This window comes from Cupriavidus oxalaticus, assembly GCF_004768545.1.
Lineage (GTDB): Bacteria > Pseudomonadota > Gammaproteobacteria > Burkholderiales > Burkholderiaceae > Cupriavidus > Cupriavidus oxalaticus_A.
This window is the reverse complement of record NZ_CP038635.1, coordinates 1529196-1586011: the sequence shown is the minus strand read 5'-3', so window position 1 is coordinate 1586011 and position 56816 is coordinate 1529196. Positions and strand designations below refer to the sequence as shown.

The 56816-nt window shown below is 66.8% G+C and carries 49 protein-coding genes, 3 rRNA genes and 2 pseudogenes (2 of these 54 cut by a window edge); 25 read left to right on the top strand and 29 right to left on the bottom strand.

Annotated elements, in window-relative coordinates; translation table 11 throughout:
- The 3 genes from E0W60_RS18170 to E0W60_RS18160 all read left to right on the top strand — a co-directional run.
- Positions 1-118, top strand: partial view of a TauD/TfdA dioxygenase family protein gene (locus tag E0W60_RS18170; protein ID WP_135706260.1) — the 3' end only. Its footprint begins 803 nt before the window's first position; the window shows 118 of its 921 coding nt (coding positions 804-921); its start codon lies beyond the left edge, outside the window; the stop codon is at positions 116-118.
- Positions 119-142: 24 nt separating this feature from the next.
- A complete protein-coding gene (locus tag E0W60_RS18165; RefSeq protein WP_135705140.1) occupies positions 143-1204 on the top strand; it encodes a 3-keto-5-aminohexanoate cleavage protein in 1062 nt (353 codons plus the stop codon).
- Positions 1205-1383: 179 nt separating this feature from the next.
- Positions 1384-2673, top strand: coding sequence for a multidrug effflux MFS transporter (locus tag E0W60_RS18160; protein ID WP_135705139.1), 1290 nt, complete (start codon positions 1384-1386; stop codon positions 2671-2673).
- 46 nt (positions 2674-2719) lie between these two features.
- Here E0W60_RS18160 and mdcH read toward each other — a convergent pair whose 3' ends face one another.
- From mdcH to E0W60_RS18110, 10 genes are all read right to left on the bottom strand, one after another.
- A complete protein-coding gene (mdcH, locus tag E0W60_RS18155) occupies positions 2720-3652 on the bottom strand; it encodes a malonate decarboxylase subunit epsilon (protein ID WP_135705138.1) in 933 nt (310 codons plus the stop codon).
- The gene (locus tag E0W60_RS18150; RefSeq protein WP_135705137.1) at positions 3640-4296 is read right to left on the bottom strand and encodes a malonate decarboxylase holo-ACP synthase; all 657 of its coding nucleotides are present in this window, start codon (positions 4294-4296) and stop codon (positions 3640-3642) included. Before E0W60_RS18150 ends, mdcH begins: the two co-directional genes overlap by 13 nt.
- Positions 4284-5120: a biotin-independent malonate decarboxylase subunit gamma gene (gene mdcE, locus E0W60_RS18145; protein ID WP_135705136.1), complete on the bottom strand. Its 837-nt coding sequence runs from the start codon at positions 5118-5120 to the stop codon at positions 4284-4286. The genes E0W60_RS18150 and mdcE overlap by 13 nt, the downstream gene beginning before the upstream one ends.
- Complete coding sequence (locus tag E0W60_RS18140; RefSeq protein ID WP_135705135.1) at positions 5117-5968, bottom strand: biotin-independent malonate decarboxylase subunit beta; 852 nt, start codon at positions 5966-5968, stop codon at positions 5117-5119. Before E0W60_RS18140 ends, mdcE begins: the two co-directional genes overlap by 4 nt.
- Positions 5965-6282, bottom strand: a complete 318-nt coding sequence (locus E0W60_RS18135; protein ID WP_115706655.1) for a malonate decarboxylase subunit delta — start codon at positions 6280-6282, stop codon at positions 5965-5967. The genes E0W60_RS18140 and E0W60_RS18135 overlap by 4 nt, the downstream gene beginning before the upstream one ends.
- Positions 6282-7241 carry a triphosphoribosyl-dephospho-CoA synthase gene (locus E0W60_RS18130; RefSeq protein WP_135705134.1) on the bottom strand — a complete coding sequence of 320 codons (960 nt, stop codon included), beginning with the start codon at positions 7239-7241 and terminating at the stop codon, positions 6282-6284. Before E0W60_RS18130 ends, E0W60_RS18135 begins: the two co-directional genes overlap by 1 nt.
- Complete coding sequence (gene mdcA / locus E0W60_RS18125; protein WP_135705133.1) at positions 7241-8899, bottom strand: malonate decarboxylase subunit alpha; 1659 nt, start codon at positions 8897-8899, stop codon at positions 7241-7243. Before mdcA ends, E0W60_RS18130 begins: the two co-directional genes overlap by 1 nt.
- Positions 8900-9034: 135 nt before the next feature.
- Positions 9035-9952, bottom strand: a complete 918-nt coding sequence (locus E0W60_RS18120; RefSeq protein ID WP_135705132.1) for a LysR family transcriptional regulator — start codon at positions 9950-9952, stop codon at positions 9035-9037.
- A gap of 63 nt (positions 9953-10015) precedes the next feature.
- Positions 10016-11998, bottom strand: a complete 1983-nt coding sequence (acs, locus tag E0W60_RS18115; protein WP_135705131.1) for an acetate--CoA ligase — start codon at positions 11996-11998, stop codon at positions 10016-10018.
- A 36-nt stretch (positions 11999-12034) separates the two neighbouring features.
- Positions 12035-13441, bottom strand: a complete 1407-nt coding sequence (locus E0W60_RS18110) for an SLC13 family permease (protein WP_135705130.1) — start codon at positions 13439-13441, stop codon at positions 12035-12037.
- 496 nt (positions 13442-13937) lie between these two features.
- On the opposite strand from E0W60_RS18110, the gene E0W60_RS18105 reads away from it, so the two are divergent.
- From E0W60_RS18105 to E0W60_RS38335, 3 genes and pseudogenes are all read left to right on the top strand, one after another.
- A complete protein-coding gene (locus tag E0W60_RS18105; protein WP_135705129.1) occupies positions 13938-15551 on the top strand; it encodes an alkaline phosphatase D family protein in 1614 nt (537 codons plus the stop codon).
- 41 nt (positions 15552-15592) lie between these two features.
- A pseudogene (locus tag E0W60_RS38340) lies at positions 15593-15736 on the top strand (hypothetical protein); the annotation flags it as partial.
- 49 nt (positions 15737-15785) lie between these two features.
- Complete coding sequence (locus E0W60_RS38335) at positions 15786-15947, top strand: hypothetical protein (protein WP_431189919.1); 162 nt, start codon at positions 15786-15788, stop codon at positions 15945-15947.
- An 18-nt stretch (positions 15948-15965) separates the two neighbouring features.
- Here the strand turns inward: E0W60_RS38335 and E0W60_RS18095 are convergent, their stop codons facing one another.
- The 5 genes from E0W60_RS18095 to E0W60_RS18075 are packed head-to-tail and all read right to left on the bottom strand — an operon-like array spanning position 15966 to position 22230.
- Positions 15966-17696: an acetyl/propionyl/methylcrotonyl-CoA carboxylase subunit alpha gene (locus E0W60_RS18095; RefSeq protein WP_133097366.1), complete on the bottom strand. Its 1731-nt coding sequence runs from the start codon at positions 17694-17696 to the stop codon at positions 15966-15968.
- Positions 17697-17701: 5 nt separating this feature from the next.
- On the bottom strand, positions 17702-19303 hold the full coding sequence (pxpB, locus tag E0W60_RS18090) for a 5-oxoprolinase subunit PxpB (RefSeq protein ID WP_135705128.1): 1602 nt from the start codon (positions 19301-19303) through the stop codon (positions 17702-17704).
- A gap of 28 nt (positions 19304-19331) precedes the next feature.
- Positions 19332-20144, bottom strand: coding sequence for a putative hydro-lyase (locus E0W60_RS18085; RefSeq protein WP_135705127.1), 813 nt, complete (start codon positions 20142-20144; stop codon positions 19332-19334).
- 34 nt (positions 20145-20178) lie between these two features.
- Complete coding sequence (locus E0W60_RS18080; RefSeq protein ID WP_135705126.1) at positions 20179-20934, bottom strand: LamB/YcsF family protein; 756 nt, start codon at positions 20932-20934, stop codon at positions 20179-20181.
- Positions 20935-20982: 48 nt separating this feature from the next.
- Complete coding sequence (locus tag E0W60_RS18075; RefSeq protein WP_133097370.1) at positions 20983-22230, bottom strand: MFS transporter; 1248 nt, start codon at positions 22228-22230, stop codon at positions 20983-20985.
- Between the two features lie 299 nt (positions 22231-22529).
- Here E0W60_RS18075 and E0W60_RS18070 point away from each other — a divergent pair, with 299 nt between their 5' ends.
- The 3 genes from E0W60_RS18070 to E0W60_RS18060 all read left to right on the top strand — a co-directional run bounded on the left by E0W60_RS18070 (position 22530) and on the right by E0W60_RS18060 (position 24672).
- The gene (locus E0W60_RS18070; protein ID WP_133097371.1) at positions 22530-23198 is read left to right on the top strand and encodes a GntR family transcriptional regulator; all 669 of its coding nucleotides are present in this window, start codon (positions 22530-22532) and stop codon (positions 23196-23198) included.
- Between the two features lie 159 nt (positions 23199-23357).
- Complete coding sequence (locus E0W60_RS18065; protein ID WP_135705125.1) at positions 23358-23948, top strand: helix-turn-helix transcriptional regulator; 591 nt, start codon at positions 23358-23360, stop codon at positions 23946-23948.
- 58 nt (positions 23949-24006) lie between these two features.
- Positions 24007-24672 carry a ProQ/FinO family protein gene (locus E0W60_RS18060; protein ID WP_135705124.1) on the top strand — a complete coding sequence of 222 codons (666 nt, stop codon included), beginning with the start codon at positions 24007-24009 and terminating at the stop codon, positions 24670-24672.
- Between the two features lie 65 nt (positions 24673-24737).
- Here E0W60_RS18060 and E0W60_RS18055 read toward each other — a convergent pair whose 3' ends face one another.
- The gene (locus tag E0W60_RS18055; protein WP_133097374.1) at positions 24738-25583 is read right to left on the bottom strand and encodes a class II glutamine amidotransferase; all 846 of its coding nucleotides are present in this window, start codon (positions 25581-25583) and stop codon (positions 24738-24740) included.
- Between the two features lie 469 nt (positions 25584-26052).
- On the opposite strand from E0W60_RS18055, the gene E0W60_RS18050 reads away from it, so the two are divergent.
- Positions 26053-26361, top strand: a complete 309-nt coding sequence (locus tag E0W60_RS18050) for a DUF2188 domain-containing protein (RefSeq protein ID WP_135705123.1) — start codon at positions 26053-26055, stop codon at positions 26359-26361.
- A 270-nt stretch (positions 26362-26631) separates the two neighbouring features.
- Here E0W60_RS18050 and E0W60_RS18045 read toward each other — a convergent pair.
- Positions 26632-27262, bottom strand: a pseudogene (locus tag E0W60_RS18045) (thiamine pyrophosphate-binding protein); the annotation flags it as partial.
- Here E0W60_RS18045 and E0W60_RS18040 point away from each other — a divergent pair.
- Together E0W60_RS18040 and E0W60_RS18035 are read left to right on the top strand one after the other, a co-directional pair.
- Positions 27248-28339 carry a malate/lactate/ureidoglycolate dehydrogenase gene (locus E0W60_RS18040; RefSeq protein ID WP_135705122.1) on the top strand — a complete coding sequence of 364 codons (1092 nt, stop codon included), beginning with the start codon at positions 27248-27250 and terminating at the stop codon, positions 28337-28339. The pseudogene E0W60_RS18045 and the gene E0W60_RS18040 sit on opposite strands and share 15 nt — an antisense overlap.
- Positions 28340-28473: 134 nt before the next feature.
- Positions 28474-28713: an aldolase/citrate lyase family protein gene (locus E0W60_RS18035; RefSeq protein ID WP_240745957.1), complete on the top strand. Its 240-nt coding sequence runs from the start codon at positions 28474-28476 to the stop codon at positions 28711-28713.
- Between the two features lie 22 nt (positions 28714-28735).
- Here E0W60_RS18035 and E0W60_RS18030 read toward each other — a convergent pair whose 3' ends face one another.
- From E0W60_RS18030 to E0W60_RS18020, 4 genes are read right to left on the bottom strand one after another with little or no spacing between them, the layout of a single operon-like run.
- Positions 28736-28873 (bottom strand): hypothetical protein, encoded by a 138-nt coding sequence (locus tag E0W60_RS18030; RefSeq protein WP_240745956.1) that lies wholly within the window; start codon positions 28871-28873, stop codon positions 28736-28738.
- Positions 28870-29037, bottom strand: coding sequence for a hypothetical protein (locus tag E0W60_RS37535; protein WP_240745955.1), 168 nt, complete (start codon positions 29035-29037; stop codon positions 28870-28872). The genes E0W60_RS18030 and E0W60_RS37535 overlap by 4 nt, the downstream gene beginning before the upstream one ends.
- The gene (locus E0W60_RS18025) at positions 29034-30026 is read right to left on the bottom strand and encodes a pseudouridine-5'-phosphate glycosidase (protein ID WP_431189909.1); all 993 of its coding nucleotides are present in this window, start codon (positions 30024-30026) and stop codon (positions 29034-29036) included. The genes E0W60_RS37535 and E0W60_RS18025 overlap by 4 nt, the downstream gene beginning before the upstream one ends.
- Positions 30027-30029: 3 nt before the next feature.
- Positions 30030-30278 (bottom strand): hypothetical protein, encoded by a 249-nt coding sequence (locus E0W60_RS18020; RefSeq protein ID WP_133097378.1) that lies wholly within the window; start codon positions 30276-30278, stop codon positions 30030-30032.
- 396 nt (positions 30279-30674) lie between these two features.
- On the opposite strand from E0W60_RS18020, the gene rpoD reads away from it, so the two are divergent.
- The 5 genes from rpoD to E0W60_RS17995 all read left to right on the top strand — a co-directional run bounded on the left by rpoD (position 30675) and on the right by E0W60_RS17995 (position 38545).
- Positions 30675-32648: an RNA polymerase sigma factor RpoD gene (rpoD, locus tag E0W60_RS18015; RefSeq protein ID WP_133097379.1), complete on the top strand. Its 1974-nt coding sequence runs from the start codon at positions 30675-30677 to the stop codon at positions 32646-32648.
- 136 nt (positions 32649-32784) lie between these two features.
- Positions 32785-33360, top strand: a complete 576-nt coding sequence (locus E0W60_RS18010; RefSeq protein ID WP_133097380.1) for a DUF2760 domain-containing protein — start codon at positions 32785-32787, stop codon at positions 33358-33360.
- On the top strand, positions 33357-35204 hold the full coding sequence (locus E0W60_RS18005) for an Hsp70 family protein (RefSeq protein WP_135705120.1): 1848 nt from the start codon (positions 33357-33359) through the stop codon (positions 35202-35204). Before E0W60_RS18010 ends, E0W60_RS18005 begins: the two co-directional genes overlap by 4 nt.
- Positions 35197-37992, top strand: a complete 2796-nt coding sequence (locus E0W60_RS18000; RefSeq protein ID WP_135705119.1) for an Hsp70 family protein — start codon at positions 35197-35199, stop codon at positions 37990-37992. The genes E0W60_RS18005 and E0W60_RS18000 overlap by 8 nt, the downstream gene beginning before the upstream one ends.
- A 115-nt stretch (positions 37993-38107) precedes the next feature.
- Positions 38108-38545, top strand: coding sequence for a YciI family protein (locus tag E0W60_RS17995; RefSeq protein WP_133097383.1), 438 nt, complete (start codon positions 38108-38110; stop codon positions 38543-38545).
- A 6-nt stretch (positions 38546-38551) separates the two neighbouring features.
- Here the strand turns inward: E0W60_RS17995 and E0W60_RS17990 are convergent, their stop codons facing one another.
- From E0W60_RS17990 to E0W60_RS17975, 4 genes are all read right to left on the bottom strand, one after another.
- Positions 38552-39568 (bottom strand): FUSC family protein, encoded by a 1017-nt coding sequence (locus tag E0W60_RS17990; RefSeq protein ID WP_135705118.1) that lies wholly within the window; start codon positions 39566-39568, stop codon positions 38552-38554.
- Between the two features lie 157 nt (positions 39569-39725).
- Positions 39726-39839 (bottom strand): 5S ribosomal RNA (gene rrf, locus E0W60_RS17985).
- 115 nt (positions 39840-39954) lie between these two features.
- A 23S ribosomal RNA gene (locus tag E0W60_RS17980) occupies positions 39955-43031 on the bottom strand.
- A 332-nt stretch (positions 43032-43363) separates the two neighbouring features.
- Positions 43364-44897, bottom strand: a 16S ribosomal RNA gene (locus E0W60_RS17975).
- Together the 16S, 23S and 5S rRNA genes form the textbook arrangement of a ribosomal RNA operon.
- Positions 44898-45450: 553 nt before the next feature.
- On the opposite strand from E0W60_RS17975, the gene E0W60_RS17970 reads away from it, so the two are divergent.
- Both E0W60_RS17970 and E0W60_RS17965 read left to right on the top strand, forming a co-directional pair.
- Complete coding sequence (locus E0W60_RS17970) at positions 45451-46191, top strand: protein-L-isoaspartate(D-aspartate) O-methyltransferase (RefSeq protein WP_240745954.1); 741 nt, start codon at positions 45451-45453, stop codon at positions 46189-46191.
- Positions 46192-46206: 15 nt separating this feature from the next.
- Positions 46207-48618 (top strand): SAM-dependent methyltransferase, encoded by a 2412-nt coding sequence (locus E0W60_RS17965; protein WP_135705117.1) that lies wholly within the window; start codon positions 46207-46209, stop codon positions 48616-48618.
- A 15-nt stretch (positions 48619-48633) separates the two neighbouring features.
- Here the strand turns inward: E0W60_RS17965 and E0W60_RS17960 are convergent, their stop codons facing one another.
- A complete protein-coding gene (locus tag E0W60_RS17960; protein ID WP_135705116.1) occupies positions 48634-49545 on the bottom strand; it encodes a substrate-binding periplasmic protein in 912 nt (303 codons plus the stop codon).
- An 81-nt stretch (positions 49546-49626) separates the two neighbouring features.
- Positions 49627-50100 carry a cytochrome c-550 PedF gene (pedF, locus tag E0W60_RS17955; protein WP_133098325.1) on the bottom strand — a complete coding sequence of 158 codons (474 nt, stop codon included), beginning with the start codon at positions 50098-50100 and terminating at the stop codon, positions 49627-49629.
- 287 nt (positions 50101-50387) lie between these two features.
- Here pedF and E0W60_RS17950 point away from each other — a divergent pair, with 287 nt between their 5' ends.
- From E0W60_RS17950 to pqqE, 6 genes are all read left to right on the top strand, one after another.
- Positions 50388-52376, top strand: coding sequence for a sigma-54-dependent Fis family transcriptional regulator (locus E0W60_RS17950; RefSeq protein WP_135705115.1), 1989 nt, complete (start codon positions 50388-50390; stop codon positions 52374-52376).
- Positions 52377-52598: 222 nt separating this feature from the next.
- Positions 52599-52673, top strand: coding sequence for a pyrroloquinoline quinone precursor peptide PqqA (gene pqqA, locus E0W60_RS17940; RefSeq protein WP_012355514.1), 75 nt, complete (start codon positions 52599-52601; stop codon positions 52671-52673).
- An 85-nt stretch (positions 52674-52758) separates the two neighbouring features.
- The gene (gene pqqB, locus E0W60_RS17935; protein ID WP_135705114.1) at positions 52759-53676 is read left to right on the top strand and encodes a pyrroloquinoline quinone biosynthesis protein PqqB; all 918 of its coding nucleotides are present in this window, start codon (positions 52759-52761) and stop codon (positions 53674-53676) included.
- On the top strand, positions 53673-54365 hold the full coding sequence (gene pqqC / locus E0W60_RS17930) for a pyrroloquinoline-quinone synthase PqqC (RefSeq protein ID WP_133098322.1): 693 nt from the start codon (positions 53673-53675) through the stop codon (positions 54363-54365). Before pqqB ends, pqqC begins: the two co-directional genes overlap by 4 nt.
- A 5-nt stretch (positions 54366-54370) precedes the next feature.
- A complete protein-coding gene (gene pqqD / locus E0W60_RS17925; protein ID WP_135706257.1) occupies positions 54371-54646 on the top strand; it encodes a pyrroloquinoline quinone biosynthesis peptide chaperone PqqD in 276 nt (91 codons plus the stop codon).
- Positions 54618-55796: a pyrroloquinoline quinone biosynthesis protein PqqE gene (gene pqqE, locus E0W60_RS17920; RefSeq protein WP_135706256.1), complete on the top strand. Its 1179-nt coding sequence runs from the start codon at positions 54618-54620 to the stop codon at positions 55794-55796. The genes pqqD and pqqE overlap by 29 nt, the downstream gene beginning before the upstream one ends.
- A 64-nt stretch (positions 55797-55860) precedes the next feature.
- On the opposite strand, the gene E0W60_RS17915 is transcribed toward pqqE, so the two are convergent.
- Complete coding sequence (locus E0W60_RS17915) at positions 55861-56181, bottom strand: c-type cytochrome (protein WP_135705113.1); 321 nt, start codon at positions 56179-56181, stop codon at positions 55861-55863.
- Between the two features lie 84 nt (positions 56182-56265).
- Positions 56266-56816, bottom strand: partial view of a PQQ-dependent methanol/ethanol family dehydrogenase gene (locus E0W60_RS17910; RefSeq protein WP_135705112.1) — the end only. 1201 nt of this gene lie beyond the right edge of the window; 551 of the gene's 1752 nt are visible here — the last part of the coding sequence; its start codon lies beyond the right edge, outside the window — the gene reads right to left on this strand; its stop codon occupies positions 56266-56268.

The window sequence follows — 56816 nt, the reverse complement described above, 5'->3', positions numbered from 1 at the left end:
TCGCAAGATGGAGCGCGCCGGCATTGTCGGCGACAAGCCGTTCGGCATTGGCGAGAAGCCATTCGGAATCGGCGAGGGCGACGTCAAGCGACACGCCGCACAGCCGGCCCAGGCCTGAACTATTTATCCCAAGGAGAGAGACATGGATTTCATCGACGGTTCGCTGTTCCCGGAGAACCAGCAGAAGCTGGTCATCACCGCAGCCCCTTATGGCCCGGAATGGATGCCTTCGGATTTTCCGCAAGATATTCCGGTGACGATGGAGGAACAGATCCAGAAGGCAGTGGACTGCTACAACGCCGGCGCTACCGTGCTGCACGTTCACGTACGCGAAGCCGATGGGAAAGGCTCGAAGCGCCTGTCCAAGTTCAATGAGTTGCTTGCCGGCATCCGGGCACGCGTGCCGGACATGATCCTGCAAGTGGGCGGATCGATCTCGTTTGCGCCGGAGAGCGAGGGGGATGTGGCCAGGTGGCTGTCGGACGATACCCGCCATATGCTTGCGGAACTGAAGCCGACGCCGGACCAGGTGACGATCGCGATCAACACCAACCAGATGAATGTGGTCGAGCAGATGTGCGCGGCAGATGTGGCCGGAACGTCCCTGGCCGAGCCGGCTAATTATCGCGCCTATCGCGAGATGACCATCCCCGCCGGACCGGAATGGGTGGAAGAGCATATCCGCCGGCTCAGCAGCATCGGCATCCAGACCCACTTCCAGCTTGCCAACATCGCGCAACTTGAAACGGTAGAGCGGATGATGCGCCGGGGCACCTGCAACGTGCCACTGATCCTGACCTGGGTGGCAATCGGCGGCGGCTTCGAAGCGCCCAACCTCTACAACCTGGCGAACTTCGTGAGGGCCTGCCCCAACGGCTCGGTGCTGACCCTGGAAACCTCGATGCTCAACGTGCTTCCGCTCAACATGATGGCTATCGCCATGGGGCTGCACGTGCGTTGTGGTATCGAGGACAACATCTGGACGCAGCGGCGGGACCGCAAGACGGGCACGGTCGAACAGATCGAGCAACTCGTGCGCATCTCGCGGGAGTTCGGCCGGGACGTTGCCAGTGCGAAGGAAGCGCGTGAGATCTACAAGATCGGCACGTTCTACGACGGCGCCGACGAGACGCTGGCGCAGAATGGTTTCGCGCCGAACCGCAAGCCTGGCCAGGTCGGGTTCACCCAGCACGCACGCCGTTGATCTGAAAGGATCAGGCCGCGTGGAGGTACAGAGATCCTCCGTCCCTGTACCTGCCCTGATCGCGTCTAGCATGTGAAGCGCCTGCACCCGGCGCGCTCCACCTGCTGGGGAAGACAGTCGGCTCGTTATATCCAGCCGGGTATTCATGTATCGATAGCACGATGTCACGCGAAGATTCCATGAGCCTGCAGTATCCGGAGACACGCGCGCAGGTGTCGGCCACAACCAGCACCGGCCCTCGCTTTACGATACTCGTGGGCGGCCTTGTGATGCTGGGCCAATTCGCCATCGGGACCTATCTACCAGCCTTCGGCTCGCTCAGCACGTCTTTGTCGGCCAGTCCGGCACAAGTACAGCAGTCTCTGACGGCATACATGCTTCCTTTCGGGCTGATGATGCTGTGGCATGGCGCAATCTCCGACGCAATCGGGCGTCGCAGATCCGTCCTCGCCGGACTCGCGCTGTTCGCCCTGGGGTCGCTGGTCTGTGCAGCGGCTTCGCAAATAGAGACCCTGTACGCCGGCCGCATCATGCAGGGGCTGAGTGCGGGAGTTGGGGCCGTCGTTGGCCGGGCCATGGTCCGGGACGTTGCCAGCGGGGCAACCGCTCAAAGGCAACTGGCACTGGTCGGCATGCTGTTCGCGCTGGCCCCTGCGCTGGCACCAGTCTGCGGTGGCTGGCTGCTGGCCTGGGCGGGCTGGCGCAGCATCTTTTTCTTTCTTGCTCTGCTGTCCGCAGGCTTGCTCGGGGCCTGCTGGCTTTGGCTGCCTGAAACCCTGCCGCCACCTGAACGGCATGTGCTGCATCCCATCCGGCTTGCTCAGGCGTATGGCAACGTTCTTTCGCATCGCAGCTTTGTGTTGTTGGCGCTGGCCAATGCTAGCGTCAACATGGCCATCTACGTCTATGTACTCGGTGCTCCCAGTTTCGTTACGCAGCACCTCGGATTGAATGCGCAATCCTTCGCATGGCTGTTCGTGCCGATTGTTGCGGGATTGCTGCTAGGCTCGCTCGCGCTATTTCGTCTTGCTGGCAGGGTGAGCCCATGGAAGACCATCGCGGGGGGGCACATCGTCATGTTCGCCGCGGCATTGGTCAATCTTTCCCTCGGCGTGTTCCATGCATCCGCGCTGCCGTGGATCGTGACGGCTCTTCCCTGCTTTGCCTTCGGCATGATGCTGACCCAGCCGAGCCTGCAATTGCTGGCTCTGGATTGCGCCCCGGCGCGCCGAGGCCTGGCGGCCAGTTGCTACCTGACGTTTCAACAGGTCGGGAATGCGTTGTTGTCCGCGCTGGTCATGCCGCTCCTTGCTGTCTCCCTTACGCGAATGGCACTTGGCATGCTGTCGATCCAATGCCTTGGCGCGCTCCTGGCCTACTTGGCGCTACGTTCAATGGACCGATCGCAATCCATGAATGGGGCCGGCGGATCTGGCGGCGGGAGAGGCGGGAGAGGCGGGAGAGGCTAGCGGGAGCCGGTGCGAACGCCTCTGTCCGCTCTGGTTTGGACCTGCTTCAGGGACTCGCCCGCGTGCGCCGCATCAGCGCCACGATCGAATCCAGCCGCGTCCGGTCGCACGCCAGCGGCATGCCGTCGGCGAACATTGGCTGGGCCAGGCGCGTCAGCACGTCGCCCGGCGGCGCTTCCACCACCAGCCGTGCGCCATTGGCATGTGCCAGCAGCATGGTTTCATGCCAGCGCACCGGCGTGGCCATGTTCAGCGCCAGGTCGTCGGCGATCCTGCGCGGGTCGCGCAGCTCGCGCGCCTTGCTGGCGCTGAAATAACGCAGCGAGGGCGCGCACAGCGCCACGCCCTGCATGGCCTGTTGCAGCGCCTGCGCCGCGGCATCGAGCAGCGGGCAATGCGATGGCACATGGATGGCGACCGGCTTTGCGGCCTGCGCGCCGGCGGCAAGCGCCAGCGCTGATACCTCGGCCATCGCCGCCTCGCTGCCGGCGATCACGATCTGCGTCGGGGCGTTGAAGTTAGCCAGGTATACCGGCCGTTGCGGCGAGCACACCTGCGCCACCAACGGTGCGAGCCGGTTGCGGTCGAGCCCCAGGATGGCGGTCATGCCGTAGCCGGCGGGATAGGCCTGCGCCATCAGTTCCCCGCGCAGGCGCACCAGGCGCAAGGCATCGGCAAAGGAGAGCACGCCGGCAGTCACCGCGGCGGCATACGCGCCGATTGAAAGTCCGGCCACGGCGTCGGCGCGGGCGTCGTAAGCGGCCAGGCATCGTGCCATCGCCACGCCCGACGTCAGCAGGCACAGCTGCGTCCAGACCGTCGATTGCAGGCGCTCGGGCGTATCCATCCCTGCCGCCGGTACTTGCAGGACCTCCTCCGCTTCGGCCAGCACCGCCGCCACTGCCGGGTCGGCTGGCAGGTCCTTCAGCATGCCGGGGCGCTGTGTCCCCTGCCCGGGGAACGTGATCAGGACTTGCATGGCGATGGCTGCCACGGATCGTCGCACAGGCACGGTCCATGGTCCGTCTTCAGCAGCACCCTGCCCCCGCTGCGCAGGCGTTCCAGCAGCGAAAAGCCGCCGTACGGTGTCGCGATCTGGATGTCGACGCGGACCGGCGCGTTGCGCTGCAGTTCGCCAAGCAACTCGAGATGGCCCGCCGCCAGCGGCTGGTCTGCCGTCACGACCAGATCCAGGTCGCTGTCGGCATGCAGCACGTTCTGCGCGCAGGCCAGCGAGAAGCCGGCGCTGCCGGTCACGCCCCAGCGGATGCCTGCGGCGCCGAGCCGGCCGGCGATGGCCTCGAGCGCGCGGATTGCCGGCAATGCCGCCAGGTCCGGGCGCAGGCGCCAGGCGCGCTGGGCGGCCAGCTCCATCGGCGTGACGAGCTTGCGCATCGCCGACGGCGCAATCCACGTGCCGAAGCGCTCTGCACGCGAGCGGCCGCGCAAGCCAACGGGGATCTCCCCCGGCCGGCGGCCGTCGCGACGCACGACCACCGGCGTGTCGTGCAGCGCCGGCAGCGAGACCCACGCCGGCAGCGCCGCGCCCTCCAGCGCGCTGGCCGGGTCGTCCAGCCAGACCAGGTCGTGCGGCGCGGGCGGCGCGAAATTCACGCTTGCCATTGCCGGGACAGGCACGCGCGTACCTCTGCCGACGCCTTCCGGTTGGCCCCGCCGAGGCGGCCTTGCAGGCCCGGCGTCGGGTCGCGGCGGATGTCGGCCAGCGCGGACAGGATGGTGTCGCGCGCGAGGAGCGCATCGGCCGCCACCGGCGCACTGGCCGACTCGACCTCGATCAGCCGCCACAGGATGCCCAGCGTGGCGAAGTTCTCGATGTCGTAGGCCATCGGCGGTACTGTCGACGCCAGCGCCTCCAGGTCCTCGACCGTGCGCATGGTGATGCGGGCCGCGGCTTCCTTGCCCATCGCATGCACCAGCACGCCCGGGTCATTGAGCGCGATGATCCGGTTGGCCTGGTAGCCGTGCGCGAGGAAGGCGCCCGACATGGCGCGCCCGACAATCAGCGCCACCACCGGATGCCCGGCCAGGCGTGCCTCGGCATACGCGGCCACCGCGCCGGCCAGCGACTGGTGGATGCCCAGTGCCTCCTCGCGCCGGCCGTAGGCCTGGCTGGGCGTATCGACGATCGCCACGATGGCGCGCTTGACCGGCGCGGCGCGGTCCGCCTCGATCGCCTCGCGCACCGCGCGCGCCAGCGACCAGCCCTCGAGCAGTCCGGCTTCGCCGTTGCGCGCGCGCGGGAAGCGGCTGGCGGCATCGGGCACCAGCGCAATCCAGCGCACCGCGGTGCCGGCCAGTTCGCCATCGGCCACCCGCACGGAGTCCGGATAGCCCGTCACGCGCGACGCCATCGGCGCCAGCGCCTGCAGCCAGCGTTCACCGCGGCTGGCTTCGCGCGCGGCAGCGGGATGAAGTGGTGCGTTCATGCGTCGGTCCCCCGTTGAAACAGTGCCTGCACCTGCGCGGGCGTGGGTTGAGCGCTGGCGTCGTACGCCTGCAGCGCGGCCAGGTATCGCGCGACTTGCTCGCTGCGATGGCTGGCCGCGACCGGCTCGCGCAGCAGCGCGGCAACCTGCGCGCGCATTGCGTCGCAATCGTCGTCGACATACGCATCGGCGAAACCGGTGGCGACGCGCTGCGTGCCGCCGGTGAAGCTCCAGATAAAGGGCCGGTCGCGCGAGTCGTACTCGGCGATGCCCGCTTCCTGCTCGATCACGGCCGGGCCGTTCAGCCCCAGCCGGCCCTCCTGCGTCATCACCAGCGCGCTGCACAGGCCGGCTGCGATCGACATGCCGCCAAAGCAGCCCACCTGCCCCGCGATCACGCCGACCACCGCCTGGTAGCGCCGCAGGTCGACGATCGCCGCATGGATCTCGGCAATCGCCGCCAGGCCAAGATTGGCCTCCTGCAGGCGCACGCCGCCGGTTTCCAGCAGCAGCACCGCGCGCGTCGGTTCGCCGCGGCGGTTGTCTTCGGCCGCCAGTTCCAGCGCCCCGGCGATCTTGGCGCCACCCACCTCGCCCATGCTGCCGCCCTGGAAAGCGCCCTCGATGGCCAGCACCACCACCGGCATCCCGTCGATGCGCCCCTTGGCCACCACCACGCCGTCATCGCTCTGCGGCACCACGCCTTGCGGCGGCAGCCACGGCGACTGCAGGCCATCGAACGGGCCCGCAAGTTCGCGGAAGGTGCCCGGGTCAAGCAATGCACGCGCGCGCTCGCGTGCGCCGAGTTCGATAAAGCTGTTGCGCGCCAGCAGTTCCGCCGTGTTCATGCGCCGTCTCCTTGTTGCGGGCCGCCCAGCGCTTCAAAGGCTTCCGCCAGGCGCATGCCGACCACGCCCGGCGTCGCGCCGAAGTCGTGGATGCGGATCTGCATCGATGCGCGCGGCTCGGCAGCGAAGACGCGCGAGAGCTGCGCATCCCAGACGCGGCCGTAGCCATTGACCGAGGTGGTAACCTCCACCGTGGTCTTGCCGCCCTGGCCCGGCTCGACCACTACCTCGAGGTCGCCCGACCCCACCACGCCGACCAGCACGCGTCCGGTGGCCGGCTGCCCGGCCGGGAATTCAAATCGCAGTTGTTCCATCACAGTCCCCTGAAGTCGTTTTTCGCGTCCGTTTTCGCAACGGTTCTCGCGGCAGTCCCGTCCCGCGACAGCCGGTCGAGGAAGATCGTCGCGGCCAGCAGGTCCGCCGCGCCGCCCGGCGAGGCGCGCCTGGCCAGCATGCCGGCGTCGAGGCTGCGCAGATGCCGCCGCCCCGCCACCGTGCCCGCGCCGCCCGCCGACAGCACCGCCTTCGCGCCGGCCTGCATGTAGTCCAGCCCGTGCCGTCCTGACCGGGCCAGCACGCAGGTATCGTCCAGTTCGCTCATCAGCGCGAGCAGCGCATTCAGGCGGGCCGTCGATTCGGTATCGCCGCGCTCGCGGCTGTGCTGCAGCGCCGGCAGCGCCAGCCGCGTCACGTGCGGGAAGCCCGCGCGCGCCTGCGCGCGCGCGCCGCCGACACCGTAGGCCAGGCAGGCGAGTTCGCCCTTGTTGCCGGTGAGCGTTGGCCGGTGCCGGTCCGCCAGCGCGGCGATGGCGCCCGCCGTAGCGCTAATCGTCCCGGCACTTGCGGCCAGCCCTGCCGCGCTCGCGTGCGCCGCGGCGCCGACCAGCAGGCCGATGCACCAGATCGCGCCGCGATGCGTGTTGACGCCACCGGTGGCGGCCAGCATCACGGCCTCGGCCTCGCGGCCGAGCGCGCCCAGCTGCTCGCGCAGGCCATAGCCTACGCGCGGCGCCTGCAGGCCGGCATCGGCCATGGCCGCGAACGACGGCCCCAGCGCGTGCGCCGAGCGCAACATCAGCGGCAAGGTCAGGTCGGCATGGGCCCCGCTGCCGCGGCTGTCGACCAGGCCGGGCTTGGGCGAGAGCTGCGCTTCTTCGGCAATGGCGCCGACGGCGAGTCCCGCCAGCGCCTCGGCGTGGGCCGAGGCCGCCGGGCGCTGCGCGGGCGCGTATGGGGCCTGCGCTTGCAGGATCCTTGCAGTGGCGGCTGCCATCACCAGCTCCGGAAGCGTGCCGGCGGCTCGTACAGCCCGCCGGACCAGTCCACCAGGTCGGCCATGCTCTTGGCCGCCAGCAGGCTGCGCGTGGCCTGGCTGCGCTGCACGCCCAGGTCTTCCGGCAGCGCGATCAGCCCGTCGCTACGCATCCGGCGCGTGGTGGCGGGATCGTGCTTCAGGCCAATGGGCGTGACGCCGGCCACGGCGGCAATCATCCGGCGCCGCTCCTCCAGCGATTGCGCCTTGTAGAGGTAGGCGATGCCCTCTTCGGTCAGCACGTGCGTGACGTCGTCGCCATAGATCATCACCGGCGCCAGCGGCATGCCGCTTTCGCGCGCGACCTCGACCGCATCCATCGATTCGACAAAGGTCGGCTTGCCGCCGGCCTGGAAGGTCTCGACCATCTGCACCACCAGCTTGCGGCCGCGCGCGAGCGGGTCGTCGGTTTCGATCAGGTCGAGCCACGCCGGCGTCGGGTGGCGGCGCCCGCCCGGCTGGTGGCCCATGTTGGGCGCGCCGCCAAAGCCGGACAGCCGCCCGCGCGTCACCGTGGACGAATGGCCGTCGCCGTCGATCTGCAGCGTCGAGCCGATGAACAGGTCCACCGCGTACTGGCCGGCAAGCTGGCAGAAGGCCCGGTTCGAGCGCATCGAGCCGTCCGCGCCGGTAAAGAACACGTCCGGCCGCGCGGCGACGTAACCTTCCATGCCCAGTTCGCTGCCGAAGCTGTGCACGCTTTCGACCCAGCCGGTCTCGATCGCCGGAATCAGGGTCGGGTGCGGGTTGAGCGTCCAGTACTTGCAGATCTTGCCCTTCAGCCCGAGCGACTCGCCGTAGGTCGGCAGGATCAGCTCGATCGCCGCGGTGTTGAAGCCGATGCCGTGGTTGAGCGACTGCACCTGGTGGCGCTCGTAGATGCCGCGGATCGCCATCATCGCCATCAGCACGTGGACCGGCTTGATCAGCCGCGGGTCGCGCGTGAACAGCGGTTCGCAGAAGAATGGCTTGTCCGCCTGCACCACGTAGTCGATCCAGGAGCCCGGCACGTCGACGCGCGGCAGGCCCGCGGGATCGTCGACGATCTCGTTGACCTGCGCGATCACGAGCCCGTCGCGAAAGGCCGCGGCCTCGACCAGCGCCGGCGTGTCCTCAGTGCTCGGACCGGTGTAGAGGTTGCCCTGGCGATCGGCCTTGTAGCCGGCGATCAGCACCACATTGGGCACCAGGTCCACGTACAGCCGCGAATACAGCTCGATATAGGTATGGATCGCGCCGACTTCGAGCTGACCGTCCTCCAGGAACTGCGAGATGCGGATGCTTTGCGCCCCCGCGTACGAAAAATCCAGCTTGCGCGCGATGCCGCGTTCGAACAGGTCAAGGTGCTCGACCCGGCTGACGCTGGGAATGATCATGTGGAGCGCATTCACGCGCGCCGGATCGACCTGCGCCAGCGAGCGCGACAGGAAGTCGGCCTGCTTCTGGTTGTTGCCCTCCAGCACCACGCGGTCGCCGGACGCCAGCACGGCTTCCAGGAACGCGACGATGTCGCTGGTCGGCACCACCTTGCCGTCGGCAATGGCTGCGCCATTCTGCTTGCGGCGCGCCTTGGCTTGCCTGCGGGTATTCCACTGGCGGCCCGTGCTGGTGTTGGTCATCGCGTCTCCGGCTGGTGTCTGTCTGATGGCTCCACCTTAAACAGGCGGCGTCCGGCAAACAATCACGCCAGCAAATGAACCGTTACGCTGGCCGGAAGCGAGACCAGGGAGTGGGCGAAAAGCCGCCCGCGCCCCCTACTGGTCGGCTTCGCGCATCGCCATCCGGCACGCCGCTGCCAGCGCCAGCAGGTTGGGATCGCGCTCGCGGCGGCGCAGGAAGTTCAGCGCGATGGTCTGCTTGATGTCGTACTCGCCGGCCAGCGGCACGAACGCCACATTGCGCGAATACACGCCCTTCACCCGGCCCGGCAGCAGCGTGTATCCGATGCCGCCGCCCACCAGGTTCATCAGCGAAAAGATGTCGCCGACCTTCATCACCACATTAGGCGTGAATTCGGCAATACGGAACGCCTCGACAAAGCCGCTGTAGGTGACGAAGCCCTCGCTCAGGCTGACGAAGGGCTCGTCGCGGCAGGCACGCAGGTCCACCGCGGGCATCGAGGCATAGGGCGAACCGGCCGGCGCGGCAAAGAAGATATCGTCCTCGAACAGCGGGATCGACTCGATCTCCGGATCGGGCTCGGGCACGGCCATCAGCGCGGCGTCGATCGAGCCCTGCTTGAGCTTCTGCAGCAGGTCCGCGTTCGATCCCAGCATCAGCTCGGTCTGCAGCTCCGGGCGCCGCAGCTTCAGGCCGATCACGATCCTGGGCACGGTCTGGACCGTGAGCGAATAGAGCGAGCCGATCTTGAGGTGGTCGGCCGAAAAGCCGGCGGCCTCGCGCGTGGCGCGGATGCCGTCGGCCATGGCCTTGAGCACTTCCCTTGCCGTATCCGCCAGCACATGGGCGGCGTCGGTCGGGATCAGGTTGCGGCCCTCGTGGCGGAACAGCGCGCAGCTGGTGCCCTCTTCCAGCGAGTGCAGCGCGCGGTGCACGCTGACCGTGCTGGTATCCAGGATCTCGGCCGCCTTGGCCAGGTTGCCCGATTCCATGAACGCCAGCAGGGCTTCGAGTTTGCGGAAGGTGATCTCTTCGCCGATGCGGATTCTCATGGGTCGGGGGGCTGTGGTTGGGGCAGGCTCCTATCTTAGCTGCGTGGCGGGCAATGCGCACCGCTAACTGGACTGGCCGAGTTGCGTGAGGATCGCCGGGTTCTCCAGCGTCGAGGTGTCCTGCGTGATTGCCTCGCCCTTGGCCAGCGAGCGCAGCAGGCGGCGCATGATCTTGCCTGAGCGCGTCTTGGGCAGGTTGTCGCCAAAGCGGATGTCCTTGGGCTTGGCGATCGGGCCGATTTCCTTGCCGACCCAGTTGCGCAGCTCGGTGGCAAGCTTGATGGCCTCTTCGCCGTTCGGGCGGGCGCGCTTGAGCACGACGAACGCGCAGATCGCCTCGCCGGTCATGTCATCGGGACGGCCGACCACCGCGGCCTCGGCCACCAGCGGGTTGGCCACCAGCGCCGACTCGATCTCCATCGTGCCCATGCGGTGCCCCGACACGTTCAGCACGTCGTCGATGCGGCCCATGATGGTGAAGTAGCCGGTGTCCTTGTCGCGGATCGAGCCGTCGCCGGCCAGGTACAGCTTGCCGCCCAGCTCCTCGGGGAAGTAGCTCTTCCTGAAGCGCTCCGGATCGCCCCAGATGGTGCGGATCATGGCCGGCCACGGGCGCTTGACCACCAGGATGCCGCCATTGCCGTTGGGCAGGTCATGGCCGGTCTCGTCGACGATGGCGGCCATGATGCCCGGCAGCGGCAGCGTGCACGAACCCGGCACCAGCGGCGTCGCGCCCGGCAGCGGCGTGATCATGTGGCCGCCGGTCTCGGTCTGCCAGAAGGTGTCGACGATCGGGCAGCGCTCGTTGCCGATGTTCTTGTAGTACCACATCCACGCCTCGGGATTGATCGGCTCGCCCACGGTGCCGAGCAGGCGCAGGCTCGACAGGTCGTATTGCTTCGGGTGGATCTTCTCGTCGGCCTCGGCGGCCTTGATCAGCGAGCGGATCGCGGTCGGCGCGGTATAGAAGATGCTGACCTTGTGGCGCGCGATCATGTCCCAGAAGCGGCCGGCGTTCGGGTAGGTCGGCACGCCTTCGAACACCACCTGGGTGGCGCCGGCGGCCAGCGGGCCGTAGGCGATGTAGGTGTGGCCGGTGACCCAGCCGATGTCGGCGGTACACCAGAACAGGTCGTCGGGCTTGATGTCGAAGGTCCACTTCATCGTCATCAGCGCCCACAGCAGGTAGCCGCCGGTGCTGTGCTGCACGCCCTTGGGCTTGCCGGTCGAGCCGGAGGTGTAGAGCACGAACAGCGGGTGCTCGGCGCCGACGGGCTCGGCTTCGCAGGTGTCGGGCTGGTTGGCGCAGACGTCGTCGAGCCAGCGGTCGCGGCCCTCGGTCCAGCCGACGTTACCGCCGGTGCGGCGGTACACGATCACGTTCTTCACGGCCTCGCAGCCGCCCAGCGCCAGCGCGTCGTCGGCAATGGCCTTCAGCGGCAGCGCCTTGCCGCCGCGCATCTGCTCGTCGGCGGTGATCAGCGCCACCGCGCCCACGTCGACCAGCCGCTCCTGCAGCGACTTGGCGGAGAAGCCGCCGAACACCACCGAGTGCGTCGCGCCCAGGCGCGCGCAGGCCTGCATCGCGGCCACGCCTTCGACCGACATCGGCATGTAGATCACGACGCGGTCGCCCTTCTTGATTCCGAGCGTCTTCAGGCCGTTGGCCAGGCGGCACACCTTCGCATGCAGTTCGCGGTAGGTGACGCGCGTCACCGTGCCGTCGTCGGCCTCGAACACGATCGCGACCTTGTCGGCATTGCCGTTTTCCAGGTTGCGGTCCAGGCAGTTGTACGAGGCATTGAGCTGGCCATCCTCGAACCACTTGTAGAACGGCGCGTTGCTCTCGTCCAGCACCTTGGTGAAGGGCTTGTTCCAGTGCAGCAGCTCGCGGGCGTGGCGTGCCCAGAAGCCTTCGTAGTCGCGTTCGGCTTCCTCGCACAGCGCGCGGTAGGCGTCCATGCCGGGAATCGCGGCCTGGCTGGCCGGGGCCCGCGCCGGCAGGATGGCCTGCTGGGCGGGCATGACGGATTCAAGCAGTTTCATGGTCAGGAATCAGGAGTCAGTTAGCGGCAACAGGAATCAAAGCACGACGAAGACAAGCCACAGCACCACCGGTGCGATCACGGTGACCAGCGCGCCATAGATCAGCAGCGTGCGGAAGAAGGCCTGCCGGTCCACGCCCTGCGCGTTGGCGAGCACCAGCGCGCCGTTGGTCGAGAACGGGCTGACGTCGACGATGGTCGAGGACACCGCCATGGCGGCGATAAAGCCGATGGCGCTCACGTCCGATCCCTGCTGCAGGAACGGCACCGCCAGCGGGATCAGCGAACCCAGCACGGCGGTCGACGAGGCGAACGCCGACACCACCGCGCCGACTACGCACAGCAGCAGCGCGGCCATCAGCGGCGACGTCAGGCCGGCGACGCTGTGGCCGACGAAGTCGATGGTGCCCATCTTGTCCATCACCCCGACGAAGGTGCTGACGCCGACGATCAGCATGATCTCGGGCCACGACACCTGGCCCAGCGCGCGCTTCTGCAGCTCCGGCGCCATCAGCGTGAGCAGCAGCGCGATGGTCAGCGAGACAAAGCCGATATCGAGCTTGAAATAGAGGGTCAGCACCGCCAGCGCGACCAGGCCGCCTACGGTCAGGTACTGGTAGAGCCCGGCGGGGGCCGCGGCAGCAGCTTCCGCTTCGCTGCCGAGCAGCGCAGCGCGGTCGCGCGCCATCGTCTTCTGCTCTTCGACGCCGGCCTCGGCCTCCGCATCGCCGTAGATCTGCGCGCCCTGTGCCGGCACCGTGCGCGCGCCGAACGGCGCACCCATGGCCAGCACGCCGCCGGCGACCGATTGCGGCGCGGCCGCCGCCGGTGCCGATTGCCGCATCAGGCGCAGGCCGCCGAGCGCAACGAAGAGGCCGGCGGCCACGGCCAGGTTCACGCCCAGGCTGGCGAAAGCCGTCGCCATCTCGTTGAGCGGCAGCCCTGCCTTCTGCACGATCTTGTTGGTGATGCCGCCATAGATGCTGATCGGCGAAAAGCCGCCGCCCTGCGCGCCATGGATGACCATCAGGCCCATCAGCAGCGGGTTGATGCCGTAGCGCGCGGCAAAGCCCAGCGCGATCGGCGCGATGATGGCCACCGCCGCCGGGCTGACCGCGCCGACCGAAGTCAGCAGCGCCGCGATCATGAACATGATCCACGGAATGGCGGCGATCCTGCCGCCCACGGCCCGCACCGCGAGCCGCACCAGCCAGTCGATGGTGCCGTTGTTCTGCGCCACGGCGAACAGGTAGGTGATGCCGACCAGCGTGAGGAACAGGTCGGCGGGAAAGCCGGCAAGGATGGCCTTGGCCGGCATGGCCGCGACCAGGGTGCCGACCAGGAAGGCACCGACAAAGGCTAGCGCGCCCATGTTGATCGGCAGGACCGTGGCGATGACAAACATCAGCCCTAGCACTGAGATGGAAATGACGTGTGACGACATAACGGCTCCGTCGCGGCTTGCGCGCCTCTGCGCATGCCGCCTGGCAAGAAGGTCAGGGGAATCCGGCAGCGCGGGGGCCCGGCTGCCGGAGATTCGGATCTGCCGCTACGGCAACGTATGGAAGGGATAGGCCATGATGTCTTGTCTCCTTGTCTGTGAGGCCGCATGGAACGGCACCGACCGGGGCCGGAATTGCGCCCCGTAGTTTTTGTCTTTGTTGGTCTGGCTGAACGATATGGCGCCGGCGCGAAGCCATCAATTAAGCGCTCGGGCCGATCCTTACGGAAAGCGGAAAGCAGGCGCGCACGAAACGCTGGACGGCCGGCAGAAAGGCGGGATCGTTGCCATGGCAGGCCTTTGACTGCACGGCGGCGATCTCCGGCGGCCAGCCAGGTGCACCCGGGACGACTTCCGATGTCCCGAACCGGCAAACCCGTTTCGCTATAGTTCTGCACATCGACAGCGCCAGACGAACCTCCGACATCCCGGAACCGGCATGCAAAAGAGAACTTTCCTGAAGCTGGCGGCAGCCTCCGCCCTTGCCACCCAACTGCCCCGCTGGGCCATCTCCGCCACGCTGCGCGAGCGCGACCTGTTCTCGCTGGGCGCGGCCAGCGGCGCACCGACGCCGGACGGCTTCGTGCTATGGACGCGCCTGCTCGGCGGCGCCATCCCTGGCACGCCGCAGGCCGATGCCCTTGGCACCACGCCCCTGCAAGGGCCGCTGACCGTCCAGTGGGAAGTCGCCGAGGACGAGGCATTCCGGCGCATCGTGCGCCGCGGCCAGGCGCAGGCGCTGCCGGAACTCGGCCATTCCGTTCATGTGGAAGTCGACGGGCTGCGCCCCGACCGCTGGTACTACTACCGTTTCATGCACGGCGACGCAGCCACCGCCCCGGCCCGCACCCGCACCGCGCCGGCGGCCGATACGCTGGCCCCGCGCGTGCGCTTTGCCTTTGCTTCCTGCCAGCGCTGGGAGCAAGGCCACTACGCCGCGTACCGGCAGATGCGGCAGGAAAACCTGGACCTGGTGGTTTTCCTGGGTGACTACATCTATGAGGCCGCGGTCCCGGCCCACGCGCGCGCGCGCCTGCCGCGCACGCATAGCCTGCCCACCGCGACCAGCCTGCAGGACTTCCGCGACCGCTACGCGCTGTATAAGAGCGACCCGCTGCTGCAGGCCATGCACGCCGCGTGCCCCTGGCTGGTTACCTGGGACGACCATGAAGTGCAGAACGACTATGCGGGACGCGCGGGCAGCGAGCCGGCGGCCGCGTTTCTCGCAAGGCGCACGGCCGGCTATCAGGCGTTCTATGAAAACATGCCGATCCGCGCGAGCTCGCTGGTGCATGGCACGGCGGGCCTTGGCACGCCGGATGCGCTGAGCATCCACGCGCGCCACCGCTGGGGCCGGCTGGTCGATTTCCATGTGCTGGACGACCGCCAGTATCGCGATATCCAGCCCTGCCGCGAACCCGGCCAGCCCGCCAGGGGTTCGGTGTCCCCCGGCGAATGCAGCGCGCTCTACGACCCGCGCCGCACCATGCTGGGCAGCGCGCAGGAACAATGGCTGGCACAGGGACTGGCGCAGGACCAGCGCGACCAGACGCGCTGGAGCGCGATCGCGCAGCAGACCATCTTCTCGCGGCGCAACTACAAGGCGCCGCCGGAAGAAGCCTTCCACAGCGATACCTGGGACGGCTATCCCGCCGCGCGCCAGCGCCTGCTCGACAGCATCGCGGCGGCGGCGCCGCGCAATACCGTGTTCATCGGCGGGGATATCCACCAGCACTACGCCTGCAATGTGCTGGCCGACTTCGGCAACCCGTCATCCCGCGTGATCGCCAGCGAGTTCTGCACGACCTCCATCGCCTCGGCCTCCGGCAGCAGCATGCAGAGTGTCGCCAGTATCGTGGCCCGGAATCCGCATATCGTGCATGCGCGGCCGGACCAGCGCGGCTACACCGTGGTCGAGGCCACGCCCGCACGCTGGGCCGCCACGCTGCGCGCCGTGGAAGACGTGACGCGCGCGGACAGCGCGGTCGGCACGCAGGCGGCGTTCGTGGTCGAGGACCGGCGGCCGGGCGTGCAGCGGGCCGCGGCTGGCTAGGCCGGCGCCCTTTGCACCCTGCGGTGGCACGAACCTGCTGATTGTGTGCTCCCTCTTCCGCTTGCGGGTTAGGGGGCCGCGACGAGGCCGCGATCGCGCTGGTCGAAGCGTATTCGCGCCGCGTCGGCCTGTGGTTCGACGACGCCGCGCAGCCACGCTACACCACCGTGCTGGAGCTGGATCTCGATACCGTGGGCATGCATGTGGCCGTCCCGCGCCGTCCGCAGGACCTGCTTGGCTTATGCCGACACGGCGCGCGCGCTGGAAGGGTTCGGCTTCACGCCATCGCATCCGCATCCCTTCATGCCCAGGCATCCGGTGGCGCTGGCCGCCGCCGCGCTGGCGGCGCCGTTCGTGTTCAAGGGGCTGCGCAAGATGGGCGGCGCCGACAAATAGCCGGCGCCCCGGGCGCACTTACTCCACGCTGGCCAGCGGTGCGCCCGCTGCCAGGAACACGCCCGTCTCAGCCTGCCATGCAACACGGCCGCTGCGATGGGCGTGGACCTGCATCTCCATCTTCATCGCTTCCATCACGGCGATCAGGTCGCCTTCGCTGACCTCGTCACCCACGTTGACCTTCCAGGCCTGCACCGTGCCGGCGATCGGCGAAGGCAGGTCGGCGGCGTTGGTGGTGGCAGCTGGCGCGGCGGCGGCCGCACTGCCCTGCCCCGGCGCTTCGGCCAGGCCGCGCAGCAGCTGCGCCGGCAGCCCCAGCACCATGCGGCGGCCGTCGATCTCGATCGCGGTGCGCAGCAGGCTGCCGTCCGGCTGCGGCTCGGCGCGCACGGCGGCGGCCAGCGGCTCGGTGAAGTCGGACTCGATCCAGCGCGTATGGACCTTGAAGCCGTCGGCGCCAAGGAAATCGGCGTGATCGATCACAGCACGATGGAACGGCAGCACCGAGGCTACGCCCTCGATCCGGAACTCGCGCAGCGCGCGGCGCGCACGCGCCAGCGCCTGCTCGCGCGTGGCGCCGGTCACGATCAGCTTGGCCATCAGCGAGTCGAAGGTGCCGGGCACCACCGAGCCGGTCTGCACGCCCGAATCGACCCGCACACCCGGGCCGGACGGGGCCTCGAAGCGCTGCACCGGGCCGGGCGTCGGCAGGAAGCCGCGGCCGACGTCTTCGGCATTGATGCGGAATTCGATTGAATGGCCCAGCGGCGCCGGCGTCTCGGTGATCGACAGCGGCAGGCCGTCGGCCACGCGCAGTTGCTCGACCACCAGGTCGACGCCGGTGGTCTGCTCGGTCACCGGGTGCTCGACTTGCAGGCGGGTGTTGACCTCCAGGAACGAGATCGCGCCGCCGGTGCTGAGCAGGAATTCGACGGTGCCGGCGCTGGTGTAGCCCGCGGCGGCGCAGATATCGCGCGCGGCGGCGTGGATGCGGGCGCGCTGTTCGTCGCTCAGGAACGGCGCCGGCGCCTCTTCCACCAGCTTCTGGTTGCGCCGCTGCAGCGAGCAGTCGCGCGTGCCGAGCACCACCACGTTGCCGTGCTTGTCCGCCAGCACCTGCGCTTCGATATGGCGCGGCTTGTCGAGGAACTGCTCGACGAAGCATTCGCCACGGCCAAAGGCCGTGACCGCTTCGCGCACGGCCGACGCGTACAGCTCTTCGACCTCATCCATGCGCCAGGCGATCTTCATGCCGCGGCCGCCGCCGCCGAACGCCGCCTTGATGATGATGGGCAGGCCATGCCGCTCGGCAAAGGCCAGCACTTCGTTGGCGTCGGTCACCGGGTCGGGCGTGCCGGCCACCAGCGGCGCGCCTACCTGCAGCGCGATCTTGCGCGCTTCCACCTTGTCGCCCAGCCGGGCGATGGTTTCCGGCGACGGGCCGATCCAGGTCAGGCCGGCATCGATCACCGCGCGGGCGAAGGCTTCGCTTTCCGACAGGAAGCCATAGCCGGGGTGCACCGCGTCGGCGCCGCTGCGGCGCGCGATCTCGAGCAGCTTGGGGATATTCAGGTAGGTGTCCGCCGGGCGGTCGCCGTCGAGGCCGTAGGCTTCGTCGGCCAGGCGCGCGTGGATCGCGTCGATATCGGCGTTGGCATAGACTGCGACGGAGGCCACGCCATAGTCGGCGCAGGCGCGGATGATGCGAACGGCGATCTCGCCACGGTTGGCAATCAGGACTTTCTTCATGGCAGTTACGGTTGCAGTTCTTCGAAGGCGCCGACGGGATTGAAGCGCAGCCAGGCACCGACCGGGATTTGTCCGGCGCGGTCGAGGTGATAAGGCGCCACGGCACCGATCACGGGATAGCCGCCGGTCAGCGGATGGTCGGCCAGGAACAATACGGGCTGGCCGCTCGGCGGCACCTGCAGCGCCCCGAGCGCGGTGCCTTCGCTGGGCAGCTCGCCGGCGATGGCGCGCTCCAGCGCCACTTCGCCGGCCAGGCGCAGGCCCACGCGGTTGGATTGCGGCGTGACCTGCCAGCGCTGCGCGGCCAGCCGTTGTACGGATTCGGTGGTGAACCAGTCGGTGCGGGGCCCGAGCACCACGTCCAGCACGACTTCCTGCTCGACCGTGGGCAGGTGCTCCGCGGGCATTTCGGGTGCGCCGACGATGGCACCAGCCGGAGCCTGGCGCAGGTCGATCACATCGCCCACCGCCAGCGGCGCGGGGCCGACCCTGGCCAGCGTGTCGGTGGCGCAGCTGCCCAGCACCGGCGCCACCGCATAACCGCCACGCGCGGCGACGTAGCAGCGCGCGCCGGCCAGCGGCTGGCCGATGGCCAGCGTGTCGCCATCGGCAAGCGCCACCGCCTGGTGGTTCGGGACCTCCCATTGCCTGCCGTCGGCGGTGCGCACCGTCAGCGGCGCATCGGCGCCGGTGACGGCCAGCACGCTCTCGCCCACGCTCTGCAGCTGCAGGCCCGCGCCGATGGTCTCGAGCGCCGCGGCATCGCTGCGGTTGCCCACCAGCCGGTTGGCGGCCTTGAGCGCCGCCTGGTCCATCGCGCCCGAAGCGGAGACGCCCTGCCCCGCCTGGCCGTGCCGGCCCAGGTCCTGGAACACGGTCTGCAGGCCGGTGCCCTTCACCTTCAACGACGCGGCTGCTGGCGCGCTATCGGACTGCACGGGCTGGCGCGCCGGCGCCACGGCAACGCTGCCGGCGGCATGCGCCACGCCATTGAGCCTCGCGACATCGACAAAACGCACGCGATAGCCGGGCTGCAGCAGCGCGGGCTGGTCGCGATCCAGGTCCCACATCGGCACTGGCGTCACGCCGATGATCTGCCAGCCGCCGGGGCTGGCCTGCGGATATACGCCGCTGAAGGTGCCCGCCAGGCCGACGGCGCCGGCGGGAATGCGCGTGCGCGGCGTACTGCGGCGCGGCACGTCAAAGCTGGGATGGCCGCCACTGAGGTAGGCAAAGCCCGGGGCAAAACCGGTAAAGGCCACGGTGTATTCGCTGCCGGTGTGGCGGCGCACCACTTCCTCCGGCGTGATGCCCAGCAGCTGCGCGACCTCGGCCAAATCCTCGCCGTCATAGCGCACCGGGATCTCGACCAGGATGTCGCTGCGCTCGACGCGCTGCGACAGGTCGCGCGCGGCAATGGCCCGCACCAGCGCGGCGGCGCTGGTCGCCGATGGGCGAAAGTAAACGAGGATGGTGCGCGCGGCGGGCACCAGCTCGGCCACGCCAGGCAGCGGATCGCGCTGCAGCGAGGCCAGCAGGGCCAGGGTCTGGTCGAGGTCGGCCAGCTCTACCAGCAGGGCATTCGAAGTGACGGGCAGGAAACGCAAGACTAGCTCCGCAGAAGACCCGGCGGTCTCAGACGTGGTACGTGCTGTCCGGCACGTCGGTGATGAACATATGGCCCGGCGCGTGGGTCACGGCGAACGGCACGCCAGACGCCATCACGGCCGCCTGGGGCGTCACGCCGCAGGCCCAGAACACGGGGATCTCGCCCGGTTCGATGCGCACGGCGTCGCCGAAGTCAGGCTTGCCGATATCGGCAATGCCCAGCGCTGCCGGGTCGCCCACGTGGACCGGCGCGCCGTGCACCGACGGGAAACGCCCGCTGATGGAGACGGCATCGGCAACGCGGTGCGCGGGGATGGGCCGCATCGACACCACCAGCTCCCCATGCAGGCGGCCGGCGGGACGGCACTGGCGGCTGGTGCGGTACATCGGCACGTTGGAGCCGTCGGCGATATGGCGCACCTCGATGCCGGCCTCTTGCAGCGGCGTCTCGAAGGTGAAGCTGCAGCCGATCAGGAAGGTGACCAGGTCCGGATGCTCGGCCCACAGCGGCGTGGCATCGGCCACCTCTTCCGCCAGCTTGCCGTCGCGCCAGACGCGGTACAGCGGGATGTCGGTGCGCACGTCCGCGCCTTCGGCCAGCTGGGTCTGGTGCGCGCCCGCCTCGATCACGTCGAGCACGGGGCAGGCCTTGGGATTGCGCTGCGCGTACAGCAGGAAATCCCAGGCCCAGTCGCGCGGCAAGGCGATCATGTTGGCCTGCGTCATGCCCGGCGCGATGCCGGCGGTCGGCTGCACGGTGCCGGCGCGATAGCTCGCGCGCGCTTCGCGGGCGGCATTCACCGCGGCGATGCGGGCGCGTTCCAGTGCGGATGCTTGCATGGGTGTTTCTCCGGTGTGTTCAGTGCCGGGCGGCTCAGGCGAAGGCGCGAACCGCGATGCCGTCGCGCTCCAGCACGGCGCGCACGGCGCGCGCCATCTCGAGCGCGCCGTCGCTGTCGCCATGCACGCAGATCGATTGCGCTTCCACGCGCGCCACGCTGCCGTCGATCGCGAGCACCGTGCCTTCGCGCACCAGGCGCAGCATGCGCTGCGCCACGTCGGCGGCATCGTGCAGCACCGCACCCTTCTCGCGGCGCGACACCAGCGTCCCCTGCGGCGTGTAGGCGCGGTCGGCGAACGCTTCGGCGATCACGCGCAGGCCGGCCTCGCGCGCCCAGCCCACCAGCGGCGAGCCGGCCAGCGCCACCAGCACCAGTTCCGGGTTCACCGCGCGGATCGCGGCGATCACGTCGCGCGCCTGGCGTTCATCGCTGGCGATGGTGTTGTAGAGCGCGCCGTGCGGCTTGACGTAGCGCACCGTAGTGCCGACGGTGGCGGCCATGCCCGACAGCGCGCTGATCTGGTAGATCACGTCGGCCACCAGGTCGGCGCTGGCCACGTCCATGTTGCGGCGGCCGAAGCCCTGCAGGTCGGGATACGACACGTGCGCGCCCACGGCGACACCGCGCTCCGACGCGGCCTTCAGCGTCTGCAGGATGCCTGCCGGATCGCCGGCATGGAAGCCGCAGGCCACGTTGGCGCTGCTGACGATATCCAGCATGGCGGCATCGTTGCCCATGCTCCAGGCGCCGAAGCTCTCGCCGAGGTCGCTGTTCAGATCGATTTGCATAGTGTGATTCTGTGCTTCAGGACTTCAGGACTTCAGTGCTGCGGTGCTTCAGTGCGCGGCCTCGGCCTCGCCGAGCAGTTCGCGGCCACGGGTCTCCGGCAGCATCAGGCACGCGACCACCACCAGTGCATAGGCGCCGGCGGCCATGTAACCGATCGCCACGCCCAGCGACATCTTTGCGCTCAGGTGCCCGATCAGGGCCGGGCAGATCGAGCCGACCGCGCGGCCGAAGTTGTAGCAGAAGCCCTGCCCCGAACCGCGGATATGGCTGGGATACAGCTCGGTCAGGTAAGCCCCCATGCCCGAGAAGATGCCCGACAGGAAGAAGCCGAACGGGAAGCCCAGCAGCAGCATCGCCGCGTCGGTGATGGGCAGCTGCGTGTAGCAGACCACCAGGATGGCCGCGCTTACCGCGAACAGCATGAAGCAGCGGCGGCGACCCAGGTGGTCGGACAGCCAGGCGCTGGTCAGGTAGCCGGCGAACGAGCCAGCGATCAGCACCATCAGGTAGCCGCTGGTGTTGAGCACGGACAGGTTGCGCTCCATCTTCAGGTAGGTGGGCAGCCAGGTGGTCACCGAATAGTAGGCACCCTGCATGCCGGTCGCCAGCAGGCTGGCCAGCACGGTGACGCGCAGCACGCCCGGCTTGAAGATCAGCATGAAGTTGTTGCTTTCACCGGTGCGGGCCAGCTTGGCCTGGGTTTCGCGATACACCTTGGGCTCGCTGATATTGCGGCGGATGTAGAGGATGAAGATCGCGGGCAGCACGCCGATCCAGAACAGCACGCGCCAGGCGTATTGCTGCTCGACCAGGGCATAGACCGCCCAGAACGCGACCGCCGAAAGCCCCCAGCCGACCGCCCAGCTGCTCTGCACCAGGCCCACGGCCTTGCCGCGGTGGCGGGCGCGGATCATCTCGGCGATCAGCACCGAGCCGACCGACCATTCGCCGCCGAAGCCCAGGCCCTGCAGCATGCGCGTGACGAACAGCTGCTCGGGAGAATTGGTGAAGCCGCTCAGGAAGGTGAAGAAGCTGAACCAGAGCACGGTCAGCTGCAGGATCCGCACGCGGCCGTACTTGTCCGCCAGGATGCCGGCCAGCCAGCCGCCGACGGCCGAGCTGATCAGCGCGCCGGTCGCGATATAGCCGGCTTCGGCCTTGGTCATGCCCCACACGAGAATGAACGTGGGGATCATGAAGGTGTAGATCATGTAGTCGAAGGCATCGACGCCATAGCCGACGAAGGCGGCAAAGAGCGTCTTGCGCTCCTCTGCGGTAGTTTCTTTAAGCCACATGGTTGCGCTCACTAGGACAAGGACAAAGCGTGGGAAAAAGCTCGCCGCACTGACTTGGCGACGATTCCGTTTTCATCGGCGTTGTTTAGCAAATCGCATGCCATGTTGACCTATCGGCACGTATCACTCAACCACCGCACTAGTATTGTTGAACAATCTTTGGCGTTGATCGATCATGGTATACACCTAAGGCACCGCAGGGCCATCGCCCGCACCAATTCCGTGCAAATTGTTGAACAAAGTGCATTAACATCCCGTCACGTGCGCACCGGAATGAGCCGGTGCCCGATCCAGCCACCATGTCCTCAACACCTGACGTCAAGAATCTGGCCGAACGGGTCACAGAACAGATCCGCCAGCGCATCGTGCATGGCGAGTTCGAGCCGGGGCAGCGCCTGTCGGAAGCGGCGCTGAGCGAAAGCCTGCAGATATCCCGCAACACGCTGCGCGAGACCTTCCGCGTGCTGACCAAGGAAGGCCTGCTCAAGCACGAGCCCAACCGCGGCGTGTCGGTGGCGATTCCCAGCATTGCGTCGATCATCGACATCTATCGCGTGCGCCGGCTGATCGAATGCCAGGCCATTGCCCAGGCCTATCCCAGCCATCCGGCCCGCAAGCACCTGCGCGCAGCGGTGGAGGCGGGGCTGCGCTGCCGCGACAGCGGCGACTGGCAGGGCGCGGGCACCGCCAATATGGAATTCCACATGGCGATCGTGGAACTGGCCGACAGCGAGCGCCTGAACGTGATGTTCTCGCACCTGCTCGCCGAGCTGCGCCTGGCGTTCGGCATGCTGCATGACCCGGAATTCCTGCACGGCCCTTACGTCGAAATGAACCAGCACATCCTGGAACTGTTCGAGGCGGGCAAGCTGGCCGAATGCGCGGTGGCGCTGAACGATTACCTGACGCAGTCCGAGCGCATCGTGTTGTCGGTGTGCGCGCGGCATCCGGTGTTCAAGGGGCGCTGAAGCGCCCTGCTGTTGCCTTCCCGCCCCTTGCCTGGCTGATTCCTGCCCCTTTGGCGCTATTTACAGGTGCGCAGGCGTCGTCTAGGCTTCAGCTCCATGGGAACCCGGCGGCACGCGGGTCGGCGCAGCGCGCAGCTGCCATATTTTTTCCGGACTGCCATGGGGAACGAGATCGGAAAGGAAGGCTCCGAATTCGCGGATCACATGCTCGATGCCATGTTCCTGGTCGATACCAGCGGCCGCATCCAGTACGTCAGCGCGGCCTGCGAGGGCATCCTCGGCTACACGCCAAAGGAAATCACCGGCCAGTCCATCATCGACCTGGTGGTGCAAAACGACCGCGACCGCACCATCATCGAATCCAAGGAAGTCATGGCCGGCAAGAAGCGGATCGGCTTCGAGAACCGCTACCGGCACAAGGATGGCAACGAGGTCCATATCATGTGGTCGGCCGGATGGCTGCAATCGGAACGGATGCGCGTCGGCGTCGCGCGCGATGTCACGGCATTGAGAAAGAAAAGCATGGTCGAGCTGGGGCTGGAGCTTTCCCCGGTGCCGCTCGCACCCCATGAGCGGAAGGTGCTGCAGCTGCTGCTGACCGACGCTTCCGAAAAACAGATCGCCCACCGCCTCGGCCTCGCCGTCTCCACCACCCATTCCTACGTGACCACGATCTTCCGCAAATTCGGCGTCAGGGGCCGGGCCGGACTGATGAGCCTGTGGCTGGAAAACCTGTCGCGCGAGCGCTGAGCCGGCTTGCAAGACGGCACCCTGATACAATGCCGCCACGTTTATATGTGTTGACACAATGGGCTTCGAACAACTGGCCGCGCTGAAGGCAAAACTCGTGCAACAGGCAAAGGCCGAAAAGGCGGCCGAGTCTGCCAAGCGAACCAAGGGCAACAACGGCAGCAACGGCACCAAGAGTGCGAATGGTACGAGTGGCACCAAGGACGCCAGGCATACTGCTGGCACCCGGGGCGCCAAGGGCAACAAGCCGTCGCGCCCGCGCGATGCCGCTCCGGCCACGCCTGAAAAGCCGGTCGATCCGGTGGTCCTCGCCATCTCCAGGCTGCAAAAGCGCTTCCCCGCCGTCTTCCCGAAGAGCCCGGCCCCGAAAGTGCCGCTCAAGGTCGGCATCTTCCAGGACCTGGTGCAGCACGCGCCGGAACTGAAGCTGACCGAGGCCGAGCTGCGCGATGCGATCCGCACGTGGTGCCGCGGCGCACGCTACTGGAACGGCATGGTGGAAGGCGCCGCGCGCATGGACCTTGCCGGCGAGCCCGCCGGACAGGTCACCGAGGCCGATGCCCGGCGCGCGCGCCAGCTGCAGCGCAGCCGTGCCGCCCGGCCGCAATCGAAGCAGCCGGCACAGGAAGCTCAGCAGGCCCAGCAAACAGCCCAGGCTGCACAAGCTCAGCAGGAACAGCCAGCGCCGGCGACGGAACCGTCGCAAGCCGACAAGCCCGCCTGACCAGCGCGCCAGCGCCTCCTTGCGAGGCGCGTTTTCGAGCGCGTTTTCGAGCGCGTTTTCGAGGACTACGCCGACACCTCGGGCAGCCGCGGCACGAAGCGCTTGTGCTCGATCTCGCCATTGCGGGCTACCAGGATGGTGGCTTCCGGGATCTCCTCCCAAACCCCCTGCACATCGATCAGCGGCTCCGACAACACCAGGAACGCATCGTCGCCGGCGGCGATGATGCGCGGGTCCTGCGGATACAGCTCGCGCAGCTGCCGGAACGAGGTGCTGTGGAACAGCGAGCGCGACGCCGTCTCGCTCGAATAGCGCACCGCCACGACCTGCTGGCCATCCGTGACGCACACCGTCATGTTGAGCGGAAACTGCACGTCGTAGCGATGGCCGACCTCCTCGATCAGCCCCGCCATCTGCTCCAGCGCGCCACGGGGGTCGCGCTCCAGCCCGAAGGTCAGCGCGAGGAAGAACATCACCTCCGAGTCGGTCGATCCCTCGATCCAGCGGAACAGGTGCGGCGCCACGGCCATCATCAGGTCGCGCCGCAGCAGCGGATATTCGCGAATCAGCCCGTTATGCACGAACAGCCAGCGGCCGAAGCGGAACGGATGGCAGTTGGTCTCCTGCGTAGGCGTGCCCGTGGCCGCGCGCACATGGGCCACGAACAGCGGCGCCCGCACCGCGCGCGCGGTCTCGCGCAGGTTGGTGTCGCTCCATGCCGGATGCAGGCAGCGGTAGCGGAACGGCACCTCGGAATGCCTGCCGTACCAGCCCACGCCGAAGCCGTCGCCATTGGTAGTGGTATGGCCGAGCCTTGAATTCAGGCTCTGGTCGATCAACGAGTGTTCCGGCTGGAACAGCACCGCTTCCAGCGGAACGGACCTGCCCGAGTACGCCAGCCAGCGGCACATGATATGTCTCCTCGACAAGTGCGGCCCGATGCCTTTCCGGCCCATTCTCCATTTGTAGGACGGCAACGGCGGAACGGCAAAGTGCATGCTGGGGGTGGCGATGAAGTGGTGCCGCCGGTGGCTTGCGTATGCTTCTTGCGGCACAGGCGGCACGAACATTCCGGCGCTGGACACTGCGGGCGGTCGCGGCGCAATCGCTACACGTGCCCGGACAGTTCATGCAATTTTTTCAAATTCGCCTGCTGCTCTCGTTCCCGGAGCAGTGCTAGGCAAGGCCCACCGCGCGATGGCTGGTCGAGCGCGGCCGGGTACGGGACTTGCGAGCAACTAGCCGGGCATAGAGACGCTGGAATCAGTACCTGGCTGTACGTATCTCGCGCGTTCCGGGCGCACCCGTTCGGGGCAGTCCCATGCTAGTGTCTACAATGTTTGTGGGGTCCCTCTGGCCCCGCCACGGAGGAAGCAGCCAATGCCGGTTCAGAACTGCAATGTGCATGTTGTTTTCGATGGGCACTGGGCAATCGCGGCCGAGGGGGAAGGACGCCTCCAGGTCGGCCTCGACATGACCAGCGCCATCGCCCTCGCCACCTCGCTCGCCGTGGAGCGACAGGCGATGCTCTATGTGCATGACAAGAACGGCGACATCATCCAGCGTATTGATTGCTCCCGCGCCATGCCGTCCACAGACGCCGTGCCGCCTGTTGCACGTATCGACAAACCGGTGCTGCCGGCCGGACAGCCGGAAACGCCCGAGAACGTCCGGAATACTTCGGCTTGATTGATATCGGCCGCTGCTGCCTGCGCAGCGGCTGGCGCAAAGTACCACGCCTGCTGACAGCCAACATGCCCTGCCGTCGAGGCATCGACGCGGCGCGGGTCCAGTCCGCCCAGCGCAGGGACGAAGGCACGTCCAGCGCAGCCAGCATGCGCGCCCCCTGCCCGATACCTGCCTGGATCGCCAGTTCCGCCTGGTAGACGCGCCCCAGCTCGGCGCTGTCGGCATGCACATGCACCAGCCGCTGGCGCGGCCGCGGCGGCGTGAGCAACGCCGGTACGGCGCGGCATCGGCGCATTCGCACAGGCCGTCGAGCATGTCTTCGGGCAATGCCAGCACCACCGGTCCGGGCCGGCCCGAGGTCGCGCACTGGAACGCCCGCGCGACCAGTTCCGGGATGCGCTCGGGATCGTCGATCTGCGCCACCCACTTGGCCATGCCGCCGAACATGGCGGTGTAGTCCACTTCCTGGAACGCCTCGCGCCCCATGTGCCCACGCGCGATCTGGCCGACGAACAGGATCATCGGCGTCGAATCCTGCGCCGCGATATGCACGCCGATGCCGGCATGGGTGGCGCCCGGCCCGCGCGTCACGAAGCAGGTGCCCGGGCGGCCGGTCAGCTTGCCGTCCGCCTCGGCCATGTTGGCGGCGGCGCCCTCATGCTTGCAAACCACCAGATCGATGGCGGGCTGGTCGTACAGCGCGTCCAGGCACGTCGAGGAAGCTCTCGCCCGGCACGCAGAAGATGCGGTCGGCGCCGTGCAGGCGCAGGGCGATTGCAAGGCCCGGGCAACCGCCGGCAGGTAGATTGCTGCCAGAATGTGCGCTCGCCGGGCCCGCGCCTCGCCTCCCCGAAGGCGCGCCATCCAAGAACAATTCGAGACAGACATGAGCGAACACCATATTTCCACGCCTGCCCTGCACCAATGGGTCACCGATCTCTGGCTCGCTGCCGGCTCCGATGCGCGCGAGGCGCGCCTGACCGCGGACCACCTGGTCGGCGCCAACCTGAGCGGGCACGACTCGCACGGCATCGGCATGATCCCCAAGTACGTGCTGTCGTGGCAGGCCGACGAGCTGCAGCTCAACCGCAACGTCAGCGTGCTGCACGACGGCGGCAGCATGCTGAGCCTGGACGGCAACCGCGGCATGGGCCAGGCGGTGACCGAGGAAGCCATGGCGCTGGCGATCGGCCGGGCCAGGGAGCATGGCGTCTGCGTGATGGGACTGCGCCAGTCGCACCACCTGGGGCGCGTCGGGCACTGGGCCGAGCAGGCATGCGCGGCCGGCATGATCTCGATCCACTTTGTCAACGTGCTGTCCAAGCCCATCGTCGCCCCGCACGGCGGCAGCGAAGCGCGCTTCGGCACCAATCCCTTCACGATCGGCTTGCCGGTGGCGGGCGCGGAGCCGCTGGTGCTCGACTTTGCCACCAGCGCGATCGCGCTCGGCAAGGTGCGCGTGGCCCACAACAAGGGGATCGAGGTGCCCGCCGGCTGCCTGATCGATGCGGACGGCGCGCCGACCACGCGGCCAGACGTGATGTTCCCCGCCGACGGCGCCGCGCAGGGCGCGCTGCAGGCGTTCGGCGAGCACAAGGGCTATGTGCTGGCGGTGATGTGCGAACTGCTGGGCGCCGCGGTGACCGGCGGCCACACCATCCGGCCCGAGACCCTGACGCACCGCCACGCGGTATGGAACAACATGCTGGCGATCGTGTTCGACCCGCAGCGGCTCGGCACCAGCACCAGCTTCGGCGGCGAGGTCCAGGCCTTTGCCGACTGGGTCCGCTCGTCGCGGCGGCAGGCCGGCCAGGCCGGCATCGCCCTGCCCGGCGAGCCCGAACGGCATCGCCGGCGCGAGCGTGCCGAAGCCATCCCGGTGGACAGCGGCACGCTGGCCCAGCTTGACGACGCCGCCGCGCGCGTGCAGTTGGTCCGCGGCGCTTCGCCCGGGCCGCTGTCGCGGCTGGCGCGCTGAGCACGACTTCACACCCCCGACCAAAAGGAAGCAGACCGCATGCCCCCGGCTAACCAACCCCGCACTCCGTATTCGCCGCTGCCCAACACCTTCCGTGCCGCCGTGCTCGGCCAGCAGCGCCAGATCGGCTGCTGGTGCTCGCTGGCCAGCCCGGTGACCACCTCGGCAATCCCAACCACCCAGAGGTGCAGGCCGAAGTCGAGCGCATCTTCCGGGCCGCGCGGCAGGCCGGCAAGGCCGTCGGCACGCTGACACCGGCCGAGGCCGACGCGCGCCGCTACCTTGACATGGGCGCCAGCTTCGTCGCGGTGGGCCTGGACCACGTGCTGCTGCGCCAGGCCACTCAGGCACTGCGGGACCGATTCGCCGACTGAGGTAGCGGGCGCGATGCGGTGATCAAACCAGCCGGGCGCCCGGCCACGCGCCCGACATCACGGTATTGCCCACCGACTGGCGCACGGTCTGCATGATGTCCCACAGCTCCGGCACCGGCGGCCGGTTGCGCGCGGTAGCCAGCGCCACCTGCCGCGTCACCACCGGCTCCACCAGCCTGGCGCAGCGCAGCCGTTCTCCACCAGCCGCATCGACACGGTATTCGACGCATCGCAGCGCCGCGCGCGAAATGCTGCCCGTGCGGCCACACAGACAAAGCAGGCCAGGTCGTCGGAATTCAGCGGTGCGGGGGCATTGGCGGTCATGGCGTGACCGGCGGGTTGCCTGAGCTGGCCAACGATCCGGTGACCGCCAGCGCTAGCGCCAGCCGCGCCCCCACCTCGGCGTTGTGCTTCACGAGCGCGATATTGGTCGCCAGGCTGCGGCCGCCGGTCAGCGCCTTGATGCGGGCCAGCAGGAACGGCGTCACGGCCTTGCCGGTGATGCCTTGCGCGGCGGCTTCGGCCAGCGCCTGCGTGGTCAGGGCATCGATCTCCGCGGAGGGCATGGCCGCCGCTTCGGGCACCGGCGTGCTCAGCACCACGCCGCCTGCCAGGCCAAGATCCCACTTGGCGCGGATAAAGCGCGCCTGCTCCGCCGGCTCGTCGAGCCGGTAGTCCGCGCGGAAGCCGCTGTCGCGCTTGTAGAACGCCGCCACGTTGTCCTGCCCGCAGCTGAGCACCGGCACGCCATGCGTCTCCAGGTATTCCAGCGTCAGGCCGATATCCAGCACCGATTTCGCGCCGGCGCAGACCACCGCCACCGAGGTCCTGGCCAGTTCCTGCAGGTCGGCCGAAATGTCGAAGGTTTCCTGCGCGCCGCGGTGCACGCCGCCGATGCCGCCGGTGACGAACACCTCGATGCCCGCCAGCGCGGCACAGATCATCGTCCCCGCCACGGTGGTGGCGCCCAGCTCGCCGCTGGCCAGCACCGCCGGCAGGTCGCGCCGGCTGACCTTGTGGGCCTGCCCGGAGCGGCCCAGCAGTTCCAGTTCGTCGTCGGACAGGCCGATGCGGATGCGCCCGCCGATCACCGCGATCGTCGCCGGCTCGGCGCCGAGGCGACGGATCAGCGCCTCCACCTTGCGGGCGGTGCGCACGTTCTCGGGGTACGGCATGCCGTGCGCGATGATGGTCGATTCGAGCGCGACCACGGGGCGGCCCGCGGCCCGGGCGGCGGCCACAGGCGCACTGAAGCTCAGCCAGGCCTGGGCAGGCCCGGCATTGATGTCCGGGCGTTGGCGAGTGGGCTGCACTGGCTAGTCGTTGCCCTTGACTGCATTTTTCGTCGCATGCCAGCCCTGCTTCGTCGCAGCGCCGACGGCATGGCCGGCTTCCTTGGCGCCGCGGCCGACGGCATGCGCCGCATCGCGCACCGCGTGGCCGCCTTGCTTGCCCGCCGCCTTGACGCTGTGCTTGAACGCGCGCGCGTCCGACGCCAGGCTCGCGTAGGCCGGGACACTGCATGCGGCCAGCAGCAGCACCATCGTGATCGTTCTGGAGTTCATGCGCATTCGGGGGCCTTTTTCGACGCGGCAACCAACCGTGCCGCGTGCCTGATTTTAGCCGGGTCGCCTAAGCTATAAGCGCAATCTGCCTCCGGAGCCGACATCAATGTGTCGCATGTTGCCCTCTCATGGCTTTCTGGGCACCCGAAAAACGGGCCGGCGCATACACCGAATACGCCGTTCCGGCAAGTCAACAGTCCCTTCCTTGCGACTGCAAGGTGCTGCGACGCACCAATGGCTGTACAATACCGGACCCCGATTCGAAGGCCATGGCGCGCCCCTAGTTGCGGCCCCTCGCCATAGCGAACCCCCTCATTAGCCTCGACAGCAGGACCCGAAGCACGCGAAGCGTGCGCGCTGCCGTCGAATTGCCATTCACGAAGGAAAAAGCAGTCAATGACAAGCGGCGCACAACGTACGGCAGCCAAATCACGAGATGCAGGAGCGATCAAGGGCCTAGGCCAGACCCCCGGCGGGTCTGCGGCACAGCTCGATCCCTCGGCCGAGGCTGCCGCGCGTAGCCAGCAATTGCGCGCCCTGATCCAGCTGGGCAAGCAGCGCGGGTACCTGACCCACGCCGACATCAGCGACCACCTGCCGGAGAATTTCGCCGATACGGCGGCGATGGAAAGCATCGTCAACACGTTCGCCGAAATGGGCGTGAAGATCTACGAGCAGACCCCGGACGCCGAAACGCTGTTGCTGAGCGACGGCCCGGTGGTCGCCTCCGACGACCAGGCCGAGGAAGAGGCCGAGGTGGCGCTGTCCACCGTCGACTCCGAATTCGGCCGCACCACCGACCCGGTGCGCATGTACATGCGCGAGATGAGCTCGGCCACGCTGCTGACGCGCAAGCAGGAAGTGGAGCTGGCCAAGCGCATCGAGGACGGCCTGAACAACATGATCCACGCGGTCTCGGCGTGCCCGTCGACGATCGCCACGATCCTGGAGCTGTCCGAGCGCGTGTCCGCCAACGAGATGGCGATCGACGACCTGGTCGACGGCCTGAGCGACGAGAGCAGCGCGGAAGCCGCCGCGGCCCCCGCCGCCGACGATGAGGTCGAAGACACCAGCGTCAGCGCCGACGACGAAGACGGCGATGAAGACGATGCCGACGAAGGCTCGTCCCAGCAGGGCGGTGCCGATACCGACTCGGCGCAGCTGCGCGAGGAATGCCTGAAGCGGTTCGCGCGCGTGGCCGCGCAATTCGAAGTCATGCGCAGCGAAGAGGCGACGGACGGCACCCAGTCGCAGGCCTTCCTCGCCGCACGGGACACGGTGCGCGAAGAACTGCGCACGATCCGCTTCACCGCCAAGACCATCGAGCGCCTGTGCGCCGACGTGCAGTCGATGGTCGATGCCGTGCGCGCCGTCGAGCGCCAGGTGCTGCAGTTGCTGGTCGAGCGCTGCGGCATGCCGCGCGAGGACGTCGTGGCCCGTTTCCCGGGCAACGAAACCAACCTCGCCTGGGGCCAGGAACTGGCGGCGGAAAACCGCCCGTACAGCGCCGCGGTGGCGCGCGCCCTGCCCGACCTGGAATCGCACCAGCAGAAGCTGATCGACATCCAGGCCCGCGCCACGCTGTCGCTGGCCGAGCTGAAGTCGGTCAACCGCAAGATGCTGGCCGCCGAGCGCCAGATGCGCCAGGCCAAGCACGAGATGACGCAGGCCAACCTGCGCCTGGTGATCTCGATCGCCAAGAAGTACACCAACCGCGGCCTGCTGTTCCTGGACCTGATCCAGGAAGGCAATATCGGCCTGATGAAGGCGGTGGACAAGTTCGAGTACCGCCGCGGCTGGAAATTCTCCACCTACGCGACCTGGTGGGTGCGCCAGGCCGTCACGCGCGCCATCGCCGACCAGGCCCGGACCATCCGCGTGCCGGTGCACATGATCGAGCAGATCAACAAGCTCAACCGCCTGTCGCGCGAGATCATGCAGCAGACCGGCAAGGAGCCGGATCCGGCCGTGCTGGCCGAGCGCATGGACATGCCGGAAGAGAAGATCCGCTCGATCATGAAGATCGCCAAGGAGCCGGTGTCGATGGAAACGCCGGTGGGCGAGGACGGCGACACCAGCCTGGGCGACATGATCGCCGACTCGGACAACGCCACGCCGGCCGATGCCGCGCTGCAGGCGGGCCTGCGCGCGGTCGTGCGCGAGATGCTGGACGAGCTGACCCCGCGCGAAGCCAAGGTGCTGCGCATGCGCTTCGGCATCGACATGGCCAGCGACCATACGCTCGAAGAAGTCGGCAAGCAGTTCGACGTCACGCGCGAACGGATCCGCCAGATCGAAAGCAAGGCCATGAAGAAGCTCAAGCACCCGAGCCGCGCCGACCGGCTGATGACCTACCTGCGGGACGCCTGATCTCCGGCCGGCCGGCGTGCTCCGGGCGGCGCATGGGAAGCAACCGTGGCCGTTTCGCCGCAAACTGGCCGGCTGACACACTTGTTAGGGCAAAATCCCGGTCTGGGTGGCCCCGACGGGCCACGGGAGCTTTTTCATGACTGACTCGAACCTATCTTTCTTCGGCAGGGTTTCGCTTGCCGTGGGCACCTTCTTCGCCATCCTCGGCGACGGCCAGCTCGCGGCCGGCATCAAGCGGCTGCGCAACGGCGAGAGCGCCGCGCCGGCAGCACCGGCCCCCGTCGCCGCACCGGTCCCGGCAGCGGCACCCGAGGCCCCCACGCTGAAGGAAGCCAGCCCGGTGGCGGCACTGCAGCTGCTGGGCCTGCTGCAGCGCGACGCCCGCTTCGTCGACTTCGTCGAGGAAGACATCGCCCGCTATTCCGACACCGAAATCGGCGCCGCCGCCCGCCTGGTGCACGACGGCTGCCGCGCGGTGCTGCGCGAGCACTTCACCATCCGCCCGGTGCGCGAGGAAGCCGAAGGCAGCCGCGTGACGGTGGCCGACGGCTTTGACGCCACCGCCATCCGCCTGACCGGCAACGTGGTCGGCAGCGCGCCGTTCCACGGCAGCATCAGCCACCGCGGCTGGAAGGTCGACGAAGTGCGCCTGCCGCGCGTGGCCGAGCGCCATGACGCCACCGTGATCGCCCCGGCCGAGGTCGAGCTATGAGCGAAGCCCGCTACGCCATCGGCATCGACCTGGGCACCACCCACAGCGCGCTGTCCTACGTCGACCTGGCCGCCAGCGATGGCGAGAAGACCAGCCAGGAAGTCCAGGCCATCACGCAGCTGACCGCGCCGGGCGCCGTCGAAGACCTGGACCTGCTGCCCTCCTTCCTGTACCTGCCGCACGCGAGCGAGTTGTCGCCCGGCGACCTGGCGCTGCCGTGGACCGCCGAGCGCGACTTCGCCGTGGGCGAAATGGCGCGCACCCGCGGCGCGGCCACGCCGATCCGGCTGGTGTCGAGCGCGAAAAGCTGGCTGTGCCACCCCGGCGTAGACCGCCGCGCGCAGATCCTGCCGGCGGACGCGCCGCCGGAAGTGTCGCGCGTGTCGCCGCTGGAGGCGTCGGTGCGCTACCTGAACCACCTGCGCGAGGCCTGGGACCAGGCCCATCCCGACGCGCCGTTCGGCGAGCAGGACATCACCGTCACGATCCCCGCATCGTTCGACCCCGCCGCGCGCGAACTGACCGCAGAAGCGGCAGCCGCGGCCGGCTATGCGCGCATGACCCTGCTGGAAGAACCGCAGGCCGCGCTGTACAGCTGGATCCAGAAAAGCGGCGGCCAGTGGCGCAAGCAGGTCAAGGTCGGCGACATCATCCTGGTGGTCGACGTCGGCGGCGGCACCACCGACCTGTCGCTGATCGCGGTGGTCGAGCGCGACGGCAACCTTGAGCTGCACCGCGTTGCCGTGGGCGACCATATCCTGCTCGGCGGCGATAACATGGACCTGGCGCTGGCCCACGTGGTGGCGCGCAAGCTGGCCGCGCAAGGCACGCAGGCCGACCCGTGGCAGCTGCGCGCGCTGACCTACGCCTGCCGCGCGGCCAAGGAAACGCTGCTGACCGACCCCACCACCGATACCGTGCCGCTGGTCGTGCCGAGCCGCGGCTCGAAGCTGATCGGCGGCTCGATCCGCACCGACCTGACCCGCGCGGAGCTGACGCAGACCATCCTGGAAGGCTTCTTCCCGCAGGTCGACGCCCCGGCCCGCCCGGTCAGCCGCGCGCGCGCCGGCCTGACGCAGCTTGGCCTGCCTTACGCGCAGGACGCGGCCATCACGCGCCACCTGGCCGCGTTCCTGGGCCGCCAGGTGGCGGCGCTGGCCGAACTGGAAGGCTTCCAGGGCGCGCAGCCCGAAGGCGCGACCTTTTTGCATCCGACCGCGGTGCTGTTCAACGGCGGCGTGTTCAAGTCGGAACTGCTGGTCGAGCGCATCCTGCAGACCCTCAACGGCTGGCTCGCCGGCGAAGGCGCCGCACCCGCGCGGCTGCTGGGCGGCGCCGAGCTGGACCTGGCCGTGGCACGCGGCGCAGCCTACTACGGCTACGTGCGGCGCGGCAAGGGCGTGCGCATCCGTGGCGGCACCGCGCGTTCCTACTATGTCGCGGTGGAATCGTCGATGCCGGCCGTGCCCGGCTTCGAGCCGCCGATCCAGGCGCTGTGCGTGGCACCGTTCGGCATGGAAGAAGGCACCGATGCCGCGCTGCCGCCGCAGGAATTCGGCCTGGTGGTGGGCGAGCCGGTGCATTTCCGCTTCTTCGGCTCATCGGTGCGCCGGCAGGACCAGGTCGGCACCCTGCTCGACTTCTGGGGTCCGGAAGAACTGCAGGAACTGGAGGAAATCCAGGCGACCCTGCCCGCCGAAGGCCGCACCGCCGGTGAAGTGGTGCCGGTCAGGCTGCATGCGCGCGTGACCGAGGCCGGCACGCTGGAGCTGGAAGCCGTGCCACGCGGCAACGGCGAGCGCTGGAAGGTCGAGTTCGACGTGCGCGGCAGCGCCGATGCCTGAGGCAGTGCCCGCGCCGGCGCAGCAGTACGTCGTCGGCATCGACCTGGGCACCAGCAACACGGTTGTCGCCTACGCGAAGGCCGGGTCGGACGATATCCGCGTCTTCGATATCGACCAGCTGGTCAGCCCCGGCGAAGTCGCGGCGCGCCCGCTGCTGCCGTCGGTGCGCTACCACGCGGCGCCGGGCGAGCTCAGCGGCGATGACCTGCAACTGCCCTGGCAGACCGCCGCCAGCGCCGCCGCGCGCCGGACCGTGTTCGGGCGGCTGGCGACAACGCTGGGGGCACAGGTACCCGGCCGGCTCGTCGCCAGCGCCAAGAGCTGGCTGTCGCATGCGTCGGTCGACCGCACCGCGCCCATCCTGCCGTGGGGCGGCCCCGACGATGCCGACAAGATCTCGCCGGTGGTCGCCAGCGCGAGCTACCTGGGCTACGTCGCCGCGGCCTGGAACCACCGTTTTCCCGACGCGCCGCTCGAGCAGCAGGACGTGGTGCTTACCGTGCCCGCCTCGTTCGACGAAGGCGCGCGCGCGCTGACGCTCGAGGCCGCGCGCCTGGCCGGGCTGCCCGCACTGCGGCTGCTTGAAGAGCCGCAGGCCGCGTTGTACGACTGGCTCTTCCATCATCGCCAGACGCTGGATACCGACCTCGCGCAGACACGCCTGGTGCTGATCTGCGACGTCGGTGGCGGCACCACCGACCTTACGCTGATTCGCGTGGAAATGCAGGACGGGCAGCCGCAGTTGACGCGTATTGGCGTGGGCAACCACCTGATGCTCGGCGGCGACAACATGGACCTGGCGCTGGCGCACCTGGTCGAAGCACGCCTCGGCGCGGACCAGAGGCTGTCGGCCTCCAGCCTGTCGCAGCTGGTGGCCCGCAGCCGCGCGGCCAAGGAACAGTTGCTCAGCGCGCAGGCTCCGGACGCCGCCACGGTCACGCTGCTCGGTGCCGGCTCGAAGCTGGTCGGCGGCGCACGGTCGGTTGAAGTGACGCGGCAGGAAGTCGAGCAACTCGTTGTCGACGGTTTCTTTCCCAAGGTTGCCTCCTCTGAGAGGCCCGGTCGCGCGCGGGGCGCCATCGTCGAGTTCGGCCTGCCTTATGCGTCCGACCCGGCCGTGACGCGGCACGTCGCCGGCTTCCTGTCGCAGCACGCCGCGCAGTCGCGCATGGCGCTGGAAGCGCCGCCCGCGCAGGCCGATGCCCTGCCCGTTCCCGACACGCTGCTGCTGAACGGCGGCGTGTTCCGCGCCGAAGCGCTGGCGGGCCGCATCGCCGAGACGCTGGGCGCGTGGCGCGGTACGCCGCTGCACGTGCTGCACAACGCCGATCCCGACATCGCGGTGGCACGCGGCGCGGTCGCCTATGCAAGGGCCCGCAGCGGCCAGGCACCGCGCATCGGCGGCGGCTCGCCGCGCAGCTACTTCCTTGTGCTCGACGACAGCGCGACCGGCCAGCAAGGCATCTGCCTGCTGCCCAAGGGCACCGAGGAAGGCCATGAGGTGCACCTCAGCGACCGTACCTTTGCGCTGCGGGTCGGGCACCCGGTGCAATTCCACCTGGTTTCGTCGGTCGCCGACACCGTCTACCAGCCAGGCGAGCTGGTCGACCTGTCCGCGGGCGACTTCGTGCGCCTGCCGCCGATCGCCACCGTCGTTCCTGCACGCGGCGCCCGCGGTCCGCGCGAGACGCCGGTGCAGATCCGCACATCGCTGACCGAGGTGGGCACGCTCGAAGTCCACTGCATCGACATCGCCAACGACTCGCAACGCTGGCGGCTGGAATTCCAGCTGCGCGGCAACGATGCCCCGGCGGAAGCGCCCGCGGCCGCAACGGCGCATCCGGCGCTGCCGCAAGCCATCGAGGCAATCGACCGCACCTTCGGCGCCCGTTCGCAGGACGTCGGCCCCAAGGAGGTCAAGCGGCTGCGCGCGCAGCTGGAGCAGGTGCTGGGCGCGCGCGAGCAATGGGACAGCGCCCTGCTGCGCGAGCTGTTCGGCGCGTTCTGGGAGCGCGCCAAACGCCGCCGCCGCACCGCCGACCATGAGCGCCTGTGGCTGAACCTGGCCGGCTATTGCGTGCGGCCGGGCTTCGGCTATCCGCTGGACGAATGGCGCGTCGAGCAGCTCTGGTCGCAGTACGACCAGGGCATCCAGTACGTCAACGAGACCCAGAACTGGTCGGAATGGTGGACGCTGTGGCGGCGCGCGGCCGGTGGCCTCGATGAAAGCGCGCAGCTGCGCTTGTTCGAGGACATGGCGTTCTACCTGCAGCCGCCGGGCAGCGGACACTACAAGAAGCCTGCCGGTCCCACGCGCGGCGGTTATCCCGACATGGTCCGCCTCGCCGGATCGCTGGAACGCCTGTCGGCCGACACCAAGATCGAGCTGGCCGGCTGGCTGCTGACGCGGCTGCGCAAGCCATCGGAAAACAACCTGGCCTGGTGGGCGGTGGGCCGCATCGGCGCGCGCATGCCGTTCTATGGCAGCGCGCACAGCGTGGTGCCGGCAGAGATCGCCACGCAATGGATCGACAACATCCTCGCGCTCGACTGGAAGAAGGTCGAGCCCGCCGCGTTCGCCGCGGTGCAGATCGCGCGCATGACCGGCGATCGCACCCGCGACCTGCCTGACGAGACCCGGGCCAATGTGGTGCGCCGGCTCGAAGCCGCCAACGCGCCGCAAAGCTGGATCGCCATGGTCCGCGAAGTCGTCGAGCTCAATGCCGCGGATGAGGGACGGGTATTCGGCGAAGCGCTGCCCGCGGGCCTCAAGCTGATCGCGCGGTGATGTGGGGGCCTTCCCATGGGTCCCTGGCGTCATTTGAAGGTGGTGTGAATTTCACCTATGCTGACTTGCTCCTGCTGCCGGTGTGGCGGCGCCCAGCCCTTCAAGGAGGAAGACAATGCGCGTCATGGTGATCGTCAAGGCAACGAGCGATTCCGAAGCCGGCAAGATGCCGGGCACAGAATTGCTGGCAGCAATGGGCAACTTCAACGAAGAGTTGGTCAAGGCTGGCATCATGCTCGCCGGCGAGGGCCTGCATCCGAGCGCCAGGGGCAAGCGTGTGCGCTTCTCCGGCAAGGAGCGGACCGTGACCGACGGCCCGTTTGCGCAGACCAATGAACTCATCGCGGGATTCTGGCTGTGGCAGGTCAAGTCCATGGACGAGGCCATCGCATGGGTCAAGCGCTGCCCCAATCCCATGGAGGGCGAGTCCGAGATCGAGATCCGCCAGGTGTTCGAAGCCGATGATTTCGGGGCGGAGTTCACCCCCGAACTGCGCGAGCAGGAAGAGCGGCTGCGCGCGCAGGTCGACCAGCAGGCCAGCAAGCCGCGCTGATGAAGACTACACGCGTGCGGCGTACGGAAATCCATATTGCCTGCTGAGCCGGTCAAGCCTGGCACGCAGGCTGGCCAGCTCGCCGGCCAGCTGCCGCGCCATGATCGGCAGCGGCCCTGGCTCCGCTTCCACCACGGCGGCTCGCGGCGATGGCATCGGCAATGGCGCCTTGCCGGTCTCCAGTGCGTCTGCCAGGGACAGCAAGGTAGCATCGATGCCGGGATCGTCGCCCTCGCGCAAGCCGCCCTCATGCTCGATGGTGGCCATCAGTTCCAGCGCGCTGATACAGACGCGCGCGCCATGCTGGATTTCCTCGAACTCGGCGGCAGGCACGCCGGTCTCCTTGGCCACCGAGGGGATCAGCCCGCGCAGCGGAATCAGCTTCGCGCCCAGTTCGATCATTGCGGTGCGCAGCTCGGCGGCATCGGCAAAGCCATGCTGCATCCGCGTATGAGCCGCCATGCTGGCGCGCAACAGCCCGGCCAGCCTGATGCGCCATGAATATGAGGCATAGGCGGGCAACGCGAAGGAAAACACGAGTGCGATCGCGGTACCGATAAACACATCGGCGGTGCGCCAGAACGCGTCGGCGATATTCTGTTCGCCATGGCCGGCGGTAATCACCACGGTAATCGCCGCCAGCAGCGCGATATAGCCGCCCTGGCCGATGGCATGGTAGGCGCAATAACCGCAGATCAGCGCCAGCAGCGCATAGGTCAGCAACGGCCAGCCAAAGAACGATTGCTGCACGATCAGCGCCAGGCCGATAAGTGCCCCGATCAAGGTGCCGATCCCGCGTTCCGCGGCGCGACGGCGGATATTACCGTGGTGCTGGAGCCCGCCGATGACAACCAGTACGGTGATGGTGGCCCACTCACCGTGGGGGATGTCGATGCCGGTGGTCAGGGCAATTGACGCCAGCAGTGCCAGCGCGACGCGCGTGGCGTGGAACAGCCTGGCTTGCCGAAAGCGACGGTTTGTATCGAACAGTGCGTCGGTGGTTTTGCGCAGGGTTGCTAGCATGGTTTTGGTTGGCGCGGCGGGGAATGCCAAGTTTATGGCATGGGTTGTGCCAATGTGGTTGCTGTTAGTGACATTGCCCGCGATAGCAATAAACTCGAAGCCGCCAAAGCAAAAACCCCTCGCAGCACACGCTGTCGAGGGGTTTTGCACAATAAGAGCCTGGCGATGACCTACTTTCACACGGGTAATCCGCACTATCATCGGCGCGGAGCTGTTTCACGGTCCTGTTCGGGATGGGAAGGGGTGGTTCCAGCTCGCTATGGTCACCAGGCATGAGGGGTTGTGGCGCTGGGGTTCAAGCCAGCGTCACGAATCGGGATGTAGTTGGGGTTGTGCGTATCTGGCACAGACACGATCACACACACCAGGTGAAACACACTGGTTATAGGATCAAGCCTTACGGGCAATTAGTACTGGTTAGCTTAACGCATTACTGCGCTTCCACACCCAGCCTATCAACGTCCTGGTCTCGAACGACCCTTCAAGGAGGTCAAGCCTCCAGGGAATCCTCATCTTCAGGCGAGTTTCCCGCTTAGATGCTTTCAGCGGTTATCTCTTCCGTACATAGCTACCCTGCGATGCCTCTGGCGAGACAACAGGTACACCAGCGGTACGTCCACTCCGGTCCTCTCGTACTAGGAGCAGCCCCCGTCAAGATTCCAACGCCCACGGCAGATAGGGACCAAACTGTCTCACGACGTTTTAAACCCAGCTCACGTACCTCTTTAAATGGCGAACAGCCATACCCTTGGGACCGGCTACAGCCCCAGGATGAGATGAGCCGACATCGAGGTGCCAAACACCGCCGTCGATATGAACTCTTGGGCGGTATCAGCCTGTTATCCCCAGAGTACCTTTTATCCGTTGAGCGATGGCCCTTCCATTCAGAACCACCGGATCACTATGTCCTGCTTTCGCACCTGCTCGACTTGTCGGTCTCGCAGTTAAGCACGCTTTTGCCATTGCACTTTAGGTACGATGTCCGACCGTACCAAGCGTACCTTCGAACTCCTCCGTTACACTTTGGGAGGAGACCGCCCCAGTCAAACTGCCTACCATGCACTGTCCCCGACCCGGATTCACGGGCCAAGGTTAGAACCTCAAACAAACCAGGGTGGTATTTCAAGGACGGCTCCACGTGAACTGGCGTCCACGCTTCAAAGCCTCCCACCTATCCTACACAGATCGGTTCAAAGTCCAATGCAAAGCTACAGTAAAGGTTCATGGGGTCTTTCCGTCTAGCCGCGGGGAGATTGCATCATCACAAACACTTCAACTTCGCTGAGTCTCGGGAGGAGACAGTGTGGCCATCGTTACGCCATTCGTGCAGGTCGGAACTTACCCGACAAGGAATTTCGCTACCTTAGGACCGTTATAGTTACGGCCGCCGTTTACCGGGACTTCAATCAAGAGCTTGCACCCCATCATTTAATCTTCCGGCACCGGGCAGGCGTCACACCCTATACGTCCACTTTCGTGTTTGCAGAGTGCTGTGTTTTTATTAAACAGTCGCAGCCACCATTTTATTGCAACCCCTTCACCCTTCTGGCGCAGGCCAGTCAAGCTACCAGGGCGTACCTTATCCCGAAGTTACGGTACCAATTTGCCGAGTTCCTTCTCCCGAGTTCTCTCAAGCGCCTTAGAATACTCATCTCGCCCACCTGTGTCGGTTTGCGGTACGGTCTCGTATGACTGAAGCTTAGAGGCTTTTCTTGGAACCACTTCCAATTGCTTCGCAGCACTAGGCCGCTCGCCCCACATCCTTGAATCCCGCGCCCGGATTTGCCTGAGCGCCTTCTCCAATGCAGGGACCGGGACTTCCAACACCCGGACAACCTTCCGCGATCCGTCCCCCCATCGCATCATACGACGGTGCAGGAATATTAACCTGCTTCCCATCAGCTACGCATCTCTGCCTCGCCTTAGGGGCCGACTCACCCTACGCCGATGAACGTTGCGTAGGAAACCTTGGGCTTACGGCGAGGGGGCCTTTCACCCCCTTTATCGCTACTCATGTCAGCATTCGCACTTCTGATACCTCCAGCATCCTTTACAAGACACCTTCACAGGCTTACAGAACGCTCTCCTACCACGCGTGCGCTCCTTTAAATCCACTAGCATTGGCCACCACGATCATTGTGGGTGGCTTTGTCGATGCTGCGCATCGACAAGCTTGGTGCACTTAAAGGAACGCACGCGTCCGCAGCTTCGGTATATAGCTTAGCCCCGTTACATCTTCCGCGCAGGACGACTCGATCAGTGAGCTATTACGCTTTCTTTAAAGGGTGGCTGCTTCTAAGCCAACCTCCTGACTGTTTTAGCCTTCCCACTTCGTTTCCCACTTAGCTATATTTGGGGACCTTAGCTGGCGGTCTGGGTTGTTTCCCTCTTGACACCGGACGTTAGCACCCGATGTCTGTCTCCCGTGATTGCACTCTTCGGTATTCGGAGTTTGCTATGGCGGGGTAATCAGCAATAGACCCCCCAACCATGACAGTGCTCTACCCCCGAAGGTGAGACACGAGGCACTACCTAAATAGTTTTCGGAGAGAACCAGCTATTTCCAGATTTGTTTAGCCTTTCACCCCTATCCACAGCTCATCCCCTAACTTTTCAACGTTAGTGGGTTCGGTCCTCCAGTACGTGTTACCGCACCTTCAACCTGGCCATGGATAGATCATCTGGTTTCGGGTCTACACCCAGCGACTCAACGCCCTGTTCGGACTCGCTTTCGCTACGCCTGCCCTAATCGGTTAAGCTTGCCACTGAATGTAAGTCGCTGACCCATTATACAAAAGGTACGCCGTCACCCCGCTTTAAGCGCTCTCGCGCTTAAACCGCTTTGCGCGCCAGTGCTGCTATTTCACACTGAGGTCTTTTGGCGATCCTCACTGCGTGAGGTTCGCCGAAAGCGCTTAAAGCGGGGCTCCGACTGTTTGTATGCATGCGGTTTCAGGATCTATTTCACTCCCCTCCCGGGGTTCTTTTCGCCTTTCCCTCACGGTACTGGTTCACTATCGGTCGATCACGAGTATTTAGCCTTGGAGGATGGTCCCCCCATCTTCAGACAGGATTTCACGTGTCCCGCCCTACTTGTCGTACACCTAGTTCCACAACGCTGTTTTCGCATACAGGGCTATCACCTGCTAGGGCCGGGCTTTCCATCCCGTTCTGCTAACAACACTGCTAAAGAGTACAAGGCTCTTCCCATTTCGTTCGCCACTACTTTGGGAATCTCGGTTGATTTCTGTTCCTGCAGCTACTTAGATGTTTCAGTTCGCCGCGTTCGCTTCCCACACCTATGGATTCAGTGTGGGATGACCCATACGGGCCGGGTTTCCCCATTCGGACATCTCCGGATCAAAGCTCGTTTGCCAGCTCCCCGAAGCTTTTCGCAGGCTACCGCGTCCTTCATCGCCTGTGATCGCCAAGGCATCCACCACATGCACTTGTTCGCTTGACCCTATAACAAGTGTGTCTCAAGCTTGCGCTCATGACACCGCTCACTACAGGTTGAGTTCTCGCATTTGTGCCGTATTCCAAGTCATCTTTCGATCACTTAAATACTTTGGTTGATACAATCACAACCCGGTATCGCGTGTTGTACTGCAGCGTCTCATCAACGCTCGCGCGACACCTTTACTACATCCCATATTGTTAAAGAGCAGCCGATCATTCGATCGCTTGGCAATGCCAAATGAAAACACTCAGCAACGAGTGCTTTCATTTGGCCACCTGGCCTTCACCAACAAACTACCGATAAGTGTGGACGCTCAACGTAGGATGCACGCTCTGAAAGGAGGTGATCCAGCCGCACCTTCCGATACGGCTACCTTGTTACGACTTCACCCCAGTCATGAACCCTGCCGTGGTAATCGCCCTCCTTGCGGTTAGGCTAACTACTTCTGGCAAAACCCACTCCCATGGTGTGACGGGCGGTGTGTACAAGACCCGGGAACGTATTCACCGCGGCATGCTGATCCGCGATTACTAGCGATTCCAGCTTCACGTAGTCGAGTTGCAGACTACGATCCGGACTACGATGCGTTTTCTGGGATTAGCTCCCCCTCGCGGGTTGGCAACCCTCTGTACGCACCATTGTATGACGTGTGAAGCCCTACCCATAAGGGCCATGAGGACTTGACGTCATCCCCACCTTCCTCCGGTTTGTCACCGGCAGTCTCTCTAGAGTGCTCTTGCGTAGCAACTAGAGACAAGGGTTGCGCTCGTTGCGGGACTTAACCCAACATCTCACGACACGAGCTGACGACAGCCATGCAGCACCTGTGTCCACTTTCCCTTTCGGGCACCTAAGGCATCTCTGCTTCGTTAGTGGCATGTCAAGGGTAGGTAAGGTTTTTCGCGTTGCATCGAATTAATCCACATCATCCACCGCTTGTGCGGGTCCCCGTCAATTCCTTTGAGTTTTAATCTTGCGACCGTACTCCCCAGGCGGTCAACTTCACGCGTTAGCTACGTTACTGAAGAAATGAATCCCCAACAACTAGTTGACATCGTTTAGGGCGTGGACTACCAGGGTATCTAATCCTGTTTGCTCCCCACGCTTTCGTGCATGAGCGTCAGTGACGTCCCAGGGGGCTGCCTTCGCCATCGGTATTCCTCCACATCTCTACGCATTTCACTGCTACACGTGGAATTCTACCCCCCTCTGACATACTCTAGCCTGACAGTCACAAGCGCCATTCCCAAGTTAAGCTCGGGGATTTCACGCCTGTCTTATCAAACCGCCTGCGCACGCTTTACGCCCAGTAATTCCGATTAACGCTCGCACCCTACGTATTACCGCGGCTGCTGGCACGTAGTTAGCCGGTGCTTATTCTTCCGGTACCGTCATCCACGCCAGGTATTAACCAGCGCGATTTCTTTCCGGACAAAAGTGCTTTACAACCCGAAGGCCTTCTTCACACACGCGGCATTGCTGGATCAGGGTTGCCCCCATTGTCCAAAATTCCCCACTGCTGCCTCCCGTAGGAGTCTGGGCCGTGTCTCAGTCCCAGTGTGGCTGATCGTCCTCTCAGACCAGCTACTGATCGTCGCCTTGGTAGGCTCTTACCCCACCAACTAGCTAATCAGACATCGGCCGCTCCTGTAGCGCGAGGCCGTTACCGGTCCCCCGCTTTCACCCTCAGGTCGTATGCGGTATTAGCTAATCTTTCGACTAGTTATCCCCCACTACAGGGCACGTTCCGATGTATTACTCACCCGTTCGCCACTCGCCACCAGGCCGAAGCCCGTGCTGCCGTTCGACTTGCATGTGTAAGGCATGCCGCCAGCGTTCAATCTGAGCCAGGATCAAACTCTTCAGTTCAATCTCTGTGTGGGCCCGAAGACCCTCGCTCTTTCGAGCGGTCGCTCACTCTCAGAAAACTGACTGACCAGATCCGAAGACCCGGTCACGTTTTGCTGTGCGAGCACTGTATAACTTGTAAGCTAAAAGACCGAAGTCTTTCGCATCCGTTATCAAGCGCCCACACTTATCGGTGTTTGTTTGTTAAAGAACTTGCGCGATTCGCTTTGCTTGTCGCGTCGCTGTTTTGTCAGCAGCGAAGAAACGAGATCTTAAAGAATTTTCTACGATTTAGCAACTACTTTCGAGAACTTTCTTTTTCCGACCGGCGCTGCCAGCCGAAGTAAATCTCAAACAACCAATTCCCCTGCCATGCTTGCATGGCTGCTCGCGCTGCAGGAGGGGGCGAATATTAGTGCCTCAGAAAGAAAGTGGCAAGTCTTTTTCAAAAAACACTGAAAGTGCCCTGGTTTCCACTTTCTTGTTCATGTGCATCATCCGCCGGGCCGGAGCCCTTAGACGCGCGCCTTTTCGTGACTACGATGTCCAATAAGGCAACCTACCGCTGCTTGCCGTGAAACCGTCACCCGCCCTTTTTCTGCTCGCCGCCGCCCTGGCCGTGGCGCTGCCATGGCGCAGCGCCGGCGCGCAGGACGCAAGCGCGGCCGAGCGCGCCGACATGGTGAAGGAGATCGCCGCCATCGCGGCCGAAACCGGCGCAACCAGCGGCAGGCACACGCTGGACCGGCGCGTCATGGCGGTGATGGGCCAGGTGCCGCGGCACGAGTTCGTCCCGGATGCGCAGAAGCCGTACGCCTATCACAACCGTCCATTGCCCATCGGCCATGGCCAGACCATCTCGCAGCCCTATATCGTCGGGCTGATGACGGACCTGCTGATGGCAAAGCCCGGCGATACCGTGCTGGAGATCGGCACCGGCTCGGGCTACCAGGCGGCTGTGCTGGCCGGACTGGTCAAGGCGGTCTACACCATCGAGATCATCGAGCCGCTGGGACGGCAGGCCTGTGACCGGCTTAAGCGGCTGGCCTACCAGCAAGTGGCATGCAAAGTCGGCGATGGCTACTACGGCTGGGAGGAGCACGCGCCGTATGACGCCATCGTCGTCACCGCTGCGGCCAGCCATGTGCCGCCTCCGTTGATCCGCCAGCTCAAGCCAGGTGGCCGCATGGTGATCCCGGTGGGCGCGCAGTTCATGACGCAATACCTGCTGCTGGTCGAGAAGGCCGCCGACGGCGCCGTGTCCACCCGGCAGATCCTGCCGGTCAGGTTCGTGCCGCTGGTCAGAAAGCCATAGCGCGCCGCCGGCACCATGCCACGACCGCCGCTGCTTGCCCTGGCCCTGTTGTCCGCCGCCGCGCTGGGCTATGAACTCCTGCTGATGCGGCTGCTTTCCATCATCCTGTGGCACCACTTCGCCTACATGATGATCAGCGTCGCCTTGCTTGGCTATGGCGCGGCCGGCGCGCTGGTCGCCTTCGCACGGCCGGTGCTGCTGCGCCATTTCATGCCGGCGTTCGTGGCGGGCGCCCTGCTCTTCGGCGCCACCGCGATGGCCTGTTTCGCGATTGCCCAACTGGTCGCGTTCAATCCGCTCGAAATCCTGTGGGAGCCATCGCAGCCGCTGCGCCTGCTGCTGCTCTACCTGCTGCTGTTCGTGCCGTTCTTCTGCGCGGCGACCAGCGTCTGCCTGGTGTTTTCGCGCTTCGACACGCAAGTCCACCGCGTGTACAGCTTCGACATCCTGGGTGCGGGGCTGGGTTGCCTTGGGATCATCGTGGCGCTGTTCGCCTTGAGCCCGGTGGGGGCGCTGCGGCTGGTCAGCGCCGCAGGCATGGCGGCGGCCGCGCTGGCGTGCGTGGAATGCCGCTGGCATCGCCGATGGTTGCCGGCGTTCCTGCTGGTGGCGGCGATGGTGCCGGCTGCCGTGCCTGGAGCATGGATCGCGCTGCGGCCATCCGAGTACAAGGAACTGAGCCAGCTGCTGCGCATCGGCGATGCACGCGTGGTGGCGCAGCGCTCCAGTCCGCTCGGGCTGGTCACGGTAGTGGAAAGCCCGTCGATCCCGCTGCGTCACGCGCCCGGGTTGAGCCTGAATGCCAGCACCGAGCCGCCGCCGCAACTGGCCGTGCTGACGGACGGCGACGGGCTCAGCGCGCTCAACCGCTATGACGGCCGGCGCGAGCCGCTGGCCTACCTTGGCGACCTCACCTCTGCCCTGCCGTTCCACCTGCTGCAAAACCCTAAGGTGCTGGTGCTGGGCAGTGGCGCCGGAGCGGACGTCCTGCAGGCGATCTGGCATCACGCCAGCGCCGTCGATGCGGTGGAGCTGAATCCGCAGGTGATCGAACTGGTCCAGGGCCGCTTTGCCGCGTTCTCCGGCAAACCCTACAGCGCACCGGGCGTGCGCGTCTTTACCGGCGAGGCGCGCGGCTTCCTGGCGGCGAGCAAGGACCGCTACGACCTGATCCAGGTCGCCTTGCTCGACTCGTTCAGCACGTCCTCGGCGGGTCTGTATGCGCTGTCCGAGAGCTATCTCTATACCGTGGAAGCCTTCCAGGGCTACCTGCGCCATCTTCGCCCCGGCGGCATGCTGGCGATCACGCGCTGGGTCACGCTGCCGCCGCGCGATATTCCCAAGCTGTTCGCCACCGCCGTGGCGGCGATGGAAGGAATGGACGTGCCCGCGCCTGCGCTGCGGTTGGTGCTGATCCGCGGCTGGAAGACGGCAACGCTGCTGGTGAAGAACGGCGCGTTCGACGCGGCGGAGCTTGCCGCGCTGCAGGCCTTCTGCCGCGCCCGTTCATTCGACGTCGAATACTTTCCCGGCATCCAGGCAAGCCAGGCGAATCGCTACAACGTGCTCGACAAGCCTTACTTCTTCGAAACTGCGCAAGCCCTGCTCGGTCCCGAACGTGCGCGCTTCCTGTCGGAATACAAGTTCGACGTGCGGCCCGCAACCGACGACAAACCCTATTTCTTCCATTTCTTCAAATGGCGCACGCTGCCTGAATTGCTGGCGCTGAAGTCGCAGGGCGGCCTGCCACTGCTGGAATGGGGTTATCCGGTGCTGGTCGCCACGCTGCTGCAGGCCACCGCCGCGGCGTTGCTGCTGATCGTGGTCCCGCTGCGAGTACTCCGACGGCGCCCCCCCGTCACCACAAACGGCAGCCAGCGTCCGCACGCATGGCGCGTCGGCTTCTATTTCCTTGCAGTCGGCGTCGGCTTCATGTTCGTCGAGATCGCCTTCATCCAGAAATTCATCCTGTTCCTGAGCCATCCACTGTATGCGGTCGCGGTGGTACTGTGTGCCTTCCTCTGCTTCGCCGGCCTCGGCAGCCGCTACTCGCAAACCCTCCCTGCACGCGATGGGCGCCAGGCGATGCTGGCGATCACCGGCATCTGGGTGGTATCGCTGCTCTACCTCGTGGCGCTGCCCGCCGTATTCAGGCTGCTGATCGCGTTGCCCGATCCGGCCCGGATTGCCGTCGCGGTACTGCTGATCGCGCCGCTGGCGTTCCTGATGGGCATGCCCTTTCCGCTCGGCCTGAGCCGGGTCGCGGCCGGCGACGAAGCGCTGGTGCCGTGGGCCTGGGGCATCAACGCCTGTGCATCCGTAGTGGCGGCGGTGCTGGCCACGCTGGTTGCCATCCATGCCGGCTTTACCGTGGTGATCCTGGTGGCGCTGCTGTTGTACTTTGCTGCAGCGCTGGCCTGCCCATGACGGCCCGCCCGCGCTTCACGGCTCCTGCATTGTGACCCCATAGCCGGCAAAGATGCGCGCCAGTTCGCCCTTGCGCCGCAGCGCGTCCAGTGCAATCTCCAGCGATTGCGCCAGTTCCTTGTCGCCGGCCTTGATCGCCATGCCGACGGCCCAGCCGCGCGGCGGCAGCAGCGGCGAGCTGACGTCCGCCGTGCCAAAGCGCGCCGCGGACTGGCCGGCGGCCCGCAGCGCGCTCTCGTATTGCGCGCGGGTCACCATCGCGGCGGCGATCTCGCCGGCGAAGAGCGCGCGCAGCGCCTGGGCGGCCTCGGGGTAGATCTTCACCTTGTCGCGCAAGGCACCGCCCGCGCCGGACAGCAGCGCGTTGGCGCCGGCAGAGCCAGCCGCCGCGCCGGCGGGCTGGCCCGCCAGGTCGTCCAGGCTGCGCACGTCCGGCAGGCGCTCGCGGTCGCGCACCAGCACGAAGGTCTCGCGGTAGTAAGGCGCGAAGATCAGCGCCTTGTCGTTAGCGCGCATGAAAGCGCGGTCGACCGGCACGTGCAGCATCACGTCCGCCGGGCCGTAGCCGAGGTAGTGGCCGCGCCACACCATCGAGCGCAGGTCATCGGACATGTTCTCGTCGGCATCGAACGGCAGCAGCGACACCGAGACCCCCAGTTCGCTGGCCAGGGCCCGGGCCAGCGCCACGTCGATTCCTTCGTACTGGCTGCCCGCCGCCGCCGAGAAAGGCGGCAGGCCCTTGTAGACCGCGACCTTGAGCAAGCCGTTCTGGCGGATCCTGGCAAGGTCGGCCAATGCCGGCTGCGTGCCGAGCAGCGCGCCGGCCGCCAGCAAGGCGACGCAAAGCCGGCGCCGGGTCGATGCCGGTGCGGCGGGTGCGGCAGGGGTCTGGCAAAGCCTCTGGCCACTGACTGGGCTGGCAGGCATGAGGTCTCTCCTGGAATCGAATGACGATGGTTGTCGGAGCAGCAAGACGAATGGCACGGCCTGCGGGACCGTGCGCGGCCCTCACTCGCGCCGGGATTCCAGGTAGGTCTTGATTGCCCACACCGCTTCCTGGCTCAGCACGCCTTCGAACGGCGGCATATAGACGCGCCCATCGCGCGTGCGGCCCTTGCGCACGGTGGTGGTGTAGAACTGCGAGATCTCGCCCATGCAGGCCTGCTTCTTCTTGGCATCGGCCAGCGACACGCAGTCGCCGTCGAGCTTGCGCAGGTCGGGGGCGATGCCGCCGGACACCGCTTCCAGGCCGTGGCAGCGCGCGCAGTTCTGGTTGTAGGCCGAGCTGCCGATGCGCTGCGCTTCCTGTTGCGCGGCGCCGGCGCGGTAGGGATTGTCCGGACGCCATTCGTCGCCAAGCTGTGGCAGGGCCTTGGTGTCGACGGCCTGTGGCGTGACGTCGCCGTGCGCGAGCGCGGTGGACGGTGCGGCAAGGGCCGCGCAAAGCGATAGCAAGGCAAGCAGATGGCGCTGCGTGTTCATGGATGTCTCCTGCGGTGAATGGGTGTTGTGTTTGACGCCATTTCCGCAAGAGCCATACCAGCGGGTGCGGCACGCGCCAGACCGGACGCGGAACCGCGTCGCAGCAGCACTGGCCGGGGCCGGTCCTGCCGCAGCGGCACCAGTCATCGCCGCGCCGGTGTCCCGGAATGCCACACTCTGGCAAGCGTCTTGCTTCATGGCGCAACACTGTCGGACACGCGCCCGCTGAAGGCGCCGGCAGCGACCCGCGCAAAGATCGCGGGCGACCTTCCACAGGAGACACAGAAATGACCATCCAAGCCGCACCGGCGGGTGAACCCGCGCAACCCGAGCGCGCCGAACTGATTGCCCAGGCCCACCAGCGCTCCGCTTCCTACGGACTGCGCCCCTATGAGTCGCCGGATTTCTGCCCGGTGCTGCAGAGCGAACTGAAGACCCGCATCGAACGCAGCCAGTCACTGTTCACCTATGCGCTGCCGGTGATGGAAACGCTGTACGACCAGATCGTGAACACCCAGAGCATGGTGATCCTGACCGACGCCGACGGCCTGATCCTGCACTCGCTGGGCGACGATGACTTCCTGGCCCGCGCCGACAAGGTGGCGCTGCGCGCCGGCGCGGACTGGTCGGAATCGTCCCGCGGCACCAACGCGATCGGCACCGCCCTGGCCGAGAACCGGGCCACGCTGGTCCATGGCGCAGACCATTTCCTGGAGGCCAACCAGTTCCTGACCTGTTCCTGCATGACCATCCTCGATCCCTACGGCAAGACCGTCGGCGCGCTCGATGTGACCGGCGACCAGCGCGGCTTCCACAAGCACACCATGGCGCTGGTGCGGATGTCGGCGCAGATGATCGAGAACCAGTTGTTCGGCAATGCTTTCCGCGACATGGTGTGCATCCGCTTCCATTCGCGCGCGGAGTTCCTGGGCACGCTGGTGGAGGGCATCGTGTCGTTCACGCCGGGCGGGCGCTTCCTGTCGGCCAACCGCAGCGGGCAGTTCCAGCTGGGCCTGTCCAACGGCGCGCTGCAGGCGCATACCTTCTCGTCGCTGTTCGGCCTGTCGATGTCGCAGCTGTTCGACGTGGTGCGCGCGGCACAGGCCGGCATGGTGCAGCTGCAGTTGCCCAGCGGCGTCAAGGTCAGCGCGCGCGTGGAATGGAAGACCAGCCGGTCCGCGGTGCCCGGCGTGGATGGGGCGCGCCCCGAGGCGCGCCCCGATGCGCGCGACGCCGTCATGGCGCCACAGCGCCTGCGCGCCGACCCGTCCGGGCCCGCGGGGCCGGAAGGGCTGGATGACCTGGACACCGGCGACACCCAGATCCGGGCCGTGATCGGCAAGCTGCGCAAGGTGATCGGCAAGGACATCCCGGTGATGGTGCTGGGCGAGACCGGCACCGGCAAGGAGTTGATGGCGCGCGCCATCCACGCCGACAGCCCGCGCCGCGCCGGACCGTTCATCGCGGTGAACTGCGCGTCGATCCCCGAGAACCTGATCGAGTCGGAGCTGTTCGGCTACGAGGAAGGCGCCTTCACCGGCGCCCGCAAGAAGGGCGGCATCGGCAAGATGCTGCTGGCCAACGGCGGCACGCTGTTCCTGGACGAGATCGGCGACATGCCGCTGCACCTGCAGGGACGATTGCTGCGTGCGCTGCAGGAGCGCGCGGTGCAGCCGCTGGGCAGCAGCAAGGTGATCCATATCGATGTTTCGCTGGTGTGCGCCACCAACCGCAACCTGCGCGAGATGGTCGCCGGCGGGCAGTTCCGCGAGGACCTGTACTACCGCCTCAACGGCATGGTGGTGCGGCTGCCCGCGCTGCGCGAGCGCAGCGACCTGGACGTGGTGGCGGGCAAGCTGCTGCGCCAGGAGCGGGCCGCCGGCGTGCCGCCCCGCATCAGGGACTCGGTGATGGAGATGTTCCGCGCCTACCACTGGCCGGGCAATATCCGCCAGCTCGGCAACCTGCTGCGCACCGCCCGGCTGATGGCGGAAGGCGAAGCCGAGATCACCGAGGACCACCTGCCCGACGATTTCCTGGACGACCTGCGCGAGCGGCAGGCGCGGGCGGCCGCGCCGGCAGCCCTTGCCCCGACTAGCGCGCCGCCAGCCGCGCAGCCGACGCGGCTGGCCGAGGTCGAGGTCCAGGCCATCGTCGCCACCGTCAGGGCCCACCACGGCAATATCTCGGCGGCGGCCAAGGCGCTGGGCATTTCGCGCAATACCGTCTACCGCAAGATGGAAGAGGCGCGCGGGCTGCCGCACCAGCCCGGCTGAGCCCGTCCGCCACGATGCAGCGGTGTCCCGTTCCTGGACAGGTGTCCCATTTTGAAACAGTCGTGACACAGAGAGCAGGCGCGCACGGGCATCGGCCAGGCCCTCACCCGGCGGCATGATGCGAGGAAATCCCGGGCATGGATGTTGCCTCGAGAGGGATGCGACAGCCAGCCTGCCGCACCACAACGATATTCACTAACCACGCCATCCAAGGAGAGAGACATGACCTGGACCACCCCCGCCTACACCGAGCTGCGACTGGGCTTCGAGATCACGATGTATATCGCCAACCGCTGATCGCGCCCCGGACAGGCGCCACGCCCGCGTTGCCGGGCCGCGCGCCTGCTCCGTGACGCCATGCCCACGACCAAGCGCTCGCGCCATGACAACCATCCGGGTACTGGGGTCGGCCGCCGGCGGCGGCTTCCCGCAGTGGAACTGCAACTGCCACAACTGCGACGGCGTGCGCCGCGGCACCGTGCGCGCCACGCCGCGCACGCAGTCGTCGATAGCGCTGTTTGGCGACGGGCCGGACGCGATCCTGGTCAACGCCTCGCCCGACATCCTGCAGCAGCTGCGCCAGACGCCGGCGCTGCAGCCGGCGCGCGCGCCGCGCGACAGCGCCATCGCGGCGGTGCTGCTGATGGACGCGCAGATCGACCACGTCACCGGCCTGCTGATGCTGCGCGAGCACCGCCACGCCTTGCCGCTCTATGCGACCGCGGCGGTCCTCGACGACCTTGGCGCGGCCTTTCCGCTGACCCGCATGCTGTCGCACTTCTGCGGCGTGCAGACGCACGCGCTGCCTTGCGACGCCACGCCGTTCACCGTGCCGCCGCTGGCGGGCATGCGGCTCACTGCCGTGCCGCTGCAAAGCAAGGCCCCGCCCTATTCCCCCAGCCGCAACGCGCCGCGCATCGGCGACAACATCGGCCTGCGCATCGAAGACTGCCGCAGCGGGCGCCGCGCATTCTATGCACCCGGCCTCGGCAGCGTCGACGACCGCGTCTTTGCGGAACTGCGCGACGCCGACGCCGTGCTGGTCGACGGCACCTTCTGGCGCGAGGACGAGATGCAGGCCCTCGGCTTCTCCGCCAAGGCCGCCGCCGACATGGGCCACCTGCCGCTGTCCGGCCCCGGCGGCATGATCGAGATCCTCGACCGGCTGCCCGCCGCCCGCAAGATCCTTATCCACATCAACAATACCAACCCCGTGCTGGTGGAAGACTCTCCCGAACGCGCCGAGCTGGCGCGGCACGGCATCGAGCTGGCCTGCGACGGCATGGAAATCGCGCTATGACACATCCCATTGCATGGAGCCCGGCGGAGTTCGAGGCCCGCCTGCGTGCCAAGGAAAGCGGCTACCACATCCACCATCCCTTCAACCGGCGCATGGCCGCGGGGGAGTGCTCGCCCGCGCAGATCCGCGCGTGGGTGGCGAATCGCTTTTACTACCAGGCAAATATCCCGCTGAAGGATGCCGCGATCCTGTCCAACTGCCCCGACCGCGACACGCGCCGGCAGTGGATCGTGCGCATCCTCGACCATGACGGCACCGACATCGTGCCCGGCGGCATCGAGGCGTGGCTGCGGCTGGGCCAGGCCGTGGGGCTGGAGCGTGACGCGCTGCTGGACCAGCGGCACGTGCTGCCGGGCGTGCGCTTCGCCGTGGACGCCTACGTCAACTTCGGGCGCCGCGCGCCGTGGCAGGAGGCGGTGTGCTCGTCGCTGACCGAGATGTTCGCGCCGGAGATCCACAAGGAGCGCCTGGCGGGCTGGCCCACGCATTACCCGTGGATCGAGGCCGCCGGGCTGGACTATTTCCGATCGCGCATCCCGCTGGCGCAGCGCGACGTCGACCATGGCCTGCGCGTGACGCTGGATTTCTTCCGCACGCCGGAACAGCAGCAGCGCGCGCTCGACATCCTGCAGTTCAAGCTCGACGTGCTCTGGTCGATGCTCGACGCCATCCAGCACGCCCAGCCATGACAGCCATGACAGCCAACGCGACGCCAGACCTCGCCCGCCCGCTGCTGCACCGGACCTTCCGCCTGCAATGGGAAGAGGCGCAGCAGAGCTGGGTGCTGCTCTACCCGGAAGGCATGGTCACCCTCAACGACAGCGCCGCCGCGATCCTGCAGCGCTGCGACGGCGGACATACCCTCGACATGCTGATCGACGACCTGCAGTCCGCATTCGGCGTGCAGGGCATCGCCCCGGAGGTACATGCCTTTGTCAAACATGCGACCGAACGCGGCTGGCTGGTCTGACGCCGTCGCCGCCGCCCTGCCCGACTCCCCCGGCCCGCCGCTGTGGCTGCTGGCCGAGCTGACCTACCGCTGCCCGCTGCACTGCGCCTTCTGCTCGAATCCGGTTGACTATGCCCGGCACACGGCCGAGCTCGACACCGCGCAGTGGTGCGACGTATTCAGCCAGGCACGCGCGCTGGGCGCTGTGCAGCTTGGCCTGTCCGGCGGCGAGCCGCTGCTGCGCCGGGACCTGGAACAACTGGTGCGGCATGCGCATGGCCTGGGCTTCTATACCAACCTCGTCACCTCAGGCGTTGGCCTGACCGACGCCAGGCTCGCGGCGTTGCGCGAGGCCGGGCTGGACCATATCCAGCTGTCCTTCCAGGACTCCACGCGCGAGCTCAACGACTTCCTGTCCAGCACCCGCACTTTCGACCTGAAGCAGCGCGTGGCCCGGATGATCAAGGCGCACGGCTACCCGATGGTGATGAACTGCGTACTGCACCGGCACAACCTGCCGCATGTCGGCACCATCATCGAGATGGCGCTGCAGATGGGGGCGGAATACCTGGAGCTGGCCAATACCCAGTACTACGGCTGGGCATGGGAGAACCGCCTGGCGCTGCTGCCCACGCGCGAGCAGTTGCTGGAGGCCGAGGCCGTGGTCAGGGAATACCGGGCGCGCATCGGCAAGCGGTGCCAGGTCCTGTTCGTGGTGCCCGACTACTTCGAGGACCGGCCCAAGAAGTGCATGAATGGCTGGGGCACGACCTTCCTGGGCGTGGCGCCCGGCGGGACCGCCCTGCCGTGCCATGCGGCGCGCATGCTGCCGGGGCTGGCGCTGCCGAATGTGACGACCCAGGGGTTGCGCGAGATCTGGCGCGACAGCGAGGCGTTCCGCCGCTTTCGCGGCACGGCATGGATGCAGGAACCGTGTCGGTCCTGCGACCACCGGGAGGAGGACTACGGCGGCTGCCACTGCCAGGCCTTCCTGCTGACCGGCGACCCCGCCGCGACGGATCCGGTCTGCGAGCGCTCCGCCGACCACGGCAAGGTCAGCGAGATCGTGCTGCAGGGACGGCTGGCGGCCTTGCATCCGCGTGGCGAAGGCGAGCCGATGGTGTTTCGCAGCGATGGCAACTCCCTGCGCCTGAGCGCTGCGCGCAAGTAAAGAAAGCCCGGCGTGGCTCGCGCCAGCCGGGCTTCCGCCCTTCTCCCTCATTCCTCCCGCGTTCCTACCCTGCGTTCAACACCCACTCCGCGAGCTGCTTCGCCTCCGCCTCGCCAAGATTCCCATGCGCCGGCATCGGCACCGGCCCCCACACCCCCTTGCCGCCTTCGCGGATCTTCCTGGCCAGCCGCCCGGCTGCCTGGTTGTCCCCCTTGTATTTCGCCGCCACTTCGGCGAAGCCCGGCCCCACCAGTTTCGACTGCATGCCATGGCAGGCAAAGCAGCCGTTCTTGTCGGCCAGTGCCTGCATCTCGGCCGCCGTGCCCGCCTGCGCCGCGCAAGGCAGCAGCACCGCCGCCGCCAGCGCCATCCATTCCTTCTTCATACCCTTGTCTCGCTGTTTCGTCCTGCCGGCGCGCCGGCATCGGCATCGCGATGCCGGCGTGCATGCCCATCGACCGGCCCGCGTTCAGCTCTTGTGCAGCTTGAACACCCACACCGATCCGCCCTGCTCCAGGAAATTCACCCGCTTGGCGACTTCCCCGCCCCACAGCGGCACCGCGCCGCCCCAGCCCGACACCACGGCCACGTACTGCTCGCCGTTGTCTTCCCACGTGACCGGCGGCGCCACCACGCCACTGCCGGTCTGGAACTTCCACAATTCCTTGCCGGTCCGGGCGTCGGCGGCCTTCAGATAGCCCTCCGGCGTTCCCCAGAACACCAGGCCGCCGGCAGTGGTCATCGCGCCGCCCCACAGCGGCGCGCCGTTCTTCGCCTCCCAGACGATCTTGCCGGTCTTGGGATTGATCGCGCGCAGCGCGCCGATGTAGTCCTCGTTCAGCGGCTGGATGGTGAAGCCCGCGCCCAGGAAAGCCGCGCCCTTCTTGTAGCTGACTGGCTCGTTCCAGATATCCATGCCCCACTCGTTGGCGGGCACATAGAACAGGCCGGTCTGCGGGCTGTAGGCCATCGGCTGCTGGTTCTTGCCGCCGAGGAAGCCGGGCGCGGCGAACACGGACT

Excerpts from the sequence above, each read along its gene's own strand:
- E0W60_RS18150 (WP_135705137.1), bottom strand. The coding sequence starts at position 4,296 with ATGGCAAGCGTGAATTTCGCGCCGCCCGCGCCGCACGACCTGGTCTGG.
- E0W60_RS37535 (WP_240745955.1), bottom strand. The coding sequence starts at position 29,037 with ATGACCGCCAATGCCCCCGCACCGCTGAATTCCGACGACCTGGCCTGC.
- mdcH (WP_135705138.1), bottom strand. The coding sequence starts at position 3,652 with ATGCAAGTCCTGATCACGTTCCCCGGGCAGGGGACACAGCGCCCCGGC.
- E0W60_RS18130 (WP_135705134.1), bottom strand. The coding sequence starts at position 7,241 with ATGGCAGCCGCCACTGCAAGGATCCTGCAAGCGCAGGCCCCATACGCG.
- E0W60_RS18000 (WP_135705119.1), top strand. The coding sequence starts at position 35,197 with ATGCCTGAGGCAGTGCCCGCGCCGGCGCAGCAGTACGTCGTCGGCATC.
- E0W60_RS18010 (WP_133097380.1), top strand. The coding sequence starts at position 32,785 with ATGACTGACTCGAACCTATCTTTCTTCGGCAGGGTTTCGCTTGCCGTG.
- E0W60_RS18070 (WP_133097371.1), top strand. The coding sequence starts at position 22,530 with ATGTCCTCAACACCTGACGTCAAGAATCTGGCCGAACGGGTCACAGAA.
- pqqB (WP_135705114.1), top strand. The coding sequence starts at position 52,759 with ATGACAACCATCCGGGTACTGGGGTCGGCCGCCGGCGGCGGCTTCCCG.
- E0W60_RS17995 (WP_133097383.1), top strand. The coding sequence starts at position 38,108 with ATGCGCGTCATGGTGATCGTCAAGGCAACGAGCGATTCCGAAGCCGGC.
- E0W60_RS18055 (WP_133097374.1), bottom strand. The coding sequence starts at position 25,583 with ATGTGCCGCTGGCTGGCGTACTCGGGCAGGTCCGTTCCGCTGGAAGCG.
- pqqE (WP_135706256.1), top strand. The coding sequence starts at position 54,618 with ATGCGACCGAACGCGGCTGGCTGGTCTGACGCCGTCGCCGCCGCCCTG.
- E0W60_RS18105 (WP_135705129.1), top strand. The coding sequence starts at position 13,938 with ATGCAAAAGAGAACTTTCCTGAAGCTGGCGGCAGCCTCCGCCCTTGCC.
- E0W60_RS18020 (WP_133097378.1), bottom strand. The coding sequence starts at position 30,278 with ATGAACTCCAGAACGATCACGATGGTGCTGCTGCTGGCCGCATGCAGT.
- E0W60_RS18120 (WP_135705132.1), bottom strand. The coding sequence starts at position 9,952 with ATGAGAATCCGCATCGGCGAAGAGATCACCTTCCGCAAACTCGAAGCC.
- E0W60_RS18075 (WP_133097370.1), bottom strand. The coding sequence starts at position 22,230 with ATGTGGCTTAAAGAAACTACCGCAGAGGAGCGCAAGACGCTCTTTGCC.
- E0W60_RS18005 (WP_135705120.1), top strand. The coding sequence starts at position 33,357 with ATGAGCGAAGCCCGCTACGCCATCGGCATCGACCTGGGCACCACCCAC.
- E0W60_RS17990 (WP_135705118.1), bottom strand. The coding sequence starts at position 39,568 with ATGCTAGCAACCCTGCGCAAAACCACCGACGCACTGTTCGATACAAAC.
- pqqD (WP_135706257.1), top strand. The coding sequence starts at position 54,371 with ATGACAGCCAACGCGACGCCAGACCTCGCCCGCCCGCTGCTGCACCGG.
- mdcE (WP_135705136.1), bottom strand. The coding sequence starts at position 5,120 with ATGAACGCACCACTTCATCCCGCTGCCGCGCGCGAAGCCAGCCGCGGT.
- E0W60_RS18110 (WP_135705130.1), bottom strand. The coding sequence starts at position 13,441 with ATGTCGTCACACGTCATTTCCATCTCAGTGCTAGGGCTGATGTTTGTC.
- rpoD (WP_133097379.1), top strand. The coding sequence starts at position 30,675 with ATGACAAGCGGCGCACAACGTACGGCAGCCAAATCACGAGATGCAGGA.
- E0W60_RS17915 (WP_135705113.1), bottom strand. The coding sequence starts at position 56,181 with ATGAAGAAGGAATGGATGGCGCTGGCGGCGGCGGTGCTGCTGCCTTGC.
- E0W60_RS18140 (WP_135705135.1), bottom strand. The coding sequence starts at position 5,968 with ATGAACACGGCGGAACTGCTGGCGCGCAACAGCTTTATCGAACTCGGC.
- E0W60_RS18040 (WP_135705122.1), top strand. The coding sequence starts at position 27,248 with ATGAGCGAACACCATATTTCCACGCCTGCCCTGCACCAATGGGTCACC.
- E0W60_RS18060 (WP_135705124.1), top strand. The coding sequence starts at position 24,007 with ATGGGCTTCGAACAACTGGCCGCGCTGAAGGCAAAACTCGTGCAACAG.
- E0W60_RS18065 (WP_135705125.1), top strand. The coding sequence starts at position 23,358 with ATGGGGAACGAGATCGGAAAGGAAGGCTCCGAATTCGCGGATCACATG.
- E0W60_RS18160 (WP_135705139.1), top strand. The coding sequence starts at position 1,384 with ATGAGCCTGCAGTATCCGGAGACACGCGCGCAGGTGTCGGCCACAACC.
- acs (WP_135705131.1), bottom strand. The coding sequence starts at position 11,998 with ATGAAACTGCTTGAATCCGTCATGCCCGCCCAGCAGGCCATCCTGCCG.
- pqqC (WP_133098322.1), top strand. The coding sequence starts at position 53,673 with ATGACACATCCCATTGCATGGAGCCCGGCGGAGTTCGAGGCCCGCCTG.
- E0W60_RS17950 (WP_135705115.1), top strand. The coding sequence starts at position 50,388 with ATGACCATCCAAGCCGCACCGGCGGGTGAACCCGCGCAACCCGAGCGC.
- E0W60_RS18165 (WP_135705140.1), top strand. The coding sequence starts at position 143 with ATGGATTTCATCGACGGTTCGCTGTTCCCGGAGAACCAGCAGAAGCTG.
- E0W60_RS17965 (WP_135705117.1), top strand. The coding sequence starts at position 46,207 with ATGCCACGACCGCCGCTGCTTGCCCTGGCCCTGTTGTCCGCCGCCGCG.
- E0W60_RS17960 (WP_135705116.1), bottom strand. The coding sequence starts at position 49,545 with ATGCCTGCCAGCCCAGTCAGTGGCCAGAGGCTTTGCCAGACCCCTGCC.
- E0W60_RS18085 (WP_135705127.1), bottom strand. The coding sequence starts at position 20,144 with ATGCAAGCATCCGCACTGGAACGCGCCCGCATCGCCGCGGTGAATGCC.
- E0W60_RS18095 (WP_133097366.1), bottom strand. The coding sequence starts at position 17,696 with ATGAAGAAAGTCCTGATTGCCAACCGTGGCGAGATCGCCGTTCGCATC.
- pedF (WP_133098325.1), bottom strand. The coding sequence starts at position 50,100 with ATGAACACGCAGCGCCATCTGCTTGCCTTGCTATCGCTTTGCGCGGCC.
- mdcA (WP_135705133.1), bottom strand. The coding sequence starts at position 8,899 with ATGACCAACACCAGCACGGGCCGCCAGTGGAATACCCGCAGGCAAGCC.
- E0W60_RS18050 (WP_135705123.1), top strand. The coding sequence starts at position 26,053 with ATGCCGGTTCAGAACTGCAATGTGCATGTTGTTTTCGATGGGCACTGG.
- E0W60_RS18080 (WP_135705126.1), bottom strand. The coding sequence starts at position 20,934 with ATGCAAATCGATCTGAACAGCGACCTCGGCGAGAGCTTCGGCGCCTGG.
- E0W60_RS18135 (WP_115706655.1), bottom strand. The coding sequence starts at position 6,282 with ATGGAACAACTGCGATTTGAATTCCCGGCCGGGCAGCCGGCCACCGGA.